Annotated in this window: 64 protein-coding genes and 4 tRNA genes (2 of these 68 running past the window's edge); 9 read left to right on the top strand and 59 right to left on the bottom strand. The window is 43.3% G+C overall.

Going from position 1 to position 56,699, the window contains the following annotated elements; all coding sequences use genetic code 11:
• The 5 genes from tilS to CLV31_RS10175 form a co-directional block, all read left to right on the top strand.
• Positions 1–1,206 carry the 3' portion of a tRNA lysidine(34) synthetase TilS gene (tilS, locus tag CLV31_RS10195; protein WP_111392782.1) on the top strand. Its footprint begins 114 nt before the window's first position, so 1,206 of the gene's 1,320 nt are visible here — the last part of the coding sequence; the start codon falls outside the window, past its left edge; the stop codon is at positions 1,204–1,206.
• Positions 1,207–1,209: 3 nt separating this feature from the next.
• Complete coding sequence (locus tag CLV31_RS10190) at positions 1,210–1,725, top strand: Crp/Fnr family transcriptional regulator (protein WP_111392781.1); 516 nt, start codon at positions 1,210–1,212, stop codon at positions 1,723–1,725.
• Between the two features lie 144 nt (positions 1,726–1,869).
• Positions 1,870–2,805, top strand: a complete 936-nt coding sequence (gene mdh, locus CLV31_RS10185) for a malate dehydrogenase (protein WP_111392780.1) — start codon at positions 1,870–1,872, stop codon at positions 2,803–2,805.
• Between the two features lie 105 nt (positions 2,806–2,910).
• Complete coding sequence (locus CLV31_RS10180) at positions 2,911–5,604, top strand: DUF3352 domain-containing protein (protein ID WP_181452605.1); 2,694 nt, start codon at positions 2,911–2,913, stop codon at positions 5,602–5,604.
• A 61-nt stretch (positions 5,605–5,665) separates the two neighbouring features.
• On the top strand, positions 5,666–7,321 hold the full coding sequence (locus CLV31_RS10175; RefSeq protein WP_111392778.1) for a mechanosensitive ion channel family protein: 1,656 nt from the start codon (positions 5,666–5,668) through the stop codon (positions 7,319–7,321).
• On the opposite strand, the gene CLV31_RS10170 is transcribed toward CLV31_RS10175, so the two are convergent.
• From CLV31_RS10170 to CLV31_RS10155, 4 genes are read right to left on the bottom strand one after another with little or no spacing between them, the layout of a single operon-like run.
• The gene (locus tag CLV31_RS10170) at positions 7,322–8,926 is read right to left on the bottom strand and encodes a hypothetical protein (protein ID WP_111392777.1); all 1,605 of its coding nucleotides are present in this window, start codon (positions 8,924–8,926) and stop codon (positions 7,322–7,324) included. It lies immediately after the preceding gene.
• 7 nt (positions 8,927–8,933) lie between these two features.
• A complete protein-coding gene (locus CLV31_RS10165; RefSeq protein WP_111392776.1) occupies positions 8,934–10,079 on the bottom strand; it encodes a DUF4249 domain-containing protein in 1,146 nt (381 codons plus the stop codon).
• A complete protein-coding gene (locus CLV31_RS10160) occupies positions 10,079–12,805 on the bottom strand; it encodes a TonB-dependent receptor (protein ID WP_245943376.1) in 2,727 nt (908 codons plus the stop codon). The genes CLV31_RS10165 and CLV31_RS10160 overlap by 1 nt, the downstream gene beginning before the upstream one ends.
• Positions 12,806–12,810: 5 nt before the next feature.
• Positions 12,811–13,515, bottom strand: a complete 705-nt coding sequence (locus tag CLV31_RS10155; RefSeq protein ID WP_111392775.1) for a hypothetical protein — start codon at positions 13,513–13,515, stop codon at positions 12,811–12,813.
• A gap of 96 nt (positions 13,516–13,611) precedes the next feature.
• On the opposite strand from CLV31_RS10155, the gene CLV31_RS10150 reads away from it, so the two are divergent.
• Complete coding sequence (locus tag CLV31_RS10150; RefSeq protein ID WP_111392774.1) at positions 13,612–14,523, top strand: sugar phosphate isomerase/epimerase family protein; 912 nt, start codon at positions 13,612–13,614, stop codon at positions 14,521–14,523.
• Between the two features lie 431 nt (positions 14,524–14,954).
• On the opposite strand, the gene cysM is transcribed toward CLV31_RS10150, so the two are convergent.
• The 54 genes from cysM to CLV31_RS09880 form a co-directional block, all read right to left on the bottom strand.
• Positions 14,955–15,833: a cysteine synthase CysM gene (gene cysM / locus CLV31_RS10145; RefSeq protein WP_111392773.1), complete on the bottom strand. Its 879-nt coding sequence runs from the start codon at positions 15,831–15,833 to the stop codon at positions 14,955–14,957.
• Positions 15,820–16,665 carry a serine O-acetyltransferase gene (locus CLV31_RS10140; protein ID WP_111392772.1) on the bottom strand — a complete coding sequence of 282 codons (846 nt, stop codon included), beginning with the start codon at positions 16,663–16,665 and terminating at the stop codon, positions 15,820–15,822. Before CLV31_RS10140 ends, cysM begins: the two co-directional genes overlap by 14 nt.
• 19 nt (positions 16,666–16,684) lie before the next feature.
• The gene (locus tag CLV31_RS10135; RefSeq protein ID WP_111392771.1) at positions 16,685–17,236 is read right to left on the bottom strand and encodes a hypothetical protein; all 552 of its coding nucleotides are present in this window, start codon (positions 17,234–17,236) and stop codon (positions 16,685–16,687) included.
• Positions 17,217–17,504 (bottom strand): FtsB family cell division protein, encoded by a 288-nt coding sequence (locus tag CLV31_RS10130; protein ID WP_111392862.1) that lies wholly within the window; start codon positions 17,502–17,504, stop codon positions 17,217–17,219. The genes CLV31_RS10135 and CLV31_RS10130 overlap by 20 nt, the downstream gene beginning before the upstream one ends.
• 99 nt (positions 17,505–17,603) lie before the next feature.
• Complete coding sequence (gene eno, locus CLV31_RS10125) at positions 17,604–18,887, bottom strand: phosphopyruvate hydratase (protein ID WP_111392770.1); 1,284 nt, start codon at positions 18,885–18,887, stop codon at positions 17,604–17,606.
• 22 nt (positions 18,888–18,909) lie between these two features.
• Positions 18,910–20,007 (bottom strand): glutamine-hydrolyzing carbamoyl-phosphate synthase small subunit, encoded by a 1,098-nt coding sequence (carA, locus tag CLV31_RS10120; protein ID WP_111392769.1) that lies wholly within the window; start codon positions 20,005–20,007, stop codon positions 18,910–18,912.
• A gap of 116 nt (positions 20,008–20,123) precedes the next feature.
• Entirely contained in the window at positions 20,124–20,618 is a 495-nt protein-coding gene (rplQ, locus tag CLV31_RS10115) for a 50S ribosomal protein L17 (RefSeq protein WP_111392768.1), read from the bottom strand.
• A 6-nt stretch (positions 20,619–20,624) separates the two neighbouring features.
• A complete protein-coding gene (locus tag CLV31_RS10110; protein ID WP_111392767.1) occupies positions 20,625–21,614 on the bottom strand; it encodes a DNA-directed RNA polymerase subunit alpha in 990 nt (329 codons plus the stop codon).
• 41 nt (positions 21,615–21,655) lie between these two features.
• A complete protein-coding gene (rpsD, locus tag CLV31_RS10105; protein ID WP_111392766.1) occupies positions 21,656–22,261 on the bottom strand; it encodes a 30S ribosomal protein S4 in 606 nt (201 codons plus the stop codon).
• A gap of 18 nt (positions 22,262–22,279) precedes the next feature.
• Entirely contained in the window at positions 22,280–22,678 is a 399-nt protein-coding gene (gene rpsK / locus CLV31_RS10100) for a 30S ribosomal protein S11 (protein WP_026953287.1), read from the bottom strand.
• 15 nt (positions 22,679–22,693) lie between these two features.
• Entirely contained in the window at positions 22,694–23,071 is a 378-nt protein-coding gene (gene rpsM / locus CLV31_RS10095; protein WP_111392765.1) for a 30S ribosomal protein S13, read from the bottom strand.
• A 2-nt stretch (positions 23,072–23,073) separates the two neighbouring features.
• Positions 23,074–23,190 (bottom strand): 50S ribosomal protein L36, encoded by a 117-nt coding sequence (rpmJ, locus tag CLV31_RS10090; protein ID WP_013927415.1) that lies wholly within the window; start codon positions 23,188–23,190, stop codon positions 23,074–23,076.
• Positions 23,191–23,286: 96 nt separating this feature from the next.
• Positions 23,287–23,505: a translation initiation factor IF-1 gene (infA, locus tag CLV31_RS10085; protein WP_077346329.1), complete on the bottom strand. Its 219-nt coding sequence runs from the start codon at positions 23,503–23,505 to the stop codon at positions 23,287–23,289.
• Between the two features lies 1 nt (position 23,506).
• The gene (gene map / locus CLV31_RS10080; protein WP_111392764.1) at positions 23,507–24,280 is read right to left on the bottom strand and encodes a type I methionyl aminopeptidase; all 774 of its coding nucleotides are present in this window, start codon (positions 24,278–24,280) and stop codon (positions 23,507–23,509) included.
• 2 nt (positions 24,281–24,282) lie between these two features.
• Positions 24,283–25,602, bottom strand: a complete 1,320-nt coding sequence (gene secY, locus CLV31_RS10075; protein WP_111392763.1) for a preprotein translocase subunit SecY — start codon at positions 25,600–25,602, stop codon at positions 24,283–24,285.
• A 4-nt stretch (positions 25,603–25,606) separates the two neighbouring features.
• Positions 25,607–26,053 carry a 50S ribosomal protein L15 gene (gene rplO / locus CLV31_RS10070; protein WP_111392762.1) on the bottom strand — a complete coding sequence of 149 codons (447 nt, stop codon included), beginning with the start codon at positions 26,051–26,053 and terminating at the stop codon, positions 25,607–25,609.
• A 2-nt stretch (positions 26,054–26,055) separates the two neighbouring features.
• Positions 26,056–26,235: a 50S ribosomal protein L30 gene (gene rpmD, locus CLV31_RS10065; RefSeq protein WP_111392761.1), complete on the bottom strand. Its 180-nt coding sequence runs from the start codon at positions 26,233–26,235 to the stop codon at positions 26,056–26,058.
• Between the two features lie 5 nt (positions 26,236–26,240).
• Positions 26,241–26,759, bottom strand: coding sequence for a 30S ribosomal protein S5 (gene rpsE, locus CLV31_RS10060; RefSeq protein ID WP_067544600.1), 519 nt, complete (start codon positions 26,757–26,759; stop codon positions 26,241–26,243).
• A gap of 5 nt (positions 26,760–26,764) precedes the next feature.
• Entirely contained in the window at positions 26,765–27,115 is a 351-nt protein-coding gene (gene rplR / locus CLV31_RS10055) for a 50S ribosomal protein L18 (RefSeq protein ID WP_111392760.1), read from the bottom strand.
• Positions 27,116–27,121: 6 nt separating this feature from the next.
• Entirely contained in the window at positions 27,122–27,679 is a 558-nt protein-coding gene (gene rplF, locus CLV31_RS10050) for a 50S ribosomal protein L6 (RefSeq protein ID WP_111392759.1), read from the bottom strand.
• A gap of 9 nt (positions 27,680–27,688) precedes the next feature.
• Positions 27,689–28,084: a 30S ribosomal protein S8 gene (gene rpsH, locus CLV31_RS10045; protein WP_111392758.1), complete on the bottom strand. Its 396-nt coding sequence runs from the start codon at positions 28,082–28,084 to the stop codon at positions 27,689–27,691.
• A gap of 80 nt (positions 28,085–28,164) precedes the next feature.
• Positions 28,165–28,434, bottom strand: coding sequence for a 30S ribosomal protein S14 (gene rpsN / locus CLV31_RS10040; RefSeq protein WP_111392757.1), 270 nt, complete (start codon positions 28,432–28,434; stop codon positions 28,165–28,167).
• Between the two features lie 2 nt (positions 28,435–28,436).
• Complete coding sequence (gene rplE, locus CLV31_RS10035; protein WP_111392756.1) at positions 28,437–28,997, bottom strand: 50S ribosomal protein L5; 561 nt, start codon at positions 28,995–28,997, stop codon at positions 28,437–28,439.
• Entirely contained in the window at positions 28,990–29,334 is a 345-nt protein-coding gene (gene rplX, locus CLV31_RS10030; protein ID WP_111392755.1) for a 50S ribosomal protein L24, read from the bottom strand. Before rplX ends, rplE begins: the two co-directional genes overlap by 8 nt.
• Positions 29,335–29,336: 2 nt before the next feature.
• Positions 29,337–29,705 (bottom strand): 50S ribosomal protein L14, encoded by a 369-nt coding sequence (gene rplN / locus CLV31_RS10025; RefSeq protein WP_111392754.1) that lies wholly within the window; start codon positions 29,703–29,705, stop codon positions 29,337–29,339.
• 2 nt (positions 29,706–29,707) lie between these two features.
• Positions 29,708–29,971 (bottom strand): 30S ribosomal protein S17, encoded by a 264-nt coding sequence (gene rpsQ, locus CLV31_RS10020; protein ID WP_111392753.1) that lies wholly within the window; start codon positions 29,969–29,971, stop codon positions 29,708–29,710.
• Between the two features lie 19 nt (positions 29,972–29,990).
• Positions 29,991–30,173, bottom strand: a complete 183-nt coding sequence (gene rpmC, locus CLV31_RS10015; protein ID WP_111392752.1) for a 50S ribosomal protein L29 — start codon at positions 30,171–30,173, stop codon at positions 29,991–29,993.
• 9 nt (positions 30,174–30,182) lie between these two features.
• A complete protein-coding gene (gene rplP, locus CLV31_RS10010) occupies positions 30,183–30,602 on the bottom strand; it encodes a 50S ribosomal protein L16 (RefSeq protein WP_111392751.1) in 420 nt (139 codons plus the stop codon).
• A gap of 25 nt (positions 30,603–30,627) precedes the next feature.
• Positions 30,628–31,365, bottom strand: coding sequence for a 30S ribosomal protein S3 (gene rpsC / locus CLV31_RS10005; RefSeq protein WP_111392750.1), 738 nt, complete (start codon positions 31,363–31,365; stop codon positions 30,628–30,630).
• 9 nt (positions 31,366–31,374) lie between these two features.
• Positions 31,375–31,767 (bottom strand): 50S ribosomal protein L22, encoded by a 393-nt coding sequence (rplV, locus tag CLV31_RS10000; RefSeq protein ID WP_111392749.1) that lies wholly within the window; start codon positions 31,765–31,767, stop codon positions 31,375–31,377.
• 2 nt (positions 31,768–31,769) lie between these two features.
• Complete coding sequence (rpsS, locus tag CLV31_RS09995) at positions 31,770–32,048, bottom strand: 30S ribosomal protein S19 (RefSeq protein WP_010856292.1); 279 nt, start codon at positions 32,046–32,048, stop codon at positions 31,770–31,772.
• A 2-nt stretch (positions 32,049–32,050) separates the two neighbouring features.
• Positions 32,051–32,875, bottom strand: a complete 825-nt coding sequence (gene rplB / locus CLV31_RS09990; protein ID WP_111392748.1) for a 50S ribosomal protein L2 — start codon at positions 32,873–32,875, stop codon at positions 32,051–32,053.
• A gap of 13 nt (positions 32,876–32,888) precedes the next feature.
• Complete coding sequence (gene rplW / locus CLV31_RS09985) at positions 32,889–33,176, bottom strand: 50S ribosomal protein L23 (protein ID WP_111392747.1); 288 nt, start codon at positions 33,174–33,176, stop codon at positions 32,889–32,891.
• A 4-nt stretch (positions 33,177–33,180) separates the two neighbouring features.
• Positions 33,181–33,810, bottom strand: a complete 630-nt coding sequence (gene rplD / locus CLV31_RS09980; protein WP_111392746.1) for a 50S ribosomal protein L4 — start codon at positions 33,808–33,810, stop codon at positions 33,181–33,183.
• A gap of 3 nt (positions 33,811–33,813) precedes the next feature.
• The gene (rplC, locus tag CLV31_RS09975; protein ID WP_111392861.1) at positions 33,814–34,446 is read right to left on the bottom strand and encodes a 50S ribosomal protein L3; all 633 of its coding nucleotides are present in this window, start codon (positions 34,444–34,446) and stop codon (positions 33,814–33,816) included.
• 241 nt (positions 34,447–34,687) lie between these two features.
• Positions 34,688–34,993, bottom strand: a complete 306-nt coding sequence (gene rpsJ, locus CLV31_RS09970) for a 30S ribosomal protein S10 (RefSeq protein ID WP_024284766.1) — start codon at positions 34,991–34,993, stop codon at positions 34,688–34,690.
• An 11-nt stretch (positions 34,994–35,004) separates the two neighbouring features.
• Positions 35,005–37,125: an elongation factor G gene (gene fusA / locus CLV31_RS09965; RefSeq protein ID WP_111392745.1), complete on the bottom strand. Its 2,121-nt coding sequence runs from the start codon at positions 37,123–37,125 to the stop codon at positions 35,005–35,007.
• A 5-nt stretch (positions 37,126–37,130) separates the two neighbouring features.
• Positions 37,131–37,598, bottom strand: coding sequence for a 30S ribosomal protein S7 (gene rpsG / locus CLV31_RS09960; protein WP_111392744.1), 468 nt, complete (start codon positions 37,596–37,598; stop codon positions 37,131–37,133).
• A gap of 18 nt (positions 37,599–37,616) precedes the next feature.
• Positions 37,617–38,030, bottom strand: a complete 414-nt coding sequence (gene rpsL / locus CLV31_RS09955) for a 30S ribosomal protein S12 (RefSeq protein ID WP_026953260.1) — start codon at positions 38,028–38,030, stop codon at positions 37,617–37,619.
• Positions 38,031–38,128: 98 nt separating this feature from the next.
• Positions 38,129–38,443: a DUF3467 domain-containing protein gene (locus CLV31_RS09950; protein WP_111392743.1), complete on the bottom strand. Its 315-nt coding sequence runs from the start codon at positions 38,441–38,443 to the stop codon at positions 38,129–38,131.
• Between the two features lie 65 nt (positions 38,444–38,508).
• Positions 38,509–42,822 (bottom strand): DNA-directed RNA polymerase subunit beta', encoded by a 4,314-nt coding sequence (rpoC, locus tag CLV31_RS09945; RefSeq protein WP_111392742.1) that lies wholly within the window; start codon positions 42,820–42,822, stop codon positions 38,509–38,511.
• 47 nt (positions 42,823–42,869) lie between these two features.
• Positions 42,870–46,745, bottom strand: coding sequence for a DNA-directed RNA polymerase subunit beta (rpoB, locus tag CLV31_RS09940; RefSeq protein WP_111392741.1), 3,876 nt, complete (start codon positions 46,743–46,745; stop codon positions 42,870–42,872).
• A 156-nt stretch (positions 46,746–46,901) separates the two neighbouring features.
• Positions 46,902–47,285, bottom strand: a complete 384-nt coding sequence (rplL, locus tag CLV31_RS09935; protein WP_111392740.1) for a 50S ribosomal protein L7/L12 — start codon at positions 47,283–47,285, stop codon at positions 46,902–46,904.
• A gap of 41 nt (positions 47,286–47,326) precedes the next feature.
• Positions 47,327–47,869, bottom strand: a complete 543-nt coding sequence (rplJ, locus tag CLV31_RS09930; protein ID WP_111392739.1) for a 50S ribosomal protein L10 — start codon at positions 47,867–47,869, stop codon at positions 47,327–47,329.
• A 2-nt stretch (positions 47,870–47,871) separates the two neighbouring features.
• On the bottom strand, positions 47,872–48,570 hold the full coding sequence (gene rplA, locus CLV31_RS09925; protein WP_111392738.1) for a 50S ribosomal protein L1: 699 nt from the start codon (positions 48,568–48,570) through the stop codon (positions 47,872–47,874).
• A gap of 10 nt (positions 48,571–48,580) precedes the next feature.
• Complete coding sequence (rplK, locus tag CLV31_RS09920) at positions 48,581–49,024, bottom strand: 50S ribosomal protein L11 (RefSeq protein ID WP_111392737.1); 444 nt, start codon at positions 49,022–49,024, stop codon at positions 48,581–48,583.
• 3 nt (positions 49,025–49,027) lie between these two features.
• Entirely contained in the window at positions 49,028–49,585 is a 558-nt protein-coding gene (gene nusG / locus CLV31_RS09915) for a transcription termination/antitermination protein NusG (protein WP_111392736.1), read from the bottom strand.
• Positions 49,586–49,598: 13 nt separating this feature from the next.
• The gene (gene secE, locus CLV31_RS09910; RefSeq protein ID WP_026966270.1) at positions 49,599–49,787 is read right to left on the bottom strand and encodes a preprotein translocase subunit SecE; all 189 of its coding nucleotides are present in this window, start codon (positions 49,785–49,787) and stop codon (positions 49,599–49,601) included.
• 17 nt (positions 49,788–49,804) lie between these two features.
• A tRNA-Trp gene (locus CLV31_RS09905) sits at positions 49,805–49,875 on the bottom strand.
• A 109-nt stretch (positions 49,876–49,984) separates the two neighbouring features.
• The gene (gene tuf / locus CLV31_RS09900) at positions 49,985–51,172 is read right to left on the bottom strand and encodes an elongation factor Tu (RefSeq protein ID WP_111392735.1); all 1,188 of its coding nucleotides are present in this window, start codon (positions 51,170–51,172) and stop codon (positions 49,985–49,987) included.
• 58 nt (positions 51,173–51,230) lie between these two features.
• Positions 51,231–51,302 (bottom strand) — tRNA-Thr (locus CLV31_RS09895).
• A 27-nt stretch (positions 51,303–51,329) separates the two neighbouring features.
• Positions 51,330–51,402, bottom strand: a tRNA-Gly gene (locus CLV31_RS09890).
• Positions 51,403–51,475: 73 nt separating this feature from the next.
• Positions 51,476–51,558: transfer RNA gene (locus CLV31_RS09885), tRNA-Tyr, on the bottom strand.
• 146 nt (positions 51,559–51,704) lie between these two features.
• A complete protein-coding gene (locus CLV31_RS09880) occupies positions 51,705–54,302 on the bottom strand; it encodes a M1 family metallopeptidase (protein WP_181452604.1) in 2,598 nt (865 codons plus the stop codon).
• Between the two features lie 102 nt (positions 54,303–54,404).
• Between CLV31_RS09880 and CLV31_RS09875 the strand changes: the two genes are divergently transcribed.
• Positions 54,405–54,899, top strand: coding sequence for an acetyl-CoA carboxylase biotin carboxyl carrier protein subunit (locus CLV31_RS09875; protein WP_111392733.1), 495 nt, complete (start codon positions 54,405–54,407; stop codon positions 54,897–54,899).
• Here CLV31_RS09875 and CLV31_RS09870 read toward each other — a convergent pair.
• Positions 54,890–55,747, bottom strand: a complete 858-nt coding sequence (locus CLV31_RS09870; protein WP_181452603.1) for an SDR family NAD(P)-dependent oxidoreductase — start codon at positions 55,745–55,747, stop codon at positions 54,890–54,892. The genes CLV31_RS09875 and CLV31_RS09870 overlap by 10 nt on opposite strands.
• Positions 55,748–55,951: 204 nt before the next feature.
• On the opposite strand from CLV31_RS09870, the gene pyrH reads away from it, so the two are divergent.
• Both pyrH and frr read left to right on the top strand, forming a co-directional pair.
• A complete protein-coding gene (pyrH, locus tag CLV31_RS09865) occupies positions 55,952–56,659 on the top strand; it encodes a UMP kinase (RefSeq protein ID WP_111392731.1) in 708 nt (235 codons plus the stop codon).
• A 14-nt stretch (positions 56,660–56,673) separates the two neighbouring features.
• Positions 56,674–56,699: the 5' end (the start) of a ribosome recycling factor gene (gene frr / locus CLV31_RS09860; RefSeq protein ID WP_111392730.1), read on the top strand. It continues 535 nt past the right edge of the window; 26 of the gene's 561 nt are visible here — the first part of the coding sequence; its start codon is at positions 56,674–56,676; the stop codon falls past the right edge of the window.

Here is a 56,699-nt window from a genome sequence, read left to right as displayed (position 1 = left end):
TGGAATGCAGGTATTCCCTTTGAAATCGCTCATGTCAATTTTCAACTCAGGGGCCATGAGAGCGACGGCGATCAGACCTTCGTAGAAGCTTGGGCCCAATCCCGGCAAATCCTTTGTCACACCAAAAAGGCAGAAACCACTTCATATGCTGGCTCCAAAGGTATCTCTACCCAAATGGCGGCAAGGGAACTTCGGTATGCTTTCTTTGAGGAAATCCGAAGCAATCAATCCCTTGATGGCATACTGCTGGCCCACCATGAAGATGATCAGATTGAAACGATTTTTCTCAATCTCCTTAGAGGAACCGGAATCGAAGGAATATACGGAATGAGTGAACGAAAAGGTTGGCTGATCCGCCCTTTGTTGGCCTTTTCCAGAGACAGGCTATCCGATTTCATGACCTCAAATGGATACACTTGGAGAGATGACAGCTCCAATCAAAAATCGGAATACAAACGAAACAACCTTCGAATCAACGGACTTCCTGCGATTTACGGCCTTGAGCCTGATGCACGAAAAAATCTATTGAGCAGTTTTGGCCGATTAAAAGACACCGGAAAAGCATTTTCAGGACTTTTTGAGCTTTGGAAGGCCAGCAAAATCAAAGAAATAGAGGGGCATCAGGTTTTAGCTTTTGCAGATCTATTGCCTATGCAAGGCGGGGCCTCCCTTTTGTATTTTTGGCTCAGGTCATACGGTTTCAATCCCGAGCAAACGCAATCCATTTGGGAAAATCTCCAGCAGATCCGTACCGGCTCTATGTTTATGGGGAAAGGTTACCAGCTTTGGTTTGACCGCAAGGAAATGATTCTTTGTCCGGTTCAAGAATCATTTGAAGGTCTGATACTGACCGGAGATGAGGAGGAATTCAATCTCCCTGAAGAGATCTACCAAGTTTTTAGAAGGAAAGGTTCTCATGAGATCGATCCAAATCCTCAGCACGCCCAATTGGACGAGGATCAATTGGAGTTTCCCTTGGAGATCCGAAGCTGGAGAGAAGGGGACAGATTTATTCCACTGGGGATGAAGTCCGAGAAAAAAGTTTCTGATTTTTTGATTGATCTCAAAATATCCATTTCTAAAAAACAACAAATAAAAGTCCTAGTTTCAGGAGGGAAAATTGCCTGGGTCATGGGCTTGAGAATTGCCGATTGGGTCAAAATCACTCCCGCAACCCGAAAAATACTATCCTTCAAAAAACGCTGAGCCATGCGAAACCCTTTTTCCAAAACCTATGAATCCCAAGAGCTGCAGATGTTTGATTTCATGCAGGGGATCAAATTTTTTGAACGGCTCCGCCAAAAAGAATTGGCCCGGTTTCTTCCTGCCATGCATGAGCGAAAGTACAATCGGGATGAGGTAGTCTTTTTCAGCAAAGACCCCAGTCAGGCTCTATACCTGATCCGGAGAGGCCAAATCGACCTGACGATTGATGTCAGGGACAATTTTGAAACAATCATGCAACTCAAGCGGGGAGAAGCTTTTGGCGAAAATTCACTCCTCGAAAATGCCAAACGAACCTATACCGCCTTGGTCACATCTGATGAGGCAGAACTGATTGTCATTCCACACTTTGCCATCCAGGAGATTTTTGACAGCAACCCAAAAATCAAAGCCAAAATGATGACCTCATTGGCGGAGTATTACAATGCCAACAACCAGCGCCTTTTCAGATCCTACCGCGAGTCATTCGGCTTTTTCAGCCTTAGACAAATGTTTGAATAACCTGCTTATCCTCCCCTAGCTTCGTTTGTCAAAAAACAACAATTCAGAACAAACTAATCCTCACACGGTTTCGAATCATAAGCATAGCTTATTAACTTAGCGCCGCTTTTGAAGGCAATTCACATATAAAATCCATAAAAACACATGAGCAAAGTAACCGTAGTTGGTGCAGGTAACGTAGGGGCCACCTGTGCCGATGTTTTAGCTTATCGCGAAATTGCAGAGGAAATCGTATTGGTAGACATCAAAGAAGGCATTGCCGAAGGTAAAGCCCTTGATATTTGGCAAAAGGCTCCCATCAATCAGTATGACAGCCGTACCGTGGGCAGCACCAATGACTACAGCAAAACTGCCAACTCGGATGTGGTCGTCATCACTTCCGGACTTCCCAGAAAACCCGGAATGACTCGTGATGACCTGATTGAAACCAACGCGGGGATTGTAAAGTCAGTAACCGAAAATATTGTCAAATACTCTCCAAACGCCATCATTATTGTGGTTTCCAATCCCCTGGATGTCATGACTTATCAGGCTCATCTGACCTCTGGACTACCAAGAACCAAAGTGATGGGTATGGCCGGGATCTTGGATACAGCCCGATACCGAGCTTTCTTGGCGGAAGAATTGAACGTATCTGGAAAAGAAATCCAAGCCATCCTCATGGGAGGGCATGGAGACACCATGGTACCACTTCCCCGATATACCACCGTAGCAGGGATTCCGGTAACCGAATTGGTAGAAAAAGAGAAACTTGACGCGATCATCGAAAGAACGAAATTTGGAGGCGGGGAACTGGTGAAATTGATGGGCACTTCGGCATGGTATGCTCCCGGATCGGCTGCTGCTCAAATGGTGGAAGCTATCCTGAAAAACCAAAGAAGAGTATTCCCTGTGTGTATCAAACTGGACGGAGAATATGGAATCGATGACTGCTACCTAGGAGTACCGGTGATTCTTGGCAAAAACGGGATTGAAAAAGTGATTGAACTGGATTTGAATGCCGAGGAAAAGGCACTTTTGGAAACTTCCAGAGGACATGTCAAAGAAGTAATGAATGTATTGGATCGATTGGGTAAATAATTCGATTTAATACTAATATCTGACCTAAGATTCTTCCGGTTTTACCGAAGTTTCTTAGGTCTTTTTTTGTATACTCAAATTCAAAATTCACCCTTCCGTATTCAAGTGAAAATCTGGAAAAGTCTTTTGGTCATATTACTGGTTCCTCTTGTGGGTTGGGGGGCTTATGAGTTATACCTTAAGTTCATCTCTTCCAGAAAGATGAATAGCTTGGAATTGATTTCGAGTGACGCGGCTTTCCTTTTCGAAACGAATCAGGCAGACCAAACCTGGAATGAATTGGTCAATCAGCCCGCCTGGGAATTACTTTCTCAATTTCCGGCATTTCAGACTTTTTCTTCTCAGTTGACCACATTGGACAGCCTCATGGGAAGTAATGGGTCTATTTCGAAAATTCTTCGAAAAAAACAGGTCACAGTCAGCTACCATGCCACCGGTGTAGATAATTTCAGCCTTCTTTTCACCGTCAATTTTGGAACTAATTCGCCGGCCGAACTTCTGGAAGAAATGAAGTCAAAAGTCCCGGCCAGGGCAAAATTTCAATCCAGAAGATACAGCGATCAAGAAATACTGGAGTATATCAATCCCTCCAATACCCGACAATGGTCCATCACCATTCTCAACAATGTGTTATTGATCTCCTCGTCCTCTTTTGTCATTGAAGAAGCCATTCGGTTTTACATCAGCGACAACCCCAATCAGCTTTCTGATAAGCTCGGGGACCAGCTCTCCTCTCCCTCTGGATTGGGAAGACTGATTCTTACATCCAAAGGAATCGGTAAACTTCTGAGCGGAGTCAGTTCACAACGGGAGTCACCCGCTATCCAAGAATTCCTGCTTTCAGATCAGGCAGTTGCTTTAAATCTCGAGTTTGAAGAAGACCAACTTGTTTTTAAAGGTCCGATTTCCATGGATCCCTCTCTCAATTTTTTACCTTCTGTGCAGGCCCAATTTCCTGAATTCGAAAAATTGATATCCAACAGAACTCTGTCTCTTTCCCAAATCAATCTCAATGGAATCTATGAAACTCAAAAGCTTCAAAACCCGGCTTTTGCCCCCAAATCCACCATCAGTGGTGAGATTCAGTCCAGATTGATTGATCGAGGGTTTCTGGATTATTTTTCGGGGGAAATGTATTTTCTGGAATTGGAACCTCAGGGGAATCAGATAAAAAACCAAGCGCTTCTGATCAAAACCACTCAACCCGGACAAGTTTGGGCATTTTTGAAAGAATTCCGTAATACTACCGAAACCCTGTCCGGAGATTACTACAGAGAAAATGAAATCCTATTCTTCCCGGAGGAAGAGTTTCCTGCCTATGTTTTCAACGGAAAGTTTATGGGATTTGAGCAAACCCACATCAGTTTGATCGAAGACATCTTGATTTTGACCAATTCGGCACCCGGGATGAAATGGGTGATGGATGATTACTATCAAGGCAATACTTGGAGCCGAAATTCGTCGGATTCGGGTTCTAAGTCGATTTCCCCCTCCTCCGGCTTCAGCAAAACTTTTTTTATCCCTAAAATCTGGAACAGGTGGATTCAAACGAGCAATCCAAACTGGAGCACCTTCCTGCAGAAATTCTCCTCAGAATTTCAGCAATTTTCTTACCTGAGTTTCAGGATTCATCAAATGCCCTCAGGACCGGAAGCATCCTTGCATATCCGATACGGGTCCGAAAAAAAACAGCGTAATACCGAGAAAAAATCTTTCGAACTCGTATCCGGGAAACAATTTTCACTTCCTGCCAAAGTGAGTTATGGCCCTAAGTCTGTTCGAAACTTCAATGATAATTCGGAAGACCTGGTTGTACAGGACGTCAATGATATCCTGTATTTGATCAATTCAGCCGGTGAACAGGTCTTTAGCCAAAAATTATCAGGCCCTATCGTTTCGGATGCATTTCAGATCGATTTCTACAAAAATGGCAAGCTTCAATTGCTGGTAGCGACCGCAGAACAACTTTATGCGATTGACAGACTGGGAAATGCACTGCCGGGCTTCCCGATACGATTACCGGGGGATAAAATTGCCCAACTCAACTTGGTAGATTATGATCAGAGTAGAGAATATCGCTATTTCCTAACCTCTCCAACGGGTAATCTTTGGCTTCTGGACAAAACCGGAAAAGCACTGGATGGGTGGGCTCCATTACGTTTGGGAGAACCCACTCTGGGATCATCATTCCATATCCGGGTGCCCGGAAAAGGCGATTTTATGGTAGCTCAGGGAAAATCAGGCAACGTACATTTCTTTAACCGGAGAGGAGAAAATCAACCTGGCTCTCCATTGAAATTAGGCAAAGATATCACCACGCCAATTCGAGTCACCTATGGGAGTTCTCCTACCCTTACGGCAGTCACCCAAGGAGGCGAGGTCATTGGAGGGTCTTTTTCGGGAGAAATCAATTATCGCAACCAATTGGTCAAAAACAACCGGGACGATCAATTTGATCTGATCGCAGACCAAAAGGCCTTGTCTCTCTTGATTTTAGGTAGACAGTTTAATAAAACTCTGGTCTTGAATGATCAGGAGAAGGTCTTGATGTCTTTGCCGATTTCCGAAAAGGATGCTTGGTTCGGTTATTTTGATTTTGGAAGCTCCCGAAAAATCCTTGCTGTCACCGACCCGGAGCAAGGCTTTGGCTATTTATACGACATGTCGGGCAATCTTTTGACCAATTCCCCTTTGGAAAGCGAAGGTGAAATTCAAATCACCCATCTTGTACGGCAAGGCCAACTCATCATCCGCACTCGGTCCGCAAACAGGATCTTTGAGTATGTTATCCCTGACTGACATTCTTGGCCTACTATCTGGTTTGTCTTAAATTTGCCATATAAATGGACATAACCACCCCATGCTAAAAAAATCCCCAGTCACCCTGATTTTTCTTCTGGCTTTTTCATTCCCGCTTTTTGCGCAGCTCATCCTGGATGAACAAGACTCCAAACCGCTTCCTGAAGGAGTAAATCTAAGTTCTCCTTACCATACTACCCTCAGTTTTTTCATCCATCTGGATCCGGATAATTTCAATCCCAGTCGGGCTGCCAGGACTCTGGACCGAAGGGGAGTGGAAGGTGATCCGGAGACTTTAGCAATCAAGCTTCAGCAAATTTTCGAAGGAAAAGGAATCATCATTCGGACCAGTACCATCCCCAATGAGCCAAATTATCAGGACTCTACCTCCAACTCCGAGCATAAGTACTATTTCGACAAAAACCGGATTCCGGGAATTTACCTGGAGAAAAGAGGAAGTCAGTGGCGATTTTCTGCCTTTTCAGTGAGTCAGATCGATCAGCTTCATGCAGAAACCTATCCTTTTGGCACAGATCAGCTCTTAAACCTGCTTCCCAAAATGGGGACCGAAAATTATTTCGGGCTTCAGGTTTGGCAGATTTTCGGGATGCTGATTTTGATTTTACTGACTTTTTTATCCCATTTGGTTTTCACTTTCCTGGTAGACAAGGTATTGCTCTATCTGATGAATCGAATGGGATACGGGTATATTGGGGAAAATTACCTGCTACCCATTGCCAAAGTCACCAGCTTTTACCTCATTGTTGTCCTCCTCTCCCTGTTGCTTCGTGTCCTCCAATTGCCCGCTGAGATTTGGGCTTGGATCGTACTAGTATTTAACACACTCAAGCCCTTTCTGATCACGGTCATTTTCTACAAAATCGTGGATGTGATCGCCGCCTACTTTGCCAGTCTTGCTGCCAAAACCGCTTCCACCCTGGATGACCAACTGGTTCCTTTGTTACGAAAAACGCTCAAAGCACTTGTCATTCTGATCGGTACGCTGTTTATCCTAAGAGATGGGTTGGATCTGGATATTATTCCATTTCTGACAGGCCTTTCTATCGGAGGTGTAGCCATCGCCTTAGCTGCCCAAGACACCATCAAAAACTTTTTTGGGTCGATCATGATCTTCATTGACAAGCCATTTCAGGTAGGGGATTGGGTGACCTCCGGAGAAATCGACGGTACAGTCGAAGAGGTGGGATTTCGCTCCACAAGAATCCGGACGTTTCGAAATTCACTCATGTATGTCCCCAATGGCAAAATTGCCGATGCAGTGGTGGACAATCACGGATTGAGGCAATACAGAAGATTCTCCACCACCTTGACCATCACCTATGACACTCCTCCGGCACTTATCGAACAGTTCGTACTCGGCCTCAGGGAGATCATCGCTTCTCATCCCAACACCAGAAAAGATCTCTATCATGTCTACTTCAACAATCTGTCCAGCTACAGTCAGGACGTGATGTTTTACCTGTTTTTTGAAGTCCCCACCATCAAGGAAGAACTCCAGGCTCGCCATGAGATTTTGATTCAGGTGGTCAAACTTGCACAGACTCTGGGGGTAAGATTTGCATTCCCTACTCAAACTTTGCACATGGAAACCTTCCCGGAGAAAAAAGGATTGGTCCCGGAACCAATGGATGGACCGGGTTATGAAAATCTCCTAAAGGAATTTTTCAGAAAAGAACTGGGGAAAAAGCTGGATTGATCAAGGGAGAATCTCAAAGTAGGTCCGATTTATTGAGGTCACCCCATTTTTGGTGATCCTTTCCCAAAACACATAAATCCCCGGCAAATCGGGGCCTGAAGTCGAAACCTGATCCTGACCTGTTCCCCAATAAAGCGTGGTTCGCCAATCCGGGAACCGGTCATTTTTTGAAGGGCTGGTAAATTGGTTTTTATCCAACCGGATCAATGGCTGAAGCCCATGATAATCAAAATACCTGGCAGACGGTGCCAGAGGAAACAATCCGAAATTATTGGAATAGCTGGAAAAACTCAGAACACCCGGATACGTGCGGTCATTAAGATAAAATTCCCGATTGAGTACTTCTAGCTTTTGAATCAATTTGGGATTGAAGGCCGACAACAGGTCCGAATCAAAGACAGGCATGGCATCTACCAGCATCAAGGGATTGGCATCGAAGATGCTTTTATTGGCTTCATTCAGCAACCGAAACTCTTTCTTTTTATCCCGAGTACGGACTGCCACACTGGGCACATATTCCCTGACCACCGTCTCCACATTCTCAAAACGGGTATAATCATCCAAGTGGTAGGTATAATCTGCTACAAACCCGGTTACTACTTCCAGAGAATCATTCTCTGACTGTTCTAAATAATAAGCTTGAAGTAAGGAGGCTTTCAGAAGTCCGCTTAGCACTTCCAAATCACGCTCCTCGAGGGACAATTCAGGAAAATCCACCCCATCCTTAAATTTGGTTTTAATCACAGGTGAAATCACCTCCAACCCAGGCATTTCCTGGCCACTTTCCAGTTGAAGAATCAGTCGATCCCAATGCCTTAGCCCTCCGATATCGACTGCCAGGGTTCCGGTTTCATCCACATGATCGGTGTATAAGGCACTCTGAGTCCCATGAACCGAAATAAAATACGTAAGGCTGGAATCCAGATTAGGCACTTTGGCTTTGACAATATGACCGAAAAGCTCCGGCAAAAGGCTTTCCTTTTCCAATTCAGCATACAAGTCAGTGGACGACCACTGCCGTTGCTCTTCCGGTAGGTAGGGGTTGGCAATAGAAATCCCCGCAACATCAGTGGACACCTTATCCGATAGGGAAAAATCGATCCCTGCCCCCTTGCTGAAAGTCTTTTGGACCTGAGGATTGTTTTTGAACCTTTTTTGAGGTGCTTTTGGAGGGATTCGGGGATTGATCACGGTCACAAACTGCTGTGATACTCCTTGATTCAAGTCTAGGTAGGGACTGATTCGAGTGTAGACCCTCAACAGGTAATGATCGGATGGGATCTGGTCAGAAAGTTTCAGAAAATTAACAGCCTCGCCGTTTTCCAAAGGCACTTTGACATGACTGACCGAAACAGCGTTTCGATCCACCAACTCCGCATAAAGTACCTGAGAGGCAGAAGGCTGATTTTGCTGTACCACTCGGGCATCAAACCACAGCTTCTCCCCGGCAAAATAAAGTGTCTTGGGAATATGAAAACTAACCTGTTCTACAGGATAGACGGTGGACTGCCCCAATACCCAACTTCCAAAACCCGAAAGCAATAAAACCGCCAGCGTTAAACTGAGATGTTTTTTGGAAAGAAATGAAGTCAAAATCAAATGCATAGTCTGGTCAATTATCCTCCCAAAATTCAGGCCTTACCGGTGAAGCGTACAGGGTGCAATCCGTGCATCGGCGAGAAGATGGAAAAAAGCCCACAATCGTCGTCCCTACCATCAGTTCTCTTGCCGGAACTATCGATCCATTCCCAAAAACAGTCGTATACTCCGGAATCATCACGGGATTCTCCGCTATCACACAATCATTAAACTGCGGATCAATGTAATTCCATGGGGCCACATCGTTGCGGTTTACGTAAATCCGCTTTTGACGAATCACGCCAAGGCTTACTTGCCCGATGACAGGGGTTTGGTTGTCCAAGCCCTTGATATTTCCTCCAATCAGCGAGGGCAAAGGGCTAAAAATCGATCCGATATCCTCAGTATTCTTTTTCAAAATCTCCCAAAATTGAACATCCTTGGAAGCAATCCCTTTCTGAGAAACCAGTATACTGTATCGCTCCATGATCCGTTCATCTCCAACCGGAATCTCCACTATGGTTCTTTGGAAAACCACCTGATCCTGAAACCGGGAAGACGTCTCCAGTATAATATCCGGACTGGTTTCTGTCTTGAAACAAAGCGAATTTTGCTCCCCTTCGGTTCTAAGTCTCACATCTCTGATTTGGGGATCATAGATCCACGTAGTCCTGATCCGGGGACGATAAATCCAAGTTTCTTCATACGTCCACAAAAAATCATCCGCCTCTGCATTGCCCTGTGTCGACACAAATACCTCTACTCCATCCTCATCTCGGAGATAACCTCCATCGAGAATCTCAGGCGTGACGATGGGTTTTAATTCTTCTGAGGTAAAGCGCTCTCCTGATCTGAGCAAAATTTCCAAGACGTACGTTTGACTCTCATCAATATTTCTTTCAAAAAGATAAATCCCGTCTCCTTTCTCAGTTAAGTCAAATTGTTGCCCGTTTTGGCCACGAAGCATAACTGTCGCACCCAACTCGGGAAGCATGGACGCTTCGGATGAAAGCGGAACTGTACGACTGAGCTTAAGTTCACTTGTTTTACCCTCAGTATCCAGGTATCCTTCTACCACCAAAATCTGAAGTTCAGTAGCCGGAATCTCCGGATCATAAGGAGTCCTGCAACTTCCCAAGAATCCCATTATTCCCAAAAACACTAGCAATACTCTACCCATCAGAATCTAAAGTTATAAGTGATGAAAGGGATAGGCTCTGCAAAAATTGCCAGCTGATAGCCTTGCAATTTGCCCCCTTCGGGCACATAGTAAATAGAATACGCATTGTCCCTCCCCAAGACATTGTATACGCCAAAAGACCAAGAAGCATGCGCGAGCTTTTTGACTTTGTGATTTCCCTCGAGATTGATGGAAAAATCCATCCGGAAGTAATCAGGCACCCGGAAAGAATTCCGGTCCGAGAAAAACACCCGTTCGGCACCTCCATATTCAAACTTGGCGATCGGCAAAGTGACCGGTCTTCCCGTGCTGTATTTGCCTGCCAAAGTCACATTCAGTCTCCGACTGAGTTCATAATTCATGACCAAATTGGCATTGTGCGGCTGATCAAAGTTACTTGGATACCATTCGGAGCGATTGATCTGCTCTTTCCTTTCCGTAGGATCAGTTTGCAGAAGGGAGCGGCTATAGGTATAGGCAATGGAGCCATTCAGCTTTCCCTGCAATTTCCTCAGGTAAAGTTCCGCACCATAGGCTTTCCCTTGGGTGACCAAGACATCCTGTTCGATCCGGTCGTTGAGAACTATTTTTGCTCCAGAGCGGTAATCCAGGAGGTTTTGCATCGTACGATAGTACACTTCAGCAGAAAGCTCATACATGCTCTGTTTCATATTTCTGAAATACCCCAAGGCATACTGAATGCCTCGCTGTGGCTTGAGAAAAGGGTCACTCAGCTTCCAGGTATCTGTCGGTGTGATCACGGAAGAATTACTCAGCAGGTGGATATTCTGCCGCATGGAGTTTACTCCAGCTTTGATCGAAGACCAGTTGGAAAGGGCATACCGGGCAGAAAAACGGAACTCAGGTCCATGATAGGTCTGGACATTATCTCCATTTCCATAGGTAGTTTCCCCGGTGATATTTTCAGGCAAAAAAGCTTCTCCGGGAGCATAAACCGGTAACGTCTGAGGTCCCAAAAACCGGTAAAGATTGTACCTCAATCCACCACTTATGGTCAATTGCTCATTGACTTCATATTCATCTCCCAAGAAAAAAGACCAGTCCATAGCCTTCTCCGAGGCCACTTGATCCGGAATCACAATGCTTTCGGGGCCAAAGGGATTGATTCTCCCGGGATTCAATTGGTAATAAATCCCATGTACTCCATAAGTCAAAATATGGCGGTCGCCCTTTTCCTGGCGAAACTGTGCTTTGAGAAACTGTTGCCGGATATCGAATCGGTATTGATACGAATTGAGCGGATTATCCTCGCCCTGGACCAGAAAGTCGTACCCGTCCTGTCCGGCAGAAAAGGTAGCCTCAATGGCATCATTGAAATAATGAGTCCAGGACACCGCAAAATTTTGATTGGAATAGCTGTAGACCGTGTCTGGATCAAACTGAAATTCATCCTTGCTGAAATAACCTGAAACCCGGATGGCGTCTGTTTCACTAAATCGATGCTCCACAGACCCGTTTAAATCAGCGAAAAATGCCCGACTCGCTCCCAAATCAATCCGGTCTTGCAAAGCGTCCAACAACCAATCCGAATAGGTCAGTCTTGTTCCCAAAATAAAAGTCGTATTGGCACCGATCGGACCATCCAGACTGAGTCTGCTCGTCATCGGTCCGATTCCTCCTGAGCCTCCTATTTTATCTGTTCTTCCTTTCTTAGGAGTCACCTGCAGAACGGAGGAAAGTCTGCCGCCCAAACTGGCTGGAACACCAGCCTTGTATAATTCCACGCCCTGTACCATATCCGAATTGACCGCCGAGAAAAATCCGAAAAGATGGGATGGGTTAAATAAGGTGTTTTGATCTAACAGAATCAGGTTTTGATCTGCGGCACCACCCCGCACATTGAATCCTACACTCGCCTCACCGGCGGTATTGACCCCGGGCATAGTCAAAATTCCTTTGATAATATCCACCTCGCCCATCACAGCGGGGAGTTTGCGCATCTGCTGCACCGAAAGCGATTGAACACCCATTTCAGGCCTAGACACATTGGTCAATGCACCGGATCTCACTACCACCTCATTGAGGGAAAATACTCCCTCGCCGATATTCAAGTCCAGCGTCCCGTCTCCCTGAATATCCAACAGACGCTGCTCGGTATAGCCACCGATATTCTGGACAAGTAGCGTTTTGTATCCTTTGGGGATGGTAATCTCATATTTTCCTCCCTGATCAGTAATAGTCTGTCGCATCGACTCCTTTTCATAGACGATGGCCCCTTGAATGGGCTGATCATTCTCCAGACTTTTGACCACGCCCACGAGTTTGGCTTCAGAACCTGAACCCGGAATCCCGATGACATAGCGCCGATTTCGAACAAATTCATCCTGCCCTACAGAACCCGAAAAACCGGAAGTCGGAGCCTGAAAATAATTGGAAAGAAAATCGACTTGAAATTTTTCCCCTTTGCTGACAAAGACCTCCTTCTCGCCGGAAATGGAATACTTGAGATCTGTTTTTAAAAAAATCACCCCCAACACATCCTCCAACTTATCCTTGCTAGCCTGGAGGTTGACTGTCAATCCGGCCACATCGCTTTCCTTGAAATAAAATCGATAGGGAGTCTCCTTTTCCACTAATTCCACAAATCGTTCAAAAGAGATTCCCGGGAAAAATCCCGTGATCCGATTTTCGGCCTGTCCAAACCCAAGTTGAACAGCGGAAAAGGTAATCAGGAGGAAAATGAAATATTTCTTAAATCTCATCATATACATCAATCCAAGCTGGTACGAGCTACCAGAAAATCCAAAAAGCCCTCTGGTTTTTCCTTGAATCGAAGGTTCTTAGCCTTCAATTCTTTTTTTACTTCTTTTGGCTCCACTCCTAAAATCCTGAAAGCATCAGAAGCTTTTTTCACAGGGTAAAACCTCCCGCTCACTAGTAGAAAATATTCTACTTTATCCTGGTATTCCTCATCAAACCGGGAAAGTTCTCTGATTTCCTTGGTGGTTTTGAAGTGTTTTGCCAAAGCAATTGCGTCTCCTTCACTGATGACTTGATAGATCCCATTACCATGTCGGAAATAGCTCTCATTTCCTGAAAAGTGCCTGAACAACTGCCCGTTGGAAAGGGAAAAACCGTCTATTTTTTCTGGTTTAATCAGGATTTTTTGATTGAAAATCGGATGAAACGTCACCAATTGATCCCGGTAACTGTCATATACCAAAGGAACTTCAGGATAAGAAATCCCATTAATCCGGAGGGTTCCCCGCTCAAATTGTCGGGAATAGTAAAAGGGGTCCCCTTTGATGAGTGCGGAAGGCTCGGCATATTGACCGCCCGTGATGAGCTCTTGGAAATAGGGTATCTGCTCCCGATAGGCCGGGATATACGGTAAATTTTCACCTGCCACCTGTGCTGAAAGTCCGTTACTCAGAAAAAAGAAAGCGGAACTCAGGAAAAATACTATTTTTCGCATCTTGAAAAATACGATTGAAAATTCTTATTGATGCCATTTATTCAAAATATGTATAAACGGATTCATGAAGCTTTTAACGGACAAAATTGATCACCTATGACTTCCAGAAGACAACTCCTCAAGACGTTGGCACTAGCGCCCATTGCCGCGACGGCTGCCAGTGTCCATGCCTCACCTGCTCCAAAAGCATCTTCTCAATTCAAATTCTCGCTCAACACCAGCACCATCAGAGGGCAAAAACTCAGCCTCCCACAAATCATAGAATTGGCCGCAAAGGCCGGTTATGATGGTTTTGAGCCATGGATGATGGAGATAGAGGCCTACCTTAAGGAAGGGAACACCATTTCGTCTTTGAAGAAGCTGGCATCCGACGCGGGATTGGAATTTTTTAACTGCATTGGATTTCCAACCTGGATGGCTCAAGACGAGGAGAAAAGCAAGACGGGATTTGCACAGATGGAGAAGGAAATGGGTATCCTCGCCGAGCTGGGATGCACCCGAGTGGCTGCCCCTGCCATCGGAACCGAGGCCCCACTAGACTTGCTGAAGGCTGGTGAACGCTACAAGAAGCTTTTGGAATTGGGTAGAAAAACCGGCGTCATGCCACAGTTGGAGTTTTGGGGAGCGTTTCCATCCTTTTTCCATCTCGGACAGGCGATGGCAGTAGCCGCTGCGGCAGATGATAAAGATGCCAAAATCCTAGCCGATGTCTACCACCTATTCCGTGGAGGATCCGGTTTTGAAGGAATGAAAATGCTGGACGGTCATGCGATTGACATTTTCCATATGAATGATTTCCCCAGAGAAATCCCAAGAACCGAGCAGCAAGACAAAGATCGTGTCATGCCCGGAGACGGCGGTGCTCCGATGAAAGAACTGGCAGATACCTTGAAGTCCAAAGGAGGACAGATTATCCTCTCCCTCGAGCTATTCAATCCATCTTACTATGCGATGGATGCCGCAGTGGTGGTGAAAGAGGGATTGGAAAAGATGAAAAGGTTTTTTTGAATTTTAGATTTGCGAAGTCCGATTTACGAGGTGTTAATCCTTTCCCTAGTTCACAGTTTAACCTGTGGGCTAGAGAATGGGAAAAACTAAATCAGATTTTTTAAAGATAGAAAATTGGGTGAAAGCCCTTCTCACTTAGAAATCTCTCCAATTGCCTCCAGCCACGATAGTTATTGAGACATTAGGCAATTCAGGCTTTGAAATTCATTCCTTTGAATAGGAATGCGTCTTAAGCCCATTCTATCACGGGATTCCAGGAATCATCGGGCTTTAGCCCAATCGATTGGGAGGAATTTGGCAAATGCCTATTGAAAATCAGATTCCAATTCTTAATTCCTCTTCTCCGATAGTTATCGGGAAAGGCGGCAAATCATCGGGGATCAATTGCAAAAACTTGAGCAAGACTAATTTCCCAATCCTCAAATCCAACATCACCCAAACAAATCAGAGCTCAAATATCGGTCTCCCCGATCACAGGTAATGCAGACGATCAGACCTTCTTCAAGTTCTTTGGATAGTTCGATGGCTGCATGGAGCGCCCCACCGCTACTCATTCCTGCCAGGATACCTTCTTCTTTGGCCATTCTTCGAGTCATCTCAGTAGCCTGCTGCTGACTGACATCGATCACACGATCTACCCGTTCTTTTTCAAAGATTGCCGGCAAAAATTCCGGGGACCAGCGGCGAATGCCCGGAATACTAGACCCGTCTGTAGGCTGAGTGCCGACAATCTGAATTTCCGGATTCATTTCTTTCAAATATCGGGATACTCCCATGATGGTTCCCGTTGTACCCATGGCAGAGACAAAGTGGGTGACTTTACCATCGGTATCTTTCCAGATTTCCGGTCCGGTGGTCTTATAGTGAGCCAAGTAATTGTCCGGATTGCCAAACTGATTGAGCATGTAGTAGCCCTCTTCGTCTCGCATTTGCTCGGCGAGGACTCGGGAATATTCGATGGTCCTGGCGGCGGGAGTCAGGAGGACTTTGGCACCATAGGCTTCCATCGAAAGCACCCGCTCTTTGGTAGAATTATCCGGCATGATCAGGGTCATTTCCAGTCCAAGGACTTTGGCTACCATGGCTAGTGCAATCCCTGTATTTCCGCTGGTGGCCTCCACGAGCTTATCGCCCTTTTGAATATCTCCCCGATCCAAAGCAGCACGAAGCATATGGTAAGCAGCACGGTCTTTGACACTTCCACCGGGATTTTGACCTTCCAACTTACAGTAGATTTTCACTTTGGGATTGGTAGGGATATGCTCCAACTCTACCAAGGGTGTATTTCCAATCAATTCAAAGAGTCGCATCGAAATCATTTTTGAACACATATCGATCGGTCACCAAACCGTCTTCATGATGGATTTGAGTTTGGTAATAAACCTTGGAATTGGAAGGAACTGACTTGGTCAACCAGACATTCCCACCGATTACCGAGTTTTGACCGATCACGGTTTTTCCTCCTAAAATGGTCGCACCGGCATAGATGACCACATGATCTTCAATAGTCGGATGTCTCTTGAGATCTGCATCAGCTTTGTCCACACTGAGTGCTCCCAGCGTCACTCCCTGATAAATTTTGACGTGATTCCCAATAATCGTAGTCTCACCGATTACCACCCCTGTCCCATGATCGATACAGAAATATTGACCAATCGTGGCACCCGGATGAATATCAACCCCTGTCCGACTATGCGCGATCTCAGTGATCATTCTAGGGATCAATTTGATTCCCAACTGATGAAGGAGGTTAGCTATTCTGTAGGCTGAGATGGCATAGAATCCCGGGTAGCTCCGCAAAATTTCGGTTTTGGATTTGGCTGCAGGATCTCCTGCATACATGGCATCTACATCCTGATGAACCCAATCAAAAACTCGCTCCAAGTGGTCAAAGAAATCCTGCGCTAAGGCCTTGCCTTCTCCCTGATGAAGATGTTTGTTTCGTGAAAGGATCGCTCCCAATTGCTCCCTCAAGAGGATCAATCGCGCTGCCACTTCTTCTTCACTTTTTGCTTTTTGCAAAGCATATTCAGGAAAAAGCAACCCGAGCAATTCTTCAAAAAAATGTTGAATCACCTTGGGAGAGGGACAGTCTGAGCACTCTTGGTGTGTCAGAAATATTTTTGAAACAAGGGAGTTCATATCGGTTAAGTTGGAGCTATCAAAGCACAAAACCAACCCGAATTACATAAGGTTCACTGTAATATGAATTACGGTTGTCATGCATCAGGTTGTACAAAAACGTGAAATTGGCTCCACCCCTGGACCCGAAAGGCGCAAAATATCCGGCGCCAACAAAGAAGGCGTCCGTCCAAGTTCGTTGAAAGCGGTCATTGAAAAAATTATAGGCATTCCAGTTGATGGTTTCAAACTCCGTATAGGCAAAAATATTGGGAAGTACATTATATCTCGCAAAGACCCTTCCTCCATAGGAAGAGCCTGAGGCGCCTTGGAATCTGTTGTCATCATAGTATTGATAAGTGGCTCCTAGACCAGAAGAGAATCTGGGAGTAATCATCACGCCGGCCAACGGTGAAATATCAATCAATGTCACTGTCCCAAACTGGAGGCCCAGATTCCCTCCAAAATACATTCGATCCTTGAGGGGAGGGTTATCTTCAGGATCAATATCACGCTGGGCAAATGCCAGGGTGGAGGATAAAATCAAAGTCAAAAACAGGACGGAAAGGCACTTATTTATCGACAACGACATAGAGATCTTCAGTTGGTTTTTTCATCAGATACCGTTCACGGGCAAACTTCTCCAAGAGTTCGGCATTACTCATCAATTCTTCTCTTTCGGCCTTGATCTGGATTCTTTTCTCCTGATAGTATTCCTTTTGATTTTCGAGATCCCAGAGTTTCTGGGTCAGTCGAAAGTGAATAACCAAGCTATTGGAATCGATAAAAATCATCCAAAAAAGAAAAAACAAGGTAGAAAGCACATAAAAATTTCCCGTGTATTTGAAGATTTTCTTCATGATTTGAAATCCAAATTTGAAATGAAGGTACAAAAATGATGCAAAAAAAAGACAGCCCCGAATTAAGGGCTGTCTCTGTACGATCAATTTGATCTTTTCTTATTTCAATCTTCCTTTGAACACGGCGGCATCACCCAATTGCTCTTCGATTCGAAGCAATTGGTTGTATTTAGCCATACGGTCAGAACGTGAAGCGGAACCGGTTTTGATCTGTCCACAATTCACGGCCACAGCCAAATCAGCTATGGTAGAATCTTCTGTTTCGCCGGATCTGTGAGACATGACGGCTGTGAAGCCCGCCTTGTGTGCCATGTTTATTGCGTTCAGGGTTTCGGTAAGGGTTCCGATCTGATTTACTTTTACAAGAATGGAGTTAGCTGATTTCTCTTCGATTCCTCTTTTGAGGAATTTCACATTGGTCACAAATAGATCATCACCTACCAATTGTACTTTGTCTCCGATTTTGGCGGTTAGCATCGCCCAACCTGCCCAATCTTCCTCGGCACAACCGTCCTCGATAGAGTCGATTGGATATTTTTCAGTCAACTCGGCCAAATACGCGACTTGTTCTTCCCGCGATCTTACTTTTCCGGTTGGACCTTCAAACTTAGAGTAGTCATATTTCCCGTCTTTGTAGAATTCGGAAGATGCGCAGTCCAAAGCGATGGTCACATCGTCACCAGGCTTATAGCCGGCCTTGGCGATCGCATCCAAAATACAGGCAAGTGCCTCTTCTGTACCTCCTGAAAAGTTGGGAGCAAATCCACCCTCATCACCTACTGCTGTGCTGAGGTTTTTGTCGTGAAGGATTTTTTTCAAATTATGGAAAATTTCAGCACCCATTCGGATTGCTTCAGAGAAGCTGGAAGCTCCTACCGGACGAACCATGAATTCCTGGAAAGCAATAGGGGCATCGGAGTGAGAACCTCCGTTGATGATATTCAACATCGGAACAGGAAGTGTATTGGCATTCACTCCGCCGATGTATCGGTATAAGGGCTGTCCCGCTTCCATGGCTGCTGCTTTTGCCACCGCCAAAGAAACACCAAGGATCGCATTTGCTCCCAACTTGCTTTTGGTAGAAGTGCCATCCAGATCGATCATGATTTGGTCGATGGTATTCTGCTCAAACACATCCATACCGACCAATTCTGGAGCGATGATGTCATTTACATTGGATACAGCCTTCAGTACGCCTTTCCCCAAATATTTGCTTTTGTCTCCATCCCGGAGCTCGACTGCTTCATTTACACCTGTAGAAGCACCACTTGGAACGGCTGCACGGCCAAAAGCTCCATTTTCAGTAACTACATCGACTTCTACGGTAGGATTTCCTCGTGAATCAAGGATTTGTCTTGCATGAATTGATTGAATCAACGTCATAGTTTTAAAAGGTTTATTAGAATTAGTTTTGGTTAATCAGGGAAATAAAGTCATCAAACAAATACCTAGAATCGTGTGGTCCTGGAGATGATTCAGGGTGATATTGCACGGAAAATGCAGGTTTGTGTTTGAGACGAATACCAGCGACAGTATTGTCATTTAAGTGAACATGGGTAATCTCCACGTGGGGATTCTTTTCTGTGTCCTCTCTAACCACGTTGAATCCGTGATTTTGGGAAGTGATTTCACTCTTACCAGTAAGTAGATTCTTGATGGGGTGGTTGAGACCTCGATGGCCGTGGTGCATTTTGTAGGTTTTGATTCCCACCGCTTCTGCCAAAAGTTGATGACCAAGGCAGATTCCAAAGATTGGCTTACCCGTTTCCAATATATCCTTAACCGTATCTACGGCATACTCCATGACTGCCGGATCACCCGGGCCGTTGGAGAGAAAATAAGCCTGTGGCTCCCATTCTTCCATTTCTTTCAACTTTGTTTTAGCAGGGTATACCTTGCAATAAACACCTCGGGAGGCCAAGTTTCTGAGAATGTTCTTCTTAATCCCAAAATCGAGACAGGCTACTTTTACAGGTGCATTTTCATCACCGAAAAAATAAGGTTCTTGAGTACAAACAGAGGAAGACAATTCCAATCCATTCATATCTGGAACTTTGGCCAATTCGGCTTTCAGTCCTTCAAGATTTTGTTCAAACTCCGAACTGATAATGGCATTCATAGCCCCTTTTGAGCGCAAATGACGAACAAGTTTGCGCGTGTCGATGTCAGCGATACCGGTAATTCCATAGTTTACTAAGTAGTCCTGCAATGAACCAGAAGCATCCAATCTTGAAAAAACTTCTGAGAAACTATTCACCACAATCCCTGCGACACATGGGTGATCGGATTCAATTTCGTCCTGATGCACCCCATAGTTACCTATGTGAGAAGTAGTGGTGACAACAATTTGCCCGGTATAGGATGGATCTGTGTAGATTTCCTGATAGCCAGTCATTCCGGTATTAAAGCAGATTTCTCCGCCATTGGTACCAGGTTTACCGATGAGGGTGCCGTGGAATACCGTCCCATCGGCAAGAAGTAAAGTAGCTTTTTGTTTAATCATTTCTTTGAAGATTGCCCAAAGTTAATAATTCTTGGGGAGGAGGATATTAGGCTAGGGTATAAAAAAAGGATTGAACGGGCGTCCAATCCTTTTGATATTTCAGGTGTTCCTTCAATTTATTTTTCTTCGTTGTCGCTTTCAGTGCCAGCCTCCGCTGCTGGAGCAGCAGGAGCTGCATCAGCCGCTTTACCAGTAGATCTTCTGGATCTTCTAGTGGTCTTTTTAGCTGGCTTAGCATCTTTCAACATCAATTCATTGAAGTCAACCAGTTCGATGATACTCATTTCAGCGTTGTCACCCAAACGGAAACCAGTCTTAATAATCCTGGTATACCCTCCTGGGCGAGTACCTACTTTCTCAATTATCTCACCGAAAAGAGCTTTGATAGCATCCTTGCTTTTCAGATAGGAGAAGGCAATACGTCTATTGTGTGTAGAATCTTCTTTAGCTCTGGTAACCAGAGGCTCAACAAACTTCTTCAATTCTTTAGCCTTGGCAAGCGTAGTAGATATACGCTTGTGAAGAATCAGGGAAGTTGCCATGTTGGAAAGCATTGCCTTCCTGTGAGAGGCAGTCCTACCAAGGTGGTTAAATTTCTTACCGTGTCTCATTGTTTATTATTCTTCATCAAGTTTGTACTTAGAAATGTCCATCCCAAAGGTTAGACCTTTCTCTTGGATCAATTGCTCAAGCTCAGCCAGTGACTTTTTTCCGAAGTTTCTGAATTTCATCATATCAGAAATCTCAAGTCTGGCAAGATCTCCAAGAGTTCTCACATCGGCAGCCTTTAGACAATTGAACGCTCGAACAGAAAGATCAAGATCGCTCAAAGAAGTCTTCAAAAGCTTACGCATGTGAAGGAATTCCTCATCGATAGGCTCTGGTTCAGCTACACCGGTAGAATCAAGGACCATTGTCTGGTCAGAGAACAGCATGAAGTGCTGAATCAAAATTTTAGCTGATTCCTGAAGCGCTTTCTCTGGATGGATAGAACCATCTGTAGAAACTTCAAGGATCAATTTTTCGAAGTCAGTCTTCTGCTCTACTCGGGTGTTTTCAACGCTGTATTTCACATTTTTGATAGGTGTGAAAATGGCATCGATAGCGATTTGTCCAAAAACCTGCTCTTTGGGTTTGGATTCTTCAGCCGGTAAATAACCCCTTCCCTTTTCGACTGTAAGTTCGATTTCGAAATTTTTTGTTTCATCGATATGGCAAATAACCAATTCAGGATTCAAAACTTCGAAGGAAGAAGTGAACTTGGCAATGTCCCCCGCGGTGAAAACAGACTGATTTTTGATTTCTACAGTGATTTTTCCGTCAAATGCGTCATGCACTTTTTTGAATCTCACTTGCTTTAGGTTCAAAATGATGTCAGTCACGTCTTCTACTACACCCTCGATGGTAGAGAATTCGTGGACCACTCCCGGGATTTTGATGGAAGTGATGGCGTATCCCTCCAAAGAAGAAAGCAATATTCTTCTCAGGGCGTTACCGATGGTAACTCCATAGCCTTTTTCGAGTGGTTTGAAGGTGAACAAGCCATGAAAGTCGTCGGCTTTCTCCATCACCACTTTCTCGGGCATTTGAAATGCTAGTATGGACATATATCTCGTTCTGTTTTTTTTTAGCTGAAAATAGTAAAATATTACTTAGAGTAAAGTTCGACAATGAGCTGCTCCTTGATATTCTCCGGAATATCATCTCTGCCTGGTACACTGACGAATTTCCCTGTCAAAGAAGCATTATCCCACTCTAACCAAGGATATCTGTTTGATGCTCTTCCAGCCAAGCTGTTGGTAATCGCCTCAAGAGATTTAGAACGCTCTCTCACAGAGATCACATCACCTGGCTTCAGGGTGTAAGAAGGAATATTGACTACCTCACCATTGACCAAGATGTGCTTATGACCCACAAGCTGTCTGGCTCCTCGACGAGTAGGAGAAATTCCCAATCTATAAACGGTATTATCTAAACGAGCTTCAAGAAGCTGCAGGAGGTTTTCACCGGTAATACCTGTTTTTCTGGAAGCAATGTCAAACATCTTTGCGAATTGTCTCTCCAATACGCCATAGATATATTTCGCTTTTTGCTTCTCAGCAAGCTGAACTGCATATTCGGACTGCTTCTTTCTTCTACCACGACCATGCTGGCCAGGAGGGTAGTTTTTCTTTTGAAGTGCCTTGCTGTGCCCTTCGATAGCTTCTCCAAATCTTCTGGAGATTTTTGCTTTAGGACCTGTATATCTTGCCATTCTGTAACTTTTTTAAAATTAAACTCTTCTACGCTTAGGAGGACGACAACCGTTGTGCGGCATCGGAGTGACATCAATGATGGTAGTCACATCCAAACCTACGTTTTGCAAAGTTCTGATCGCAGATTCACGACCAGCGCCTGGACCTTTTACGAATACTTCGATTTTTCTCAAACCGAGATCATAAGCTACTTGACCGCAATTTTGGGCGGCCATTTGAGCAGCGTAAGGAGTATTTTTCTTAGAACCTCTGAAACCCATTTTACCGGCAGAAGCCCAAGAGATTACTTGACCTGCATTATTGGTAATAGAGATGATGATATTGTTGAAGGAGGCTCTAATGTGTGCCTGACCTACAGCTTCTACCTTTACTACTCGCTTTTTACCTTTTGCTTTATCGTTTCTTTTCTGAGCCATAATCTAAATCAGGTTTTATTTAGTTGCCTTCTTCTTGTTAGCAACAGTCTTTCTCTTACCCTTCCTTGTTCTGGCGTTGTTTTTAGTACCTTGACCACGTACAGGAAGTCCTTTTCTGTGTCTCAAACCTCTGTAACATCCGATATCCATCAGACGCTTGATGTTCAATTGGATCTCCGACTTCAACACCCCTTCGGTTCTGTATTCCTCGGAGATAATGTTACGGATTGCGGTTGACTCTTCGTCATTCCACTCTCCTGCTTTTTTGTCAAAAGAGATACCGGCCTTGCTCAGGATCGCTCTGGCGGCGCTTCTTCCTATTCCGAAGATATAGGTAAGTCCGATTTCGCCGCGCTTATTGTCTGGTATGTCTACACCTGCAATTCTAGCCATGATTAACCTTGTCTTTGTTTATACTTAGGATTTTTCTTATTGATGACGTAAAGTTTTCCTTTTCTTCTGATCACCTTACAGTCAGCACTTCTCTTTTTAATAGATGCCTTTACTTTCATATGATTATTATTTTACATTTCGGCCATATGTAATCTCGCATTCAAGTTTACCTGATTCAAAGACTGGTTGGCTGTTCTGCTCGATTTCATGTCAGTCTATTTATATCGATATACTATTCTGCCTTTTGTTAAATCATAGGGAGATAATTCTAACTTGACTTTATCTCCGGGAAGGATTTTAATGTAATTCATCCTCATTTTACCGGAAATATGGGCAATCAATTGATGTCCATTCTCCAGTTCCACTTTGAACATCGCGTTGGATAACGCCTCCGTAATGGTACCGTCTTGCTCGATTGATGTCTGTTTGGCCATATTAGAATTTAAAGATCTCTTCTATGTATTTATGGGTCGTCAAGACCTCTGTTCTGTCTTCAAATATTGCAACTGTGTGCTCAAAGTGGGCTGAAGGTTTCCGATCTGCAGTTCGGATAGTCCAACCGTCTCTTTCCTGGACGATATTTCTAGATCCAAGATTGATCATGGGCTCAATTGCAATCACCATTCCTTGCTTGAGCAAGGGGCCACTGCCTTTTTTGCCATAATTAGGAACCTCAGGAGCTTCGTGAAGTTTGCGGCCCAGTCCGTGCCCGACTAACTCTCGGACGACCGTATAGCCTTTGGCTTCAACAAATTTTTGGATGGCATGACCGATATCACCGACACGATTTCCAAATTTAGCCTGTTCAATTCCTAAATAGAGTGAATCTCTGGTAGACCGAAGTAATGCTAAAATAGAAGGGGAAACCTCACCTATGGGGTATGTATAAGCGGAATCGCTATGAAAACCTTGGTGAAAGACTCCACAATCTACAGAGATTATATCGCCATCTTTCAATTCATACTCACTGGGAAATCCATGAACAACAACTTCGTTGACAGAGATACACAATGAGGAGGGAAAACCGTTGTACCCTTTAAAAGAAGGTACAGCGCCATGATCCCTGATAAACTCTTCAGCAATTTTATCTAAGAAAGAGGTCTTTACCCCTTCCTTGACATACTTGGCAACCTCTCCATGAGCTTTACCCAGTATATCGGCACTTTCTTTAATCTTAAGGACTTCCTCAGAAGTCTTGTAATGAATCATTATTAAGCGACTTGGTAATTGGAAGGATTATTCTTCACATTACCGCTTTTCATCATTCCTTCATAGTGTCTCATCAACAAATAACTTTCTATTTGTCTCAAAGTATCCATGATAACACCAACCATGATCAATAATGAAGTTCCGCCATAAAACTGAGCAAACTCACCACCCACTCCCGCAATAATAGCTAAGGCAGGAAGAATCGCAACTGCAGCGAGTAGAACAGAACCCGGAAGCGTTATTTTAGAAATGATTCCATCGATAAAATCCGATGTTGGAGCACCAGGCTTGATTCCCGGTACAAATCCACCATTCCTTTTCATGTCTTCTGCAATTTGTTCCGGATTGACCGTGATCGCAGTATAGAAGAACGTAAATACGATAATCAATACTGCAAACAGCAAGTTGTATTGCCAGGATGTGAAATCAGAGAAAGTGGTACCAATGTAATTAGCTATGTCACTCTCACCGGCCCATATCTGAGCTATCAAGGCAGGTACAAACATCAATGATTGTGCAAAGATAATAGGCATTACACCAGAAGCATTCACTTTAATCGGAATGTACTGACGCTGTCCACCATAAACTTTACCTCCTACTACTTGCTTGGCATATTGAACCGGAATTCTCCTGGTAGCTTCTGTAAGAGCAATAACTCCAACAACTACGAAGAATAGAACCACAGCCTCAATAATCAGCAGCAACATGCCTGAGGAACCTTTTTCCAAACCTTCCGCAATCAAAGCTCCCGGAAAGCGGGAAATAATCCCTATCATAATCAGCATAGAGATCCCGTTTCCGATTCCCTTCTCAGTAATTTTTTCACCTAACCACATACAAAACATGGTACCGGCAGAAAGAAGTACTAACGAACTGAACATGAAAAGAGAGGTACTAACCATAACGGCTCCAGTAGGAAGAATTGTAGCTGTTACATAACCAATACCTTGCGCTACCGTGATCGCAATGGTCAGTACTCGGGTAATCTGATTGATTCTTTTTCTACCAGATTCGCCCTCTTTTTGCATTTTTTGAAAATAGGGTACTCCGACAGTAAGCAACTGCAACACAATAGATGCAGATATGTAAGGCATAATCCCCAAACCGAAAATGGAAGCATTGCTAAAGGCTCCCCCCAGAAAAGTATCGATCAAACCGAATATCCCTTCTGGCGCCCCACCGAGTTTTGATGGATCCACACCGGGAAGTACGATGAATGAACCTAATCTGAAGATGATCAAAAATCCAATGGTATTCAGGATTCTTACTCTCAAGTCTTCGATTGAGAAAATGTTCTTTACTGTCGAAATAAACTTTTTCATTTACTTAAATCTTGTTTACAGTACCACCAAGGTTTTCGATTGCTGCTACCGCAGAAGCAGAAAACTGGTGTGCAGTCACGTCCAATTTGGATTTCAATTCTCCACCGCCGAGGATTTTGATTTTATCATTCTTAGATGCCAGTCCATGAGAAACTAACGCTTCCATGGTGATAGCTGAAAGATTGAATTGCTCAGCAAGAGATTGCAAGGTATCCAAATTTACCGGTTTGAACTCTACCTTATTCAAGGATTTGAAACCGAATTTAGGAACACGTCTTTGAAGAGGCATTTGACCACCTTCAAATCCAATCTTAGTTTTGTAACCAGATCTTGACTTAGCTCCTTTATGACCTCTTGTAGAAGTTCCACCTCTACCAGAACCAGTACCACGACCAATTCTTTTGCGGTTTTTTGTAGAACCTTCAGCTGGGGTTAATGTATATAGTTTCATGATTAAGCTTCCTCCACTTTTACAAGGTGATTCACTTTATTTACCATTCCAGCGATTTGAGGAGTATTTTCTACCACCACAGATTTGCTGATACGACCCAGTCCAAGAGCAGTGATTGTTGCTTTCTGATCTTTTGGTCTGTCGATCGTACTTTTCACTTGTGTGATTTTAATCTTTGCCATGATACTTATCCGTTAAAGACTTTTGACATTTTCACGCCTCTCTGTTGAGAAACAGAGATTGCATCTCTAAGCTGAACCAATGCATCAATGGTAGCTTTCACAACATTGTGAGGGTTGGACGAGCCTTTTGATTTAGCTAAAACGTCCGTTACACCGGCTGATTCCAACACTGCACGCATAGCACCACCAGCGATAACACCGGTACCGGCAGCTGCAGGCTTGATCAATACCAAACCTCCACCAAATTTTCCAATTTGTTCATGAGGGATAGTACCTTTCAAAACTGGAACTTTCACCAAGTTCTTCTTAGCGTCTTCGATGCCTTTGGTTATAGCGTCAGTCACTTCATTGGCTTTACCCAATCCGTAACCTACTACACCTTGGCCATCTCCAACCACTACAATTGCAGAGAAGGAAAATCTTCTACCCCCTTTCACCACTTTGGCTACTCGGTTGATAGCGACAACTTTCTCTTTCAATTCTGTATCTGTAGCCCTAATGGGTTTTCTTCTTACTTGAGACATATTGATTAGAATTTAAGGCCTCCTTCTCTGGCACCTTCGGCCAAAGCTTTTACATTACCATGATACAAGTAGCCATTACGGTCAAATACTACTGCAGACACTCCATTGGCAACTGCTCTCTCGGCAAGTTTTTTACCTACTTCCTTGGATACAGTTACATTGGTGTTTGCCTTAGAACCAAGCTCTTTGGAAGAAGCCTGAGCCAAAGTGACGCCTTTAAGATCGTCAACCAACTGTGCATAAATGCCAGTATTACTTTTGAAAACTGACAGACGAGGTCTGGAATCTGTACCAGAAATCTTTCTTCTGATACCCTGCTTGATTCTAAGTCTTCTGGAATTCTTATTAAATGCCATAACCTATTATTTTTTACCGGCAGTTTTACCAGCCTTACGTCTAACTTGTTCACCAACGAAGCGCACACCTTTACCCTTATAAGGTTCAACCTTACGAAGAGATCTGATTTTTGCAGCGACTTGTCCGATCAACTCTTTGTCGATACCTTCCAAAGTAATCAATGGGTTTTTACCTTTTGGCGTCTCCGTCTTAAGAGAGATTTCATTTGGCAAAGCCATAAAAATACTGTGAGAGTAACCTAAGCTCAGCTCAAGTACCTGGCCCTGATTGGAAGCCTTATAACCTACACCGACCAATTCCAAATCCTTTTTGTAGCCTGTGGACACACCAATCACCATGTTGTTGATCAGTGATCTGTAAAGACCATGTAAAGATTTATGTCTTTTGGATTCGGTAGGTCTGGAAACAACGATTTCGCTGCCTTCCACTTTCACCTGAATATCGGGATTCACATCCTGAGTCAGTGTACCCTTTGGACCTTTAACAGTGACAGTTCCATGAGCTGACACGTCTACAGTAACACCGCTGGGTATATTTATTGGTTTTTTACCTATTCTAGACATGATAGTAAATTAATATACGTAGCAAAGAACTTCGCCACCGATACCCTCTACTCGGGCTTCTTTGTCGGTCATCACACCTTTAGATGTGGAAACAATGGCGATACCAAGTCCATTGATCACTCTGGGGAGAGCATCATGCTTGGCGTATTTTCTCAAACCTGGAGTACTAACTCGCTCAAGGCTTACAATGGCGTTTTGCTTTGTAGTAGGATTGTACTTCAAAGCGATCTTGATTGTGCCTTGAGGACCATTATCTTCAAATTTGTAATTTTGAATATATCCTTTTTCGTGCAACACCTTTGTGATTTCCTTCTTGATGTTAGAAGCAGGTATCTCAACGATTCGATGAGAAGCCTTGATGGCATTTCTCAATCTGGTCAGATAATCAGCTATTGGATCAGTCATATTAGTATAGTCTAGCACCACCCGAATTGGGCGTGCAAAGTTACGAATTGATTTTTAGAATAAAAACTACTGTCGTTATTTTACCAGCTAGACTTAGTCAGACCAGGGATTTTACCAGCAGAAGCCATTTCTCTGAAGGTTACCCTGTTGATTCCAAACTTTCGCATGTATCCTTTTGGACGACCGGTCAGCTTACATCTGTTGTGAAGTCTTACCGGAGAAGCATTCTTTGGTAATTTGTCAAGGGCTTCGTAGTCACCGGCTGCTTTCAGCTCGGCTCTTTTCTTGGCATACTTGGCAACCAATCTTTCTCTTTTTCTCTCTCGAGCTTTGATGGACTCTTTTGCCATGATTATTCTTGATTATTTTTATTAACGAATGGCATTCCAAAAGCTTTCAACAGAGCAAAAGCTTCTTCATCTGTACCAGCGGTAGTTACGAAGGTGATATCCATACCTGAGATTCTATTCACTTTCTCGATAGAAATCTCAGGGAAAATAATCTGTTCGGTAACGCCCAACGTGTAGTTTCCTCTTCCGTCAAATCCTTTGTCAGAAATACCTTTGAAGTCACGTACTCGTGGAAGAGCTACGGTCATCAATCGATCAAGGAACTCATACATCTTCTCGCCTCTCAAAGTAACTTTGGCTCCAATTGGCATTCCTTCTCTAAGTTTGAAGTTAGAGACAGCAATTTTAGCTTTGGTTGCAACAGCTCTCTGACCGGTAATCAAAGAAAGCTCTTCAACTCCTTGATCCACTAACTTCTTATCAGCTACTGCAGCTCCAATCCCTTTATTGATGACAATTTTTGTCAACTTGGGAACCTGCATTACGGAGGAGTATTGAAACTTCTCTTTCAAAGCAGGAACGATATCGTTCAAGTATTTTACTTTAATTCTTGGATTAGCCATTGATCACCTCCCCAGTTTTCTTTGAGAACCTCACTAGTTTTCCATTTTCACCTACCTTACGGCCAGTTCTAGTTGCTTCACCGGTTTTAGGGTCAACAAGCATTAAATTACTGATATGCAAGGAGGCTTCCTTCTTTTCGATACCACCCTGAGGCTTTGCAGCAGTAGGCTTCACATGTTTGGTGATCATATTGATCCCTTCCACGATTGCCTTTCTCTTATCAGTATCTATTGAAAGTACCTTTCCGGTTTTTCCTTTGTCATCACCTGCGATTACCTTTACAGTATCTCCAGTTTTGATGTGCAGCTTAGGCTGCTTATTGAATTTTCTTTCCATGATTAAAGTACTTCAGGGGCCAAGGAAACGATTTTCATAAACTGCTTTTCTCTGAGCTCTCTGGCTACTGGACCGAAAATACGGGTACCTCGTGGCTCATCGTTGTTGTTCAACAACACGGCAGCATTATCTTCAAATCTGATATAAGAACCATCCTTTCTACGGATCTCTTTCTTTGTTCTTACAATTACCGCTTTGGAAACGGTACCCTTTTTCATATTGCTGGAAGATAGGGCTGACTTTACAGTCACGACTACTTTATCACCGATTGAAGCATAACGCTTACCAGTTCCTCCCAACACGCGGATGACCAATACCTCTTTGGCACCGGAATTATCTGCAACGCTTAGTCTGGATTCTTGCTGTATCATGATTACTTAGCCCTTTCAATAATTTCAACTAATCTCCAACGCTTATTCTTGCTCAGCGGACGAGTTTCGCTGATTTTAACCAAGTCTCCCGGGTTACACTCATTTTTCTCGTCATGAACCATAAATTTGGTAGTCTTGGCAACAAACTTACCGTAGATCGGATGCTTTACCTTACGCTCTACAGCCACAGTGATGGATTTATCCATTTTGTTGCTTACGACCTTCCCAATTCTTTCTTTGCGAAGATTTCTCTCAATCGTAGCCATTTTCTTTTCTGTTAGCTAGTTATTTGGAGTGTAATGCAGTCTTCAATCTTGCGACCAGACGCTTAGACTCTCTGATTCTGTTAGGATTCTCAATTGGAGAAATCGAATGGGCAAATCTCAATTTGCTTAGATTCTCCTGCTCAGCGACAAGTCGCTCGGCGATTTCACTTGCTGAAAGTGATCTGATTTCAGTGTTTTTCATAATTCCTGATTATTCAGCGTAGTCTCTTCTTACAACAAATCTTGTACTTACGGGTAGCTTCTGCTGCGCAAGTCTCAACGCCTCTTGAGCGGTCTCCAGGCTCACGCCTGTAGCTTCGAAAAGGATAGTACCTGGCTTGATAACTGCAACCCAATATTCTGGAGCACCTTTACCTTTACCCATACGTACCTCTGCGGGCTTTTTGGTGATAGGTTTGTCAGGGAAAATTCTGATCCAAACCTGTCCTTCTCTCTTCATCGCTCTTGTCATGGCAATACGAGCTGCCTCGATCTGGCGAGAAGTAATCCATCCTGGCTCAAGGGATTTGATGCCAAAGTTGCCAAAAGAGAGCTCAGCGCCTCTTGTAGCCAGACCTTTGACACGGCCCTTGTGCATCTTCCTATATTTAGTTCTTTTCGGCTGTAACATGATTTCTCACTTAGAAAGGTGAAAATTAGTTATTTCTTTTTCTGCGTCTTGGACCGTCTTTATCTCTACCTTTTGGAGCTGGGCCACGCTGTCCTTTTGGCTCGTTGGCAGCACCTTGATTAGGGGATAGGTCTCTCTTACCGTATACTTCACCTTTAAAGATCCATACTTTGATACCGATGATTCCATACACCGTAAGTGCTTCGGAGATCGCATAATCAATATCGGCTCTAAGGGTATGAAGAGGGATACGTCCTTCTTTGTACATTTCAGAACGGGCCATTTCAGCTCCGCCTAGACGACCAGAAAGTTTAACTTTAATTCCTTCTGCTCCCACTCTCATGGTAGCAGCAATCGCCTGCTTCATTGCACGACGGAAGGAAATTCTAGCTTGAAGCTGCTGCGCGATAGATTCACCTACCAATTTAGCATCCAATTCAGGACGCTTAATTTCGAAGATATTGATTTGAATATCTTTGTTGGTGATCTTCTTGAGTTCTTCTTTAAGCTTGTCTACTTCGGCTCCACCTTTACCAATTACAACACCTGGTCTGGCAGTGTGAATTGTAAGTGTGATTCTCTTAAGCGTACGCTCAATGATCACTTTAGCAATTCCGCCTTTAGGTATTCTGGCAAGGACGTACTTACGGATTTGTTGATCTTCGTATAATTTTTCAGCAAAATCTTTCCCACCATACCAGTTGGAATCCCAGCCTTTAATTACACCAAGTCTAAATCCTATTGGGTTAATCTTTTGTCCCATAGTCTTTTCTTAATTTGCCTTTTCGTTAGTTTCTACTATATCAGCGGTAACGTCTCCAGCATTGAACGCGTCAATTACCAGGGTTACATGATTGGATCTCTTGCGGATTCTGTGACCACGTCCTTGTGGAGCAGGTCTCAATCGCTTGAGTGAACGACCTTCGTCAACCATGATGGTTTTCACAAATAGGTCAGCTTCTTCAAGCTTGGCATCAGGATTTTTTGCCTGCCAATTGGCCACAGCAGAAAGGAGAAGTTTCTCCAATTTGATCGCTCCATGATTTGGAGTGAATTTCAAAATGCTAAGGGCCAATCCTACTCTCTTGCCTCTTACGAGGTCAGCCACAAGGCGCATTTTGCGCGGTGAAGTAGGAACGTTTCTTAATCTTGCTATTGCTTCCATGATTATCTCTTTCCTTTATCTTTTTTAGCAATGTGGCCACGGAAGTTTCTGGTTGGGGCAAATTCACCCAATTTGTGACCTACCATGTTGTCAGTTACAAATACTGGGATAAACTTGTTTCCGTTATGCACAGCGAAGGTATGTCCCACGAAATCCGGAGAAATCATGGATCTTCTTGACCAAGTCTTGATGACAGATTTCTTGCCTGACTCGTTCATGGCATCTACTTTCTTCACCAGATGGTGTTCGATATAAGGACCTTTTTTTAATGAACGTGCCATAATTATTTAGATCTTTTACTGATGATGAATTTGTTTGAATACTTCTTAGGTGCTCTGGTTTTCTTACCTTTAGCAAGAAGACCTTTGCGTGATCTTGGATGTCCACCTGAAGAACGACCTTCACCACCGCCCATTGGGTGATCTACTGGGTTCATCGCCACACCTCTTGTACGTGGTCTGACACCTAGCCATCTTTTACGGCCGGCTTTACCCAGAACTACATTCATGTGGTCTGCATTTGATACAGTACCAACTGTAGCCATACATGCCCCAAGGATCAGTCTCATTTCACCAGAAGGAAGCTTCACGGTCACGTATCTAGAATCTCTAGCTACAATCTGAGCGTATCCACCTGCACTTCTAGCCAATGCACCACCTTTACCTGGCTTCAATTCCACATTGTGTACAATGGTACCCATTGGGATATTTGCCATTGGCATGGCGTTGCCCACTTCTGGAGCAACTTGCTCACCGGAAATCACTGTTTGTCCTACTTGCAAACCTTCCGGAGCGATAATGTAGGCCTTTGCACCATCTGCGTAATAAAGTAGGGCAAGACGGGCTGTTCTGTTTGGATCGTACTCGATAGCCTTTACGGTAGCTGGTACACCAAACTTCTTTCTTTGGAAGTCTACGATTCGTAGTCTTCTCTTATGACCTCCACCGATGTAGCGAGCGGTCATTTTGCCTTCATTATTTCTACCGCCTGACTTCTTCACAGGAGCGAGGAGCGACTTTTCTGGCTTTGACTTGGTAATCTCGTCAAAGGCAGGAGCTACTCTGAATCGTGTTCCCGGAGTTACAGGCTTCAATTTTTTAATTGCCATGATATTGATTCAATTAAATTTCTCCGTAAAAATCAATTACTTCACCATCAGCCACTTGTACAATTGCTTTCTTGAAAGCATTGGTAAAGCCTGATACGATTTTGTTTTTGGTGTATCTTGTTTTATGCTTTGCAGCATATCTCATGGTCCGCACTGAAACCACTTTTACACCATATTTTTTCTCTACAGTAGATTTAATCTGCAACTTATCGGCAGTTTTCTCGACGATAAAGCCGTAAACACCTTTTTCATTAAGTGCAGATATCTTTTCTGTGATCAAAGGCTGCTTCAGAATATCCATTGTCTTATTTCGATAAAATGGTTTCTAATTTACTTACAGATCCTTCGCACAAAACCAAATGGTCAGCATTGAGGAGTTGGTAAGTATTTACATCATGTACAGTCACAACTTTCGCCTTTGGAAGGTTTCTGCTGGAAAGAAATACATTTTTGTTGTCTTCTGGGAGAACCAACAATGTCTTCTTGTCAGAAAGAGAAAGTCCGTTTAGCAAAGCAAGGTAGTTCTTGGTCTTTGGTGCATCAAAAGAAAGATCTTCCAATACCAATAGGCTGTTTTCTTTCGCTTTATAAGTAAGCGCAGACTTACGGGCCAACTGCTTCACCTTTTTATTCAATTTGAAAGAGTAGTCTCTTGGCTTAGGGCCAAAAACTCTACCCCCACCACGGAAGTTAGGAGCTTTCAAAGATCCGGCACGGGCACCACCGGTTCCCTTTTGCTTCTTGATCTTTTTAGTAGAACCTGCTACTTCATTTCTTTCTTTCGACTTATGCGTACCCTGTCTTTGATTGGCCAGGTATTGCTTTACATCCAGGTAGATTGCGTTATCGTTAGGTTCGATTGCAAAAATCTCGTCAGAAAGAGTCACCTTTCTACCTGTTTCTTGTCCTTTATGATTGATTACTGCTAATTCCATGGCTTACTTCTCCAGAATAACAAATGAATTTTTAGGACCAGGCACTGAACCAGAAACCAAAATCAGGTTTTGCTCAGAATAAACTTTCAACACTCTCAGGTTGATTACTTTTACTCTGTCACCACCAGTTCTTCCGGCCATTCTCATGCCTTTGAATACTCTTGATGGCCAAGAACAAGCACCAATGGAACCTGGGTGTCTTTGTCTGTTGTGCTGACCGTGAGTTTGTCCACCCACACCACCAAAACCATGACGCTTCACGACACCTTGGAAGCCTTTACCTTTTGAAGTACCGATGGCATCCACGAAGTCACCTTCTACGAAAACCTCTCCGGCACTTACTGTCTTTCCGAGCTCCACTTGGCCTTCAAACTCGACCCTGAAGTCACGGAACTCAACAACTTTCTGCTTTGGCGTGGTGCCGGCCTTTTTAAAATGACCGATCAATGGCTTGGGAGTGTTTTTCTCCTTTCGCTCACCGAATGCCAACTGCACTGCGTTGTACCCGTCTGTTTCAACGTTTTTTACTTGCGTCACTACGCAAGGACCAGCTTCGATTAGCGTGCATGCGACGTTACGTCCATCGGCACTGAAGATGCTAGTCATTCCTACTTTTTTACCTATAATACCAGACATCTTGAATAAGATAATTTGATAATCCACAAGCGATTATACACTTGGGCCCTTTTTAAGGACTGCAAAGTTACTGAAATATTATTTGGCAGCAAATCCCAACTCTAATATTTTCAAACAATTAGAAAATAATTGATTTCTGCCTTTAAATCCTTTGGAATGTCGGTTCATACCCATTTTAGGACAGGGAGGAAACAAAAAAACCTGCAGTTCATGCAGGTTTTTTCTTCGAATTTCAAGTCTATCAGACTTTAATTTCTACATCCACACCACTAGGAAGCTCGATCTTCATCAACGCATCCACAGTTTTGGAAGAATTGGAATAGATGTCAACCAATCTTTTGTAAGTACAAAGTTGGTATTGATCTCTAGCCTTTTTGTTTACGTGTGGCGATTTCAACACCGTAAACTTCTCCTTTTTTGTAGGCAATGGAATCGGACCAACAACAACAGCGCCAGTAGCCTTTACTGCCTTCACGATCTTTTCTGATGACTTATCCACCAGGCTATGATCGTATGATTTCAATTTTATTCTGATTTTCTGGTTCATGTTCTTTTCAATTAGGCTTTTTCACCTTTTACTTTCGCAATGACTGCTTCTGCAATATTGCTTGGAACTGGCTCATAGTGAGAGAATGTCAGTGATGCTGTGGCTCGACCTGAAGTGATGGTTCTCAAATCAGTTACGTAACCGAACAATTCAGATAATGGAACAGCTGCTTTCACAACGGTTGATGTACCTTTTGTATCCATACCTTTCATCAAACCTCTTCTTCTGTTCAAATCACCTGTGATAGGACCAGTATATTCATCTGGAGTTACCACATCTACAGCCATGATAGGCTCAAGCAATTGAGGTCTACATTTCTTAGCTGCTTCTTTGAAACCGATTCTAGCTGCCAATTCGAAGGAAAGCGCATCGGAGTCAACGTCATGGTATGAACCGTGAAACAATCTAACTTTCATCGCTTCGATTGGATAGCCTGCCAAAGGACCATTCTTCATTGCTTCCTGGAATCCTTTCTGAACAGGCTGGATAAATTCTTTAGGAATCACACCACCAACGATACCGTTGACAAAGTCAAGTCCGGGCTTAATTTCACCAGTTTCAGGATCTGGATCTTTTGGACCCAACTCGAATACGATATCGGCAAATTTACCTTTACCACCAGTCTGCTTTTTGTAAACCTCCTTGTGCTCAACAGAACCGAAAAGAGCTTCTTTGTAAGCAACCTGAGGAGCACCTTGATTGATTTCAACTTTGAATTCTCTCTTCAAACGGTCGATGATAATCTCCAAGTGAAGTTCACCCATACCTCTAAGGATCGTCTGACCTGTTTCGTGATCAGTATTTACCTGAAGTGTTGGATCCTCTTCTACCAATTTAGCAATTGCCATACCTAGCTTATCGACGTCAGCTTGAGTCTTAGGCTCAATAGCGTAACCGATAACTGGCTCTGGGAATACCATTGACTCAAGAACTACTTTTCTCTTTTCATCGCAAAGTGTATCACCAGTTTTGATGTCTTTGAAACCCACTACAGCTCCGATGTCACCAGCAACCAATCTTTCAATTTGGTTTTGCTTATTCGCGTGCATTTGGAATACTCGAGAGATACGCTCCTTATTTCCAGAACGGCTGTTGAATACATAAGAACCAGACTCCAATACGCCAGAGTATGCTCTTACGAAGCAAAGTCTACCTACAAATGGGTCAGTGGCAATTTTAAAGGCAAGACCAGTGAACGGCTCGGCTTCGCTTGGAGAAATTCTGACCTCTTCGTCCTCATTATCCAAAGAATGACCAATAATATCATCCTTGTCTAATGGAGAAGGCAGCAATTCCATAACCAAGTCAAGCATGGTCTGAACTCCTTTGTTTTTGAAAGAAGATCCGCAAACCATTGGCACAATTTTCATGTCGATGGTTGCTGCTCTAAGTGCCTTCAAGATTTCAGCTTCCGTAATTGAGTTTGGATCATCGAAGAATTTCTCCATCAATGATTCATCATACTCAGCTACCGCTTCCAAAAGGTGCTCTCTGTATTGAGCTACTTCTTCTTCCATATCTTCCGGAATTGGCACAACTTCATAGGTCATCCCCATGTCGTGCTCATTCCAGATCATTGCGCGGTTGTTGATCAAATCGACTACACCACGAAATTTATCTTCGGCACCGATTGGAAGTTGCAAAGGAACTGCGTAAGAACCGAGCATTTCCTTTACTTGCTTACAAACAGCTAAGAAGTTTGCACCGGCACGGTCCATTTTGTTAACGAAACCGATACGAGCGACTTTGTAATTATCAGCTAATCGCCAGTTTGTCTCAGACTGTGGTTCAACACCATCCACAGCACTGAATAGGAAAACAAGTCCATCAAGGATTCTCAGGGAACGGTTTACTTCTACAGTAAAGTCAACGTGGCCTGGGGTATCGATGATGTTAATTTGATATTGATTACTTCTATAATTCCAGAATACAGTAGTAGCAGCGGAAGTAATGGTAATCCCTCTTTCCTGCTCTTGAGCCATCCAGTCCATAGTGGCGGCACCTTCGTGCACTTCACCGATTTTATGGGACTTTCCGGAATAAAATAGGATACGCTCAGTAGTCGTAGTCTTTCCAGCATCAATATGAGCTGCAATACCAATATTTCTGGTAAATCTTAAATCTCTTGCCATCCTAATTAAAATCTAAAGTGGGAGAATGCTTTGTTGGCTTCGGCCATTCTGTGCGTATCATCCTTTTTCTTGACAGCGGCTCCTTCGCCTTTTGCTGCTGCGATGATCTCACCTGCCAATCGGTCCATCATGGTCTTCTCTCCTCTTCTACGAGCATAGAGAATCATCCACTTGATCCCGAGCGCCATTTTTCTTTCAGGTCTGACTTCCATAGGAACCTGGAAAGTAGCACCACCAACTCTACGACTCTTCACCTCAACGGATGGAGCAATATTGTTAAGCGCTTTTTTCCAAACTTCAAGACCATTCTCGCCTACTTTGGATTCTACCTTTGCTACCGCATCGTAGAAAATGTTGTAAGCAATACTCTTCTTCCCGTCGAACATCAGACAGTTTACAAACTTGGTCACCAAAGTATCATTGAACTTTGGGTCAGGAAGAATATATCTCTTCTTTGGTTTCGCTTTTCTCATTTCTTTACAAGTGTTTTATTATTTCTTCTTGCCTGGAGCTGCAGCAGGAGCACCCTTGCCAGCCTTAGGTCTTTTAGCACCATACTTGGAGCGACCTTGCTTACGGTCTTTTACTCCGGCAGTATCCAATGCACCTCGGATGATGTGATATCTCACACCGGGAAGATCCTTCACACGACCACCTCTAATCAATACGATAGAGTGCTCTTGCAGATTGTGACCTTCACCTGGAATGTAAGCATTCACTTCTTTTCCATTAGTCAATCTTACCCTTGCCACCTTTCTCATCGCGGAGTTAGGCTTCTTAGGGGTTGTAGTATATACTCTGGTACAAACCCCTCTACGCTGTGGACATGCATCCAAGGCTCTAGATTTCGATTTGATTTCCAGTGTATTTCTACCTTTTCTTACTAGCTGTTGAATAGTAGGCATTAACTGATAAAATTTAGTTTTCCTGTAAACTGTTAAATTTTGGACTGCAAAGGTAAAGAAAGTAATAAGAGTAACAAAATTAAGCAGTTATATTTTTGTTACGCCTCGCCTGGGGTACCGAATGAAATAGGGAAAGATGGAGTTCCACCCCCTTGATTGATTTTGCCAAAGGCAGCCTCATATTTTTCGATATTATCCTTCAGGGCCGCAAGCAATCTTTTGGCATGATCAGGGGTAACAATAACCCTTGATTTAACTTTTGCCTTTGGGACTCCTGGCATTAGTCTGATAAAGTCTATCACAAATTCAGAATTGGAATGGGCAATCATGGCGAGATTGGAATATACCCCTTCAGCTATTTCTTCCGAAAGTTCGATGTTGATCTGTTGATCATTTCTATTTGGATCTTCCATTGCTTTATTGGATTAAAAAAGGCCTGTATAAGAATACAGGCCTTGTTGAGATTATTGAATTTCAATTAGAGAATCGCTTCGCTGGATCTTTTGGAAGAAGATCTTTCCATGTTTTCAGAAAGTTTTTCATATTCTTCTTTAGAACCTACAATCATCCCTTGCAACCTACGTTGACCCGTACCGGCTGGAATGAGGTGACCAACGATCACATTTTCCTTCAAGCCTAACAGCTCATCACGCTTTCCTCTGATCGCTGCCTCTGAAAGGACCTTGGTCGTTTCCTGGAAGGAAGCGGCGGAAATAAAGCTTTCTGTACCTAAAGAGGCTGCTGTGATACCTTGAAGAGTAGGTGCAGACACGGCTGTTTCGGCATCCCGTACCTGAACAAGCTTCAAGTCTTTACGCTTCAGGCTGGAGTTCTCATCTCTCAGTCTTCTTGAAGAAATGATCATGCCTGGTTTCAACGTCGAAGAATCACCGGCATCCATGACCACTTTTTTATCCAAGATGTTGTCGTTTTCCTCACGGAAAGCCCATTTATCAACCACTTGTCCTTGCAAGAAATTCGTGTCACCTGCATCGAGAATCTCTACTTTCTGCATCATTTGAGATACAATTACCTCGATGTGTTTGTCATTGATTTTCACACCTTGAAGTCTATACACTTCTTGGATTTCATTGACAAGGTATTCTTGCACCGCAGTAGGACCTTTGATAGAAAGAATATCACTTGGAGTGATCGCACCATCTGACAAAGGTTCGCCTGCACGGATGAAGTCATTTTCCTGAACCAGGATGTGCTTGGACAAGGAAACCATGTATTTTTTGATTACTCCATCTCTGGATTCAATTATGATTTCTCTGTTTCCTCGCTTGATACCTCCATAAGTAACTACCCCATCGATTTCTGAAACTACCGCAGGATTGGATGGGTTTCTCGCCTCAAACAATTCTGTAACCCTAGGAAGACCACCGGTAATGTCTCTTGTCTTACCAACAGATCTTGGAATTTTAACCAAGATTTGTCCGGACTTCACTTTCTCTCCTGCTTCCACGGCCAAGTGAGCTCCTACAGGAATATTATATCCTTTGGAATCTTCACCATAATTGATGACAATGGCCGGGTTCTTCGTTCTGTCTTTGGTTTCGATGATTACCTTTTCACGGAAACCAGTCTGATCATCAGCTACTTCTTTGTAAGTGATCCCTTCGACAATGGCTTCGAACTCTACAACACCATCAAACTCTGAGAGAATGACTGCGTTGTATGGATCCCAAGTACAGAGAGATTCACCTTTGGAAATTTTCTGACCATCCTTGACATTAAGAATCGCTCCATATGGAACATGGTTGGACACCAATATTTTGCCTGATTTGGCCTCATTGATTCGGATTTCACCCGAACGTCCCATCACGACAGTGACTGGCTCACCATCTCTGTTGGTGGTTTCGAGATACCTCAATTCCTCATCGAACTCTACTACCCCATCAAATTTCGCATTGATGCTGGCATCAACTGCCATGTTAGAAGCGGTACCACCTACGTGGAAAGTTCTCAACGTCAACTGAGTTCCAGGTTCACCGATAGACTGGGCAGCGATCACACCTACAGATTCACCAGCCTGGACCATCTTACCAGTAGCTAAGTTTCTACCATAACACTTGGAACAAACTCCTCTTCTGGTTTCGCAAGTCAATACTGAACGGATTTCAACCTCCTCAATAGAAGACTCGTCTACTCGTTTGGCGATTTCGTCTGTGATTTCTACTCCAGCTGGGACGATCAGTTCATCTGTGGCTAAGTCATAGACATCATGTACAGACACTCTTCCGAGAATTCTCTCTGAAAGTGGCTCTACGATTTCGTCGTTGTCTTTCAATGGCTGAACCACAAGACCTCTCAGTGTACCACAATCTTCTTCGGTGATGATCATGTCCTGAGCCACGTCAACAAGACGACGAGTCAAATAACCCGCATCGGCAGTTTTCAGTGCCGTATCAGCTAGACCTTTTCGTGCACCGTGAGTGGAGATGAAGTATTCCAATACATCCAGCCCTTCTTTGAAGTTGGAAAGGATTGGGTTTTCAATGATTTCACCAACGGATCCCTGAAGGTTTTTCTGAGGCTTGGCCATCAGACCTCTCATACCACCCAATTGTCGGATCTGCTCTCTAGAACCTCGGGCTCCAGAGTGCATCATCATGTAGATGGCGTTGAATCCTTGCTTGTCCTCCTCCATCTTCTTCATCAGATTATTAGTCAAATGAGAGTTGGTACGAGTCCAAATATCAATTACTTGATTGTAACGCTCGTTGTCGGTAATCAGACCCATGAGGTAGTTGTTCCAAACCTGGTCCACTTCCTCTTTCGCCTTAGCGATCATCGGTTCTTTTTCCTCAGGAATGATGACGTCATTTAATCCCATGGAAAGACCGCCTTGATAAGCCATTTGGAAACCTAGGTGCTTGATATCATCAAGGAACTGAGCTGTTCTGGCAATACCACAGACTTTCACTACCTCGGCGATAATCTGCTGAAGCTTTTTCTTAGTCAATAGTTCATTAACATATCCAACCTCCTCAGGGACGAACTGATTGAAAATCAATCGACCAGCCACCGTTTCGATGATTTGGTCTTTGATCTCTCCTTCAGCTGTTCTCACTTTCACCTTACACTTGATATTGGCATGCTTGGAAATCTTGCCTTCATTCAAAGCAATGATCACTTCTTCAGTACTGTAGAATGTCATGCCTTCTCCAGCTACCGGCTCTTCAGGAGTGGATTTTTTTCCTTTAGTCACATAATAAAGTCCCAATACCATGTCTTGGGAAGGCACTGTAATAGGTGCTCCGTTGGCCGGGTTGAGGATATTATGTGCAGAAAGCATCAAAGTCGAAGCTTCCAAGATCGCCTCATGACCAAGCGGAACGTGAACCGCCATCTGGTCACCGTCAAAGTCAGCGTTGAACGCAGTACATACTAACGGGTGAAGTTGGATTGCTTTTCCTTCGATCAATTTAGGCTGGAAGGCCTGGATACCCAATCTGTGAAGAGTTGGGGCACGGTTAAGGAGCACAGGGTGTCCTTTCAACACGTTTTCCAAGATATCCCATACCACAGGATCTTTTCGATCCACAATTTTCTTGGCAGACTTTACGGTCTTTACAATACCTCTTTCGATCAGTTTTCTGATGATAAATGGTTTGAAAAGCTCAGCCGCCATATTTTTAGGAAAACCGCACTCGTGAAGCTTCAATTCCGGACCTACGACGATTACAGATCGACCGGAGTAATCCACACGCTTACCGAGCAAGTTTTGACGGAAACGACCTTGCTTACCTTTCAGCATGTCTGAAAGTGACTTCAAGGCACGGTTACCATCGGATCTTACCGCGTTTACTTTTCTGGAGTTATCAAAAAGTGAATCCACAGCTTCCTGCAACATTCGCTTCTCGTTTCTCAAAATCACCTCAGGAGCTTTGATATCGATCAATCTCTTGAGACGGTTATTTCTGATGATTACTCTTCTGTAGAGATCATTCAAGTCGGAAGTTGCAAAACGACCACCGTCCAAAGGAACCAATGGACGCAATTCCGGTGGAATAACAGGAACCATACGGACCACCATCCACTCAGGACGGTTTTCGATACGGGTTCTTGCATCACGGAATGCTTCTACAACTTTCAGACGCTTTAAGGCTTCTGCCTTACGCTGCTGAGAAGTATCGGTAGCTGCTTGGTGACGCAGGGAATACGAAAGATCATCCAAATCCAATCTTGCCAATAACATTTCCAAAGCTTCAGCGCCCATTTTGGCGATGAATTTATTTGGATCGTCATCATCAAGCATATGATTTTCCTTGGGAAGCTTATCCATGATGTCCAAGTATTCATCTTCTGTCAGGAAGTCAAGGTATTGAACCCCTTCTTCTGCCTTGATGCCTGCCTGGACAACCACATAGCGCTCATAATACACGATCTGATCCAGCTTCTTGGTAGGAAGGCCAAGAAGGTAACCGATTTTGTTAGGAAGGGACTTAAAGTACCAAATGTGAGCAACCGGAACCACTAATTCGATGTGGCCCATACGCTCACGGCGTACTTTTTTCTCTGTTACTTCTACCCCACAACGGTCACAGATAATGCCTTTATATCTGATTCGCTTGTACTTACCACAATGACATTCCCAATCCTTTACAGGACCGAAGATCCGCTCACAGAACAAACCGCCCATTTCAGGCTTGTAAGTCCTATAATTGATGGTCTCTGGCTGGGTTACTTCACCATTTGAGCTGTCCAGAATTGATTCTGGAGAGGCCAAGCTGATGGTAACTCGGGAGAAATCGTTGTTGAGTTTTTTATTTTTTCTAAACGACATAATTTTTTGAGATATGTTTAGGGCGGTTGCCCGCCCTATGAGCCAAATTAATCGAGGGTAATTTCAAGAGCCAAGCCTCTCAATTCATGAACCAATACATTGAATGATTCAGGGATGTTTGGCTTAGGAAGGTTTTCACCTTTCACAATAGCTTCGTAAGCTTTCGCTCTACCGATTACGTCATCAGACTTCACAGTAAGGATTTCTTGAAGTACATGGGATGCACCAAAAGCTTCCAATGCCCACACTTCCATTTCTCCGAAACGCTGACCACCAAACTGCGCCTTACCTCCCAGTGGCTGTTGAGTGATCAATGAGTATGGTCCAATAGACCGTGCGTGCATCTTATCATCTACCAAGTGACCAAGTTTCAGCATGTATGCAACACCCACTGTCACAGGTTGATCAAATCGATTTCCACTCAATCCATCATAAAGGTACGTTCTACCATAAGCGGGTACACCGGCGATTTCCAATTCGGCAGAAACTTCATCTAATGAAGCCCCATCAAAAATAGGAGTCGCGAATTTCTTACCCGTTTTTTGACCCGCCCAAGCAAGGACAGTTTCAAAGATCTGCCCGATGTTCATTCGGGAAGGTACGCCCAGTGGGTTGAGTACAATATCCATTGGAGTTCCATCTTCCAAGAATGGCATATCTTCGTCTCTTACGATTCGGGCAACGATCCCTTTATTTCCGTGACGACCCGCCATTTTATCACCAACCTTCAGCTTACGCTTTTTAGCGATGTAAACCTTGGCAAGTTGAACTATACCAGCTGGCAATTCATCACCAACTTCGAGAGTAAATCGATCACGCTTGAATCTTCCGGAGATTTCATTTCTGGAGTTGGTATAATTTTTCACCAACTTCACAATAAGGCTGTTGGTATGTGCATCTTCTGTCCAGTCATCCAAAATAATGTCTGAAATGAGGTTTGCCTCTTCTGGAACATTGTAATTGGATTCGTCTCTGTATGGATTTTTGGCAGGGAAGAGATTATTCTCAATGTTTTTCAAATTGAATTTCATCCCTTTGCTGATGATCTCATCACCAAACTTATGCTTCACTCCCTGAGAAGTTTTGCCATCAAGAAGAGTCACCAACTTATTGATCATTCGAGCACGAATACCAAGCAGATCCTTGGAATATTTGGCCTTCAATTTTTCAACTTCAGCTTTTGATTTTGCTCTGTTGTCTTTGTCTTTCTTTGGTCTGGAGAACAGTTTTGTCTCGATTACAACACCATTCAAAGATGGAGAAGCTTTCAAAGAAGCATCTTTTACGTCTCCAGCTTTATCACCAAAGATGGCTCTAAGAAGCTTTTCTTCAGGAGTAGGATCTGTTTCGCCCTTAGGGGTAATTTTACCGATAATGATATCTCCTTCTTTCACTTCAGCACCAACTCGGATAATACCGTTTTCATCCAGGTGCTTAACTGCCTCTTCAGATACGTTTGGAATCTCAGAGGTCAATTCTTCTTCCCCGCGCTTGGTGTCTCGAACTTCCAACTGGAATTCTTCTACGTGGATGGAAGTGAAGATATCTTCCCTCACGACTCGCTCAGAAATCACGATCGCATCCTCGAAGTTATACCCCTGCCATGGCATATAGGCCACTTTTAGGTTTTTACCCAGAGCAAGCTCTCCTTTGTTTGTAGAATAACCTTCTACCAAGACTTGGCCTTTTTTAACCTTCTCTCCCTTAAGTACCAATGGGGTCAAGTTAATGGTGGTATCCTGGTTAGTTCTTCTGAATTTGATCAGGTCATATGAACGATACTCATCGGAAAAATTAACGAGCAGTTCGTCGGATGTCAAATCATATTTAATTCTGATTTTTTTGGCGTCGACATAATCCACCACACCATCAGCCTCAGCGATAATCAATGCCCGTGAATCAATAGCCGCTTTGGCTTCCAAGCCAGTACCGACAATTGGTGCTTCAGGTTTTAAAAGTGGTACCGCCTGACGCTGCATGTTAGAACCCATCAATGCTCTGTTGGCATCATCATGTTCCAAGAAAGGAATCAAAGATGCTGCAACAGAGACAATCTGGTTAGGGGCTACGTCCATGTAGGATATTTCAGTAGGCTCCAGCACCGGGAAGTCACCTTCAAATCTGGCTTTCACTTTCTCGTTGATGAAAGAACCATTTTCGTCCAATGGAGCATTAGCTTGGGCAATATTATTATTGTCCTCCTCTTCGGCAGTCAAGAATACAATGTCTTCGGATTTCATCCCCACTTTGCCATTGTTGACTTTTCTGTAAGGAGTCTCCAAGAAGCCCATCGAGTTGACTTTTGCATGGACGCAAAGTGAAGAAATCAAACCAATGTTTGGCCCTTCTGGAGTTTCGATAGTACAAAGACGACCGTAGTGTGTGTAATGCACATCCCGAACCTCGAAACCGGCTCTTTCTCTGGAAAGACCGCCGGGTCCCAATGCAGAAAGCCTTCTTTTATGAGTCAGCTCAGCAAGAGGATTGGTTTGGTCCATAAACTGAGAAAGCTGATTGGTACCAAAGAAGGAGTTAATCACTGATGAAAGTGTACGTGCATTGATCAAATCGACTGGTTTGAAGTCTTCATTGTCACGAACGTTCATTCTCTCTCGGATTGTTCTGGCCATTCTTGCCAAACCAACTCCAAATTGGCTGTAAAGCTGCTCACCTACTGTTCGAACTCGTCTGTTGGACAAGTGATCGATATCATCCACCACAGCCTTGGAGTTAATCAAACCGATTAGATATTTGACAATAGAAATAATGTCTTCTTTGGTCAATACAATCTTATCAGGCTCGATTTCCAATCCTAATTTTTTGTTGATACGATATCTACCAACTTCACCCAAATCATATCTTTTATCAGAAAAGAATAAGCTTTGAATTACCTCACGTGCCGTAGCTTCATCAGGAGCTTCTGTATTACGAAGCTGACGGTAGATTACTTCTACGGCCTCTTTTTCTGAGTTAGAATTATCTTTTTGTAGGGTATTATAAATGATAGAGAAATCAGCCACATTCACATCTTCTCTGTGGAGAATGATGGACTTGGAACCTGAATCCAAAATCATTTCGATGTCTTCGTCTGTAAGAACAGTGTCCCGTTCTAGCAATACTTCGTTTCGATCAATGGATACTACCTCACCCGTATCCTCGTCAACGAAATCTTCTACCCAAGTTCTCAGAACTCTAGCGGCTAATTTTCTACCTGCTGCCTTTTTTAACGCAGCTTTTGTAGCTGAAACCTCTTCCGAAAGACCAAAAAGATCCAGGATGTCTTTATCAGAGCCATATCCGATTGCTCTCAAAAGAGTGGTTACAGGGAATTTCTTTTTACGATCAATGTAAGCATACATGACATTGTTGATATCAGTAGCAAACTCGATCCAAGAACCTTTGAAAGGAATAATCCTGGCTGAATAAAGCTTAGTCCCATTTGTATGCTTGCTTTGGGCAAAGAAAACACCGGGAGATCTATGCAATTGGGATACAATCACACGCTCTGCACCATTAATAACAAATGAGCCCTTTTCAGTCATGTAAGGCAAGTTCCCAAGAAATACTTCTTGCTCGATGGTTTCGAAGTCCTCATTGTCCTCGTCATGACAAAGCAATCTCAATTTTGCTTTCAACGGAACAGAATAAGTCAGACCCCTATCGATACACTCTTCCACACTATATTTTGGAGGATCGACAGCATAATCAATAAACTCTAGAGTGAAATTTTCTCTGGAATCACTGATTGGAAAGTTTTCTGCGAAAACTTTGAATAACCCATCTGCCCTTCGCTTTTCTGCAGGGGTATCCAGTTGGAAAAAGTCTTTGAAAGACTGTAACTGAATATCGAGAAAATCGGGATAGTCTTTGACCACCTTAATGGAGGAGAAACTTTTCCTTTCGGTTTGATTCTTGATAGCCAAGGTAGTGTATAGTTTATAGTTAAATTAAATATTGGAAAGCGTCAATATACGCTTGGAATAATGCAATTTTGAACCTGTGCATAAACAGGAAAAGACCTGACTAAATTAGTCAGGTCTTCGGGCTAATCCCTAACCTCGAGGTTAGAGATCAACAAATTACTTGATTTCTACTTCAGCACCAGCTTCTTCAAGAGACTTCTTCAAAGCCTCAGCCTCGTCCTTAGCAACACCTTCTTTCAAAGCCTTTGGAGCGGCATCAACAAGATCTTTTGCTTCTTTAAGACCAAGACCAGTCAATTCCTTCACCAATTTGACTACAGCAAGTTTCTGAGCACCAGCTGCTTTCAAGATTACGTCAAAAGAAGTTTTTTCCTCTTCAGCAGGAGCATCACCAGCTCCAGCGGCACCACCCGCTACTACTACAGCACCAGCTGCAGCAGGCTCGATGCCATACTGATCTTTAAGGATATCAGTCAATTCTTTAACTTCTTTTACAGTCAAGTTTACCAACTGTTCTGCAAGTTGTGTAAGATCTGCCATTGTATTAATTATTTAATTGTTTTTTGAATGATTTGATAAGATTATTTTTCCTCTCTGTCAGCAAGAGTCTTAAGAACACCTGTGATGTTATTTTGACCAGACTGCAATGCAGACACGAGATTTTTAGCAGGAGATTGAAGCAATCCAATAAGATCGCCGAGCAATTCTTGCTTAGACTTGAGATTAGAAAGCATTTCAAGGTTGTTCTCGCCCAGAATTACATCTGAATCGATTCCAGCACCTTTAAATACAGGTCTAGTCTCTTTTTTACCCATTTTTTTACGGAAGTCCAAAAGAACTTTCGCTGGCAAATTACTTGTCTCTTTAGAGAAAATGATTCCGGAGAAGCCTTTAAGCGCACCACCTACCAACTTAGAATAGTCGGCATCCAAATTTTCAAGAGCTTTTGCAATCAAAGTGTTCTTAAACACCTTGTATTCAACGCCTCTTTCGTAACAAGTACGTCTAAATGCGTTTACTTCAGCTACTGTAAATCCGCCTGCATCTGTGATATAGAAGAAAGGGTTTTCTTTCAATTTCTCAGTCAGACTGTCGATAATTACTTTTTTCTCGTCTCTAGTCATGATTAAATACCTTGAATACTGCCCTTATCTACTGAAATACCAGGAGACATTGTGCTGGAAATATGAATGCTTTTAAAATAAGTTCCTTTAGAAGAGGAGGGCTTCAATTTAGAGATGGTCATGATCAGCTCTTTCACATTGTCCTGAATTTGCTCAGGCGTGAAAGAAACCTTACCAATACCCGCGTGAATAATACCGAATTTATCAACTTTAAAATCGATTTTACCGGCTTTTACTTCTCTTACTGCCTTACCCACTTCAAGGGTAACTGTTCCAGATTTAGGATTTGGCATCAAGCCACGAGGACCTAATACTCTACCTAACCTACCTACTTTTGCCATCACGTTTGGCATAGTGATGATTACATCAACATCCGTCCAACCGCCTTCAATTTTGGCAATATAATCGTCCAAACCAACGTAGTCTGCACCTGCTTCGGTCGCTTCTGCTACTTTGTCAGGAGTACAAAGCACCAATACCTTGATGTCTTTGCCTGTACCATGAGGAAGGGCTACAACCCCTCTCACCATTTGATCAGCCTTCCGAGGATCAACGCCCAACCGGACATCTACATCTACAGAAGCGTCAAACTTAGTCGTGGTAATTTCCTTAACCAGTGAAGAAGCTGCCTCCAGGGAGTACACTTGGCTTGGGTCGTACTTAGAAAGAGCTTCTTTTTGCTTTTTTGTTAACTTAGCCATTGTTGTTTATTTATACTTCCCAAGGGGCTTTACCAGATACTGTGATACCCATGCTTCGTGCAGTACCAGCTACCATTTTCATGGCAGATTCTACTTTGAAAGCATTCAGGTCAGGCATTTTCGTCTCGGCAATTACTCTTACCTGATCCCAGGTAACAGAACCTACCTTTTTTCTGTTTGGCTCCGCAGAACCGCTTTTCACTTTGGCAGCTTCCAACAGCATATTTGCAGCTGGAGGAGTTTTTACTACAAAGTCAAAAGATTTGTCAGAATAAACTGTAATCAATACAGGAAGCACGGTACCCATTTTGTCTTGGGTACGGGCATTGAATTGTTTACAGAACTCCATAATGTTCAAACCCTTGGAACCAAGAGCTGGACCTACTGGAGGCGACGGGTTAGCCTGGCCACCTTTCACCTGTAGTTTTACATAACCAGTGATTTCCTTAGCCATTGCTTAGTCTTGTTTTTCTACTTGTATAAAGTTTAATTCAACAGGAGTATTTCGGCCGAAAATCTTAACCATAACATTAAGCTTTTTCTTTTCCTCAAATATCTCCTCAATCGTTCCGGTAAATCCACTGAAAGGACCGTCCATTACTTTCACGGCCTCTCCGACTATAAATGGTGTATCCTGCTTCTCGGCAAACTCATCAATCTCCTCAACCTTACCTAAGATACGGTTGACTTCTGACTGACGTAATGGTTCAGGGGTTTTGGAAGCTCCCCCCTGGTTTGATCCAAGAAAACCGATTACTCCCGGAATACTCGTTATTACGTGATTGGCCTCACCATTCGAAAGATCCGCATTGACCAAAACATATCCCGGAAAGAAATTTCTCTCCCTGACACGCTTCTTGCCATTACGCATCTCGTATACCTTCTCAGAAGGAATCAGCACTTCAGGGATGAATTCATCCAATTTCTGTCTGAAAATTTCATTTTCCAGATAGGATTTAGTTTTCTTCTCCTGACCAGCTACTACCCTGAGTACGTACCACTTATGTTCAACCATTCTGTAATTTCAATTAGAATAAATCATAAAACCATGTCATGATGTTCTCAAATCCCAGATCCACTACACCGATAAAAAGTGCGAAGATTAAGGAAGCAACCAACACCAATACGGCACTGTTTTGAAGGAATGAAAATTTTGGCCAAGTGACCTTGTTTTTCATTTCATCATAAGACTCAAGGACAAAGTTTTTAAGATTCATAGTCTATCTTCTTACTGCACGGGCAGAGAGATTCGAACTCCCATCAACGGTTTTGGAGACCGCTATTCTGCCATTGAACTATGCCCGTGTAAAACATACGCCCGAAAACGGAACGCAAAATTAGGAATAATGTCTTTAGAAACAAATGCGATCCCAAAATATCTTTGGGATCGCATCATATATTCTAATTCTGATAATTAGTCAAGAATTTCGGTAACCTGTCCGGCACCTACTGTACGACCACCTTCACGGATCGCAAATCTCAAACCTTTCTCAAGAGCTACAGCAGACAATAGGGTAACTTCGATAGTTACGTTGTCACCTGGCATAACCATTTCCACGTTTGCTGGAAGTTTGATTTCACCAGTTACGTCTGTAGTTCTAAGGTAGAACTGAGGTCTGTATTTGTTGAAGAATGGAGTATGACGTCCACCTTCTTCTTTAGAAAGAACGTAAACTTCTGCCTTGAAGTGAGCGTGAGGCTTCACAGATCCTGGCTTACAGATAATCATACCACGCTTGATTTGAGATTTTTCGATACCTCTCAACAACAAACCTACGTTGTCACCAGCTTCACCTCTATCAAGAATCTTACGGAACATTTCAACACCGGTAACAGTAGACTTTAAGCCTTCAGCACCCATACCGATGATTTCAACTGGTTCACCAGAGTTGATTACACCTCTTTCAATTCTACCAGTTGCTACTGTACCACGTCCAGTGATAGAGAATACGTCTTCAACAGGCATCAAGAAATCTTTGTCGATCAAACGCTCTGGAAGAGGAATGAATGTATCTACTGCGTTCATCAATTGCATCACAGTCTCAACCCACTTCTCTTCACCGTTCAATGCACCAAGTGCAGAACCAGCAATTACTGGGATATTGTCACCGTCAAACTCATAGAAAGAAAGCAATTCTCTTACTTCCATTTCAACAAGCTCAAGCAATTCAGGATCGTCAACCATGTCAACTTTGTTCAAGAAAACAACAAGTTGAGGTACACCTACCTGACGAGCCAAAAGAATGTGCTCTCTGGTTTGCGGCATAGGTCCGTCAGTCGCAGCTACTACAAGGATAGCACCGTCCATCTGGGCAGCACCTGTTACCATGTTTTTAACGTAGTCAGCGTGACCTGGACAGTCTACGTGAGCATAGTGTCTGTTTTCAGTCTGATATTCTACGTGAGAAGTATTAATAGTAATACCTCTTTCTTTCTCTTCAGGAGCGTTGTCGATTGAAGAGAAATCTCTCAATTCAGAAAGACCTTTTTTAGCCAATACGGTAGTGATGGCGGCAGTCAGGGTTGTTTTGCCATGGTCTACGTGTCCAATCGTACCGATATTAACGTGCGGCTTGGAACGGTCGAAGGTTGCTTTTGCCATGCGTGAAAATCCTCAGTTTAAGTTTAAAGATATGTTTAGATAATTATTCTCTGTAATGAGCCAACGACGGGAATTGAACCCGTGACCCCTTCCTTACCAAGGAAGTACTCTACCCCTGAGCTACGTCGGCTTAACCCATTGTGCTCTGTAAGCACAGAGCGGGAGACGAGGCTCGAACCCGCGACCTGCAGCTTGGAAGGCTGCCGCTCTACCAACTGAGCTACTCCCGCTTATAACCGGCGTACCGGATTTTTTTAAGCCCTGCAAAACTAGAAAAAAAATTTTGCATTCAGGCAATCTATGTGGGGGAAACAGGATTCGAACCTGTGAAGACATAAGTCAACGGATTTACAGTCCGTCCCAGTTGGCCGCTTTGGTATTCCCCCAACTGAGTTAAAATCCTTAGCCTTTTTTCGGCTTATGACCTTAACGGATGGCAAAATTAGAGCCTTTTACCAAAGTATCAAAGGTTGGTTCTGAAAATTGAAAACTTTTTCTTGCCTGATGTTTCAATCTTTTAAAAATCAATCAATTAATTTTCATCCTTCAGCATTTTCAGGAAATAGTTGAAGTAATTCTGAAGCTGAGGTGACTTTTCATCCCCTATGGCTACTTCAATTTTTCGGACTGTTTCAAGATCATCCGAAAACCCCAATAAGGCTTGAAACGCCCCCATTCTGACATAGTCTTTGGCACTATATTTTAAATATTTGATCAGGTTGGAAATCGCTTCCTCTTTTCCCTCCTCGGGAAACCGTACAAAATATTCAGAATAATAGCCCAAAAAGTAATATAATCCTTCACCTTTTAGTTGGGCCAACTTTTGATGAAACCATTCTCCCTTATCTCTAACTCCTTCAATGATGTAATATTCCGATACAGGAATAACCAGTCGGAAATTTCCTTCACTTGAAAACCCTTCAATGATTTTGGGATCTACTTTGGATTCTTTTGAATTGATTAATCCCATCAACGCCGAACCCGCGACCAAATAGGAAGGATGATTGGACCATCTTTGAAATGCCTTCTGGTATTTATCCGGATCCCACTCAGTTAATAAATCAATTGCAGCTGCCCTCACAGAATTTCTTTCATCAGATTCTGCTAATTCAAACACCAGGTCCTCTATCCCCAAGAGCTCGGATTGCCAGTTGGAATCAGACATAAGGTATCCCAAACATTTTTCCCGAATGGACCAGAAAGAATCTTTTAAAGCAATTGGAATGATTGAATTCAGCTCAGATCGCGCATCTCTTGAAATCAAACTATCCAAGGCCTCATACCTCGCCACGCCCAACTGCGATTCGTTGAATTGTCTGGCAAAAAATCCATCCTCAAGCTTTTGCGACCTTCGTGCTAAAATTCCCTTCCCCTCATCGACATAAAGCTGATGGATAGGCTTCTCATTTTCAAGTGCAAAAAACTGATTGGCTTCTTTCAGAAAGAGAATTTTGGACTTTCGATTACCATCCTCATACCAGCTTACTTCCAAAGGCAATTGATACAAGGGTGCAGAATTCAGATCTTGAATTTGAGAAATTGTTATCAGAATATTTTCTGGCTCTGAATAGTCAACATCAATTTCTAACTCGGGATGTCCTTTATCCAAAAACCATTGATTGAAAAACCAATTTAAATCCTGCCCACTTACTTGTTCAAACGCCAGCCTAAGGTCATGGACTTCCACAGACTGAAAGGCGTTCTGTCTCAGATACAGATTCAGCGCTCTGAAAAATGCCTCGTCTCCAAGATGGTTTCTTAGCATATGTAATATAACCCCGCCCTTGTTGTAGCTGTGGGCATCAAACATGTCCTCAGAATCCTTGTAATCAAACCGGATCAAATTCACCTGCTTGCTTTCAGACTCGGCAAAATAACCCTCCATCTCGGCAACTAACTTCAAAGCAGCTTGGTCTTCTCCGTATTGAAATTCATTCCACAGGTATTCGCTGTAATTTGCAAATGCCTCATTAAGCGTGAGATTTGCCCAGGACTCTGTCGTCACATAGTCTCCAAACCACTGGTGAAAGAGCTCATGAGCGATAATATAATCCCATTCGGAATCTATTGCTTCACGTTCATCCAAGCGCAGCTCTTCCATAAATATGGAAGCAGTGGTATTTTCCATGGCACCGGACACAAAATCACGTACGACTATCTGATCGTATTTTTCCCAGGGATAGTTGACTCCCAATATTTCTTCAAAAAACGCCATCATTTTAGGCGTATTTTCAAAAACTTTTGCCGCTCCCTTTTCAAAACCTTTCTCCACATAATATCCTAGCGGTATCTCACCATAGCTGTCCTCCACTTTCCCAAAACTACCCACAGCAATCGCTACCAAATACGGTGCATGGGGAAGGTTCATTTCCCAATAATCCTTCCTAAGTCCATTGCCTAGGATTTCTTTTTTTACCAGTTTGCCGTTACTTATAGAAACCATCGAGTCTGGTACTGTAAGTTTGATACTATGGGTAAATCGCTCATTGGGTTTATCAATGGTTGGAAACCATTTGCTGTTGTGCTCCGTCTCTCCTTGGGTCCAAACCATGGTAGGTTTATCTGGAACAGTATCCAGCGGATCGATAAAATACAAGCCCTTGGTATCAGTAATCGCTTTACTGCCATCCCCTGAATTTCGTTCAGGAAAGGCCGTGTAATTAATCATTATCTCTAGGGTGTCTTTTGAAGAGAATTCTTTGGGTAGGTAAATGCTTAATTCTTTTTCATTGTACCTGTAGGAAAGTACCGTTAAGCTGTCTTTCCCCATTAAGGCAATTGTACCAAGTTCAAAGTCTTTTGCATCCAGGACTAAAGTACGCTGAGGATAAAAAAAAGGCTTGACCCTAAGTAGGGCTCTCCCCAAAACGGATTGGTTTTCCCAATCGAATTGCAAATCCAAATCAGTATGAAGAATATCAAAATCCCTTCTTGGACTCGGTTGATATTCTACTATTGATTTTTCTTTATTGTGTCTTAGCTGAAGGTCGTGGTTTTTTTGAGCCGAAATTTCGGACACTGAATCTATCGAAGTCAAAATATCTTTTTCATCAATTGTCGATTTGCTTGTTTTACAGGCATTTAAACCCAAAACTGTCAACACGGCGATACAAATTCTGATACGGATCATCAAATTTCTTTTTGGGACAGATCGTTTTTGACTCATATTTGGTGAGAAATTAGTAGAAGGCAATGGGCCCTAAAATCATTTAACAAAGCCAAAATAGCAGGAATGTTTTCAGTAAACCTTCAAAATACCAGCTACTCCGTCGAAAAATCCAAGGATCAGACCTTGGTCAATCAAAATTTGTTGGAATGGGATATAAAATGGATCGATGAAAAAACGGTTCATTTGATCAAAGGGAATCAATCTATTGATGCCGAACTTTTGGGTCTGGACTTCGAAACCAAAACAATCCAAATCCGACTGGGATATAAAACAGCAACCTTGCAACTTAAAGATCGCTTTGACCTTCTCTTGGACCGAATGGGAATGAATTCGGCCGGGACTGGAAACGTGAAAGAAATCAAAGCTCCTATGCCGGGATTGATTTTGGACCTGAAAGTCAAACCCGGAGACCAGGTCAAAAAGGGGGATGTAGTCCTAATCCTCGAAGCCATGAAGATGGAAAATATCATCAAAGCCCCCGGAGATGGTACTGTGAAAGACGTCAAAGTTTCCCTGAAACAAAGTGTGGAAAAAAATCAGGTCTTGATTCAATTTTGATCAGAAAGCGGCTTCGGGCCGTTTTTTTTTAGGAAATACTGTTTCCATTTTTCAAGTTTTTGAACCGGGTTGGATCGGATCATCTTTTTCATAACTCCTGGAAAAAGTCGACTCAGCCAAACGGTATGGCGCTCCATTCCTCCCACTACGAACTCTTCTTTCCCTTTTTCCACTTCCACAAGAATACCCTGAGCACAAGTTAACGGATCCATCCCCTTGGCCAACGCTTGCTGCATTTTCCCATTGACGCTTCCGTCCCCATTTAAGCCATTTACTGTGATATCAGTGCGGACAAATCCCGGTATAGCCAAGTGAATAAAAAGGCCATTCCCATGTGTCTCGGCTCGAAGGGATTCAAAATATCCATGTAATGCATGCTTGGATGCCGCATAGGATGCCAGCTTGGGCACGCCATATTTACCACTCAGACTTGAGGTAACTACGAGGTGAAGTTGTCCTTGATCAGTTTTGAGTTGGAGTAGTTTTTTGGAAATAATTACCGGCCCCCAAAAGTTGACATCCATGAGTTTTTTTTCGACCTCGACCTCGGTATCCACCACCCGATCTCTCACGGAGATTCCGGCATTGAGAAATACCACATCCAATCCTGAATAAGTTTCCCAAGCTTGTTGGGTAAGATTATTCAGTTGCCGATGATCTCCAATATCCAAAGGAATCACCCCAATATCCGAGGCAGAAAGCGACTTCACAATCTCCAAAAGACGGTTTTCATTTCTTGAGGAAAGCAAGAGTTTGGCACCGGATTTAGCCAAAGAATATACCAACCCTTCCCCAATTCCTGAGGAAGCGCCAACTATCCAAACCCGCTTATCTTTCCAAAAGCTCATCATTCAATTCCTTAGACCGACAATAATTTACTGATCTTCAGTCAATTTATTGGAGCTGAAAGGCATTTTTACCCGATCTCCTAGCATTCTGAACTGAAGAAATTATATTTGTCGGATTGTTTGGACTTTTTGAGGTCGATCCAATCGGAATTTAACCCGAATTTCCCAAGTGGAAAGGTAGCTTTAGAATCAATAAACCAATCGATGAAATACAAACGCATCCTGCTCAAGCTCAGTGGAGAAGCCCTCATGGGCGAAAAAAAATACGGCATCGATCCTGCCCGACTTCAGCAATATGCTGACGAGATCAAAAAAGTAAAAGAAATGGGCGTGGAAATCGCCATAGTGATCGGAGGAGGAAATATTTTTAGAGGAGTGCAAGCCGAAAAATCAGGAATAGACCGGGTACAAGGCGACTACATGGGAATGCTGGCGACCTTGATCAATGCCATGGCACTCCAAAGCGCACTGGAGCAAAACGGCATGTTCACCCGACTAATGTCCGGTATCAAAATCGAAAGTGTATGTGAGCCGTTTATCCGCAGAAGAGCTATCCGTCACTTGGAAAAAGGAAGAATCGTGATTTTCGGTGCCGGAATAGGCAACCCTTACTTTACCACCGACTCCACCGCAGCACTTCGAGCCATCGAAATCGAATCAGATGTAGTTTTAAAAGGAACTCGTGTCGACGGTGTCTATACCGCAGACCCAGAAAAAGACGCTTCTGCTACCAAATATCAAAACATTTCCTTTGACGAGGTGTATAAGAAAAACCTCAACGTCATGGATATGACAGCTTTTACCTTATGTCAGGAAAACAACCTTCCCATCATCGTATTTGACATGAATAAGGAAGGCAATCTCTCCAAATTGGTACAAGGCGAAGAAATCGGAACATTGATCACTGCATAACCTAGACTATTCTCATGGAAGAAATCGAATTATTCTTAGA

Source organism: Algoriphagus aquaeductus, from assembly GCF_003253485.1.
GTDB lineage: Bacteria > Bacteroidota > Bacteroidia > Cytophagales > Cyclobacteriaceae > Algoriphagus > Algoriphagus aquaeductus.
The sequence above is the reverse complement of the archived record's forward strand: the minus strand, read 5'-3'. Positions and strand labels throughout refer to the sequence as shown.

Bases quoted from the DNA above. Each gene is read 5' to 3' on its own strand.
- CLV31_RS10190 (WP_111392781.1), top strand. From the start codon at position 1,210: ATGCGAAACCCTTTTTCCAAAACCTATGAATCCCAAGAGCTGCAGATG.
- mdh (WP_111392780.1), top strand. From the start codon at position 1,870: ATGAGCAAAGTAACCGTAGTTGGTGCAGGTAACGTAGGGGCCACCTGT.
- CLV31_RS10175 (WP_111392778.1), top strand. From the start codon at position 5,666: ATGCTAAAAAAATCCCCAGTCACCCTGATTTTTCTTCTGGCTTTTTCA.
- CLV31_RS10170 (WP_111392777.1), bottom strand. From the start codon at position 8,926: ATGCATTTGATTTTGACTTCATTTCTTTCCAAAAAACATCTCAGTTTA.
- CLV31_RS10165 (WP_111392776.1), bottom strand. From the start codon at position 10,079: ATGGGTAGAGTATTGCTAGTGTTTTTGGGAATAATGGGATTCTTGGGA.
- CLV31_RS10160 (WP_245943376.1), bottom strand. From the start codon at position 12,805: ATGATGAGATTTAAGAAATATTTCATTTTCCTCCTGATTACCTTTTCC.
- CLV31_RS10155 (WP_111392775.1), bottom strand. From the start codon at position 13,515: ATGCGAAAAATAGTATTTTTCCTGAGTTCCGCTTTCTTTTTTCTGAGT.
- CLV31_RS10150 (WP_111392774.1), top strand. From the start codon at position 13,612: ATGACTTCCAGAAGACAACTCCTCAAGACGTTGGCACTAGCGCCCATT.
- cysM (WP_111392773.1), bottom strand. From the start codon at position 15,833: ATGCGACTCTTTGAATTGATTGGAAATACACCCTTGGTAGAGTTGGAG.
- CLV31_RS10140 (WP_111392772.1), bottom strand. From the start codon at position 16,665: ATGAACTCCCTTGTTTCAAAAATATTTCTGACACACCAAGAGTGCTCA.
- CLV31_RS10135 (WP_111392771.1), bottom strand. From the start codon at position 17,236: ATGTCGTTGTCGATAAATAAGTGCCTTTCCGTCCTGTTTTTGACTTTG.
- CLV31_RS10130 (WP_111392862.1), bottom strand. From the start codon at position 17,504: ATGAAGAAAATCTTCAAATACACGGGAAATTTTTATGTGCTTTCTACC.
- eno (WP_111392770.1), bottom strand. From the start codon at position 18,887: ATGACGTTGATTCAATCAATTCATGCAAGACAAATCCTTGATTCACGA.
- carA (WP_111392769.1), bottom strand. From the start codon at position 20,007: ATGATTAAACAAAAAGCTACTTTACTTCTTGCCGATGGGACGGTATTC.
- rplQ (WP_111392768.1), bottom strand. From the start codon at position 20,618: ATGAGACACGGTAAGAAATTTAACCACCTTGGTAGGACTGCCTCTCAC.
- CLV31_RS10110 (WP_111392767.1), bottom strand. From the start codon at position 21,614: ATGTCCATACTAGCATTTCAAATGCCCGAGAAAGTGGTGATGGAGAAA.
- rpsD (WP_111392766.1), bottom strand. From the start codon at position 22,261: ATGGCAAGATATACAGGTCCTAAAGCAAAAATCTCCAGAAGATTTGGA.
- rpsK (WP_026953287.1), bottom strand. From the start codon at position 22,678: ATGGCTCAGAAAAGAAACGATAAAGCAAAAGGTAAAAAGCGAGTAGTA.
- rpsM (WP_111392765.1), bottom strand. From the start codon at position 23,071: ATGGCTAGAATTGCAGGTGTAGACATACCAGACAATAAGCGCGGCGAA.
- rpmJ (WP_013927415.1), bottom strand. From the start codon at position 23,190: ATGAAAGTAAAGGCATCTATTAAAAAGAGAAGTGCTGACTGTAAGGTG.
- infA (WP_077346329.1), bottom strand. From the start codon at position 23,505: ATGGCCAAACAGACATCAATCGAGCAAGACGGTACCATTACGGAGGCG.
- map (WP_111392764.1), bottom strand. From the start codon at position 24,280: ATGATTCATTACAAGACTTCTGAGGAAGTCCTTAAGATTAAAGAAAGT.
- secY (WP_111392763.1), bottom strand. From the start codon at position 25,602: ATGAAAAAGTTTATTTCGACAGTAAAGAACATTTTCTCAATCGAAGAC.
- rplO (WP_111392762.1), bottom strand. From the start codon at position 26,053: ATGAAACTATATACATTAACCCCAGCTGAAGGTTCTACAAAAAACCGC.
- rpmD (WP_111392761.1), bottom strand. From the start codon at position 26,235: ATGGCAAAGATTAAAATCACACAAGTGAAAAGTACGATCGACAGACCA.
- rpsE (WP_067544600.1), bottom strand. From the start codon at position 26,759: ATGTCTCAAGTAAGAAGAAAACCCATTAGGGCTACAGATACAGAATTG.
- rplR (WP_111392760.1), bottom strand. From the start codon at position 27,115: ATGGCATTTAATAAGAATTCCAGAAGACTTAGAATCAAGCAGGGTATC.
- rplF (WP_111392759.1), bottom strand. From the start codon at position 27,679: ATGTCTAGAATAGGTAAAAAACCAATAAATATACCCAGCGGTGTTACT.
- rpsH (WP_111392758.1), bottom strand. From the start codon at position 28,084: ATGACTGATCCAATAGCTGATTATCTGACCAGATTGAGAAATGCCATC.
- rpsN (WP_111392757.1), bottom strand. From the start codon at position 28,434: ATGGCAAAAGAGTCCATCAAAGCTCGAGAGAGAAAAAGAGAAAGATTG.
- rplE (WP_111392756.1), bottom strand. From the start codon at position 28,997: ATGGCTAATCCAAGAATTAAAGTAAAATACTTGAACGATATCGTTCCT.
- rplX (WP_111392755.1), bottom strand. From the start codon at position 29,334: ATGGAAAGAAAATTCAATAAGCAGCCTAAGCTGCACATCAAAACTGGA.
- rplN (WP_111392754.1), bottom strand. From the start codon at position 29,705: ATGATACAGCAAGAATCCAGACTAAGCGTTGCAGATAATTCCGGTGCC.
- rpsQ (WP_111392753.1), bottom strand. From the start codon at position 29,971: ATGGCTACGATTGAGAGAAATCTTCGCAAAGAAAGAATTGGGAAGGTC.
- rpmC (WP_111392752.1), bottom strand. From the start codon at position 30,173: ATGAAAAACACTGAAATCAGATCACTTTCAGCAAGTGAAATCGCCGAG.
- rplP (WP_111392751.1), bottom strand. From the start codon at position 30,602: ATGTTACAGCCGAAAAGAACTAAATATAGGAAGATGCACAAGGGCCGT.
- rpsC (WP_111392750.1), bottom strand. From the start codon at position 31,365: ATGGGACAAAAGATTAACCCAATAGGATTTAGACTTGGTGTAATTAAA.
- rplV (WP_111392749.1), bottom strand. From the start codon at position 31,767: ATGGAAGCAATAGCAAGATTAAGAAACGTTCCTACTTCACCGCGCAAA.
- rpsS (WP_010856292.1), bottom strand. From the start codon at position 32,048: ATGGCACGTTCATTAAAAAAAGGTCCTTATATCGAACACCATCTGGTG.
- rplB (WP_111392748.1), bottom strand. From the start codon at position 32,875: ATGGCAATTAAAAAATTGAAGCCTGTAACTCCGGGAACACGATTCAGA.
- rplW (WP_111392747.1), bottom strand. From the start codon at position 33,176: ATGGATATTCTGAAGCAGCCTTTGATCACAGAAAAGATATCTGCACTT.
- rplD (WP_111392746.1), bottom strand. From the start codon at position 33,810: ATGGAATTAGCAGTAATCAATCATAAAGGACAAGAAACAGGTAGAAAG.
- rplC (WP_111392861.1), bottom strand. From the start codon at position 34,446: ATGTCTGGTATTATAGGTAAAAAAGTAGGAATGACTAGCATCTTCAGT.
- rpsJ (WP_024284766.1), bottom strand. From the start codon at position 34,993: ATGAACCAGAAAATCAGAATAAAATTGAAATCATACGATCATAGCCTG.
- fusA (WP_111392745.1), bottom strand. From the start codon at position 37,125: ATGGCAAGAGATTTAAGATTTACCAGAAATATTGGTATTGCAGCTCAT.
- rpsG (WP_111392744.1), bottom strand. From the start codon at position 37,598: ATGAGAAAAGCGAAACCAAAGAAGAGATATATTCTTCCTGACCCAAAG.
- rpsL (WP_026953260.1), bottom strand. From the start codon at position 38,030: ATGCCTACTATTCAACAGCTAGTAAGAAAAGGTAGAAATACACTGGAA.
- CLV31_RS09950 (WP_111392743.1), bottom strand. From the start codon at position 38,443: ATGGAAGATCCAAATAGAAATGATCAACAGATCAACATCGAACTTTCG.
- rpoC (WP_111392742.1), bottom strand. From the start codon at position 42,822: ATGTCGTTTAGAAAAAATAAAAAACTCAACAACGATTTCTCCCGAGTT.
- rplL (WP_111392740.1), bottom strand. From the start codon at position 47,285: ATGGCAGATCTTACACAACTTGCAGAACAGTTGGTAAACTTGACTGTA.
- rplJ (WP_111392739.1), bottom strand. From the start codon at position 47,869: ATGACTAGAGACGAGAAAAAAGTAATTATCGACAGTCTGACTGAGAAA.
- rplA (WP_111392738.1), bottom strand. From the start codon at position 48,570: ATGGCTAAGTTAACAAAAAAGCAAAAAGAAGCTCTTTCTAAGTACGAC.
- rplK (WP_111392737.1), bottom strand. From the start codon at position 49,024: ATGGCTAAGGAAATCACTGGTTATGTAAAACTACAGGTGAAAGGTGGC.
- nusG (WP_111392736.1), bottom strand. From the start codon at position 49,585: ATGGTTGAACATAAGTGGTACGTACTCAGGGTAGTAGCTGGTCAGGAG.
- secE (WP_026966270.1), bottom strand. From the start codon at position 49,787: ATGAATCTTAAAAACTTTGTCCTTGAGTCTTATGATGAAATGAAAAAC.
- tuf (WP_111392735.1), bottom strand. From the start codon at position 51,172: ATGGCAAAAGCAACCTTCGACCGTTCCAAGCCGCACGTTAATATCGGT.
- CLV31_RS09880 (WP_181452604.1), bottom strand. From the start codon at position 54,302: ATGATCCGTATCAGAATTTGTATCGCCGTGTTGACAGTTTTGGGTTTA.
- CLV31_RS09875 (WP_111392733.1), top strand. From the start codon at position 54,405: ATGTTTTCAGTAAACCTTCAAAATACCAGCTACTCCGTCGAAAAATCC.
- CLV31_RS09870 (WP_181452603.1), bottom strand. From the start codon at position 55,747: ATGAGCTTTTGGAAAGATAAGCGGGTTTGGATAGTTGGCGCTTCCTCA.
- pyrH (WP_111392731.1), top strand. From the start codon at position 55,952: ATGAAATACAAACGCATCCTGCTCAAGCTCAGTGGAGAAGCCCTCATG.